The sequence below is a fragment of the Mycobacterium parmense genome, assembly GCF_010730575.1.
Classification (GTDB): domain Bacteria; phylum Actinomycetota; class Actinomycetes; order Mycobacteriales; family Mycobacteriaceae; genus Mycobacterium; species Mycobacterium parmense.
Genome location: NZ_AP022614.1, coordinates 1662145 through 1719815 on the forward strand (window position 1 = coordinate 1662145; position 57671 = coordinate 1719815).

General features: G+C 68.3%; 50 protein-coding genes (2 of these 50 only partly in view). 20 read left to right on the top strand and 30 right to left on the bottom strand.

Annotation, left to right across the window (positions count from 1 at the left end; translation table 11 throughout):
• The 5 genes from G6N48_RS07610 to G6N48_RS07630 all read left to right on the top strand — a co-directional run.
• Window positions 1–68, top strand: the final stretch of a protein-coding gene (locus G6N48_RS07610; RefSeq protein ID WP_085271528.1) for an acyl-CoA dehydrogenase family protein. The gene continues 1117 nt to the left of window position 1, outside the view; only the last 68 of its 1185 coding nucleotides appear in the window; the start codon falls outside the window, past its left edge; the stop codon is at window positions 66–68.
• An 11-nt stretch (window positions 69–79) separates the two neighbouring features.
• Window positions 80–988, top strand: a complete 909-nt coding sequence (gene bphC, locus G6N48_RS07615; RefSeq protein WP_085271529.1) for a biphenyl-2,3-diol 1,2-dioxygenase — start codon at window positions 80–82, stop codon at window positions 986–988.
• Window positions 985–2472 (top strand): FAD-dependent oxidoreductase, encoded by a 1488-nt coding sequence (locus G6N48_RS07620; RefSeq protein ID WP_085271530.1) that lies wholly within the window; start codon window positions 985–987, stop codon window positions 2470–2472. The genes bphC and G6N48_RS07620 overlap by 4 nt, the downstream gene beginning before the upstream one ends.
• Before the next feature lie 128 nt (window positions 2473–2600).
• The gene (locus G6N48_RS07625; protein ID WP_085271531.1) at window positions 2601–3413 is read left to right on the top strand and encodes an IclR family transcriptional regulator; all 813 of its coding nucleotides are present in this window, start codon (window positions 2601–2603) and stop codon (window positions 3411–3413) included.
• Between the two features lie 159 nt (window positions 3414–3572).
• A complete protein-coding gene (locus G6N48_RS07630; RefSeq protein WP_085271532.1) occupies window positions 3573–5351 on the top strand; it encodes an NAD-binding protein in 1779 nt (592 codons plus the stop codon).
• A 9-nt stretch (window positions 5352–5360) separates the two neighbouring features.
• Here G6N48_RS07630 and glnA read toward each other — a convergent pair whose 3' ends face one another.
• From glnA to G6N48_RS07645, 3 genes are all read right to left on the bottom strand, one after another.
• Entirely contained in the window at window positions 5361–6797 is a 1437-nt protein-coding gene (glnA, locus tag G6N48_RS07635; protein ID WP_085271533.1) for a type I glutamate--ammonia ligase, read from the bottom strand.
• 180 nt (window positions 6798–6977) lie between these two features.
• The gene (locus tag G6N48_RS07640) at window positions 6978–7211 is read right to left on the bottom strand and encodes a ferredoxin (RefSeq protein ID WP_085271641.1); all 234 of its coding nucleotides are present in this window, start codon (window positions 7209–7211) and stop codon (window positions 6978–6980) included.
• A gap of 44 nt (window positions 7212–7255) precedes the next feature.
• Window positions 7256–8407 (bottom strand): Rieske 2Fe-2S domain-containing protein, encoded by a 1152-nt coding sequence (locus G6N48_RS07645; protein WP_085271534.1) that lies wholly within the window; start codon window positions 8405–8407, stop codon window positions 7256–7258.
• Between the two features lie 101 nt (window positions 8408–8508).
• Here G6N48_RS07645 and G6N48_RS07650 point away from each other — a divergent pair, with 101 nt between their 5' ends.
• Entirely contained in the window at window positions 8509–10218 is a 1710-nt protein-coding gene (locus G6N48_RS07650; RefSeq protein WP_085271535.1) for a 3-ketosteroid-delta-1-dehydrogenase, read from the top strand.
• Here the strand turns inward: G6N48_RS07650 and G6N48_RS07655 are convergent.
• Window positions 10215–10823, bottom strand: coding sequence for a PadR family transcriptional regulator (locus G6N48_RS07655; protein WP_232066765.1), 609 nt, complete (start codon window positions 10821–10823; stop codon window positions 10215–10217). The two genes, G6N48_RS07650 and G6N48_RS07655, sit on opposite strands and share 4 nt — an antisense overlap.
• Before the next feature lie 192 nt (window positions 10824–11015).
• Here G6N48_RS07655 and G6N48_RS07660 point away from each other — a divergent pair, with 192 nt between their 5' ends.
• Window positions 11016–11456: a hypothetical protein gene (locus G6N48_RS07660; protein WP_085271537.1), complete on the top strand. Its 441-nt coding sequence runs from the start codon at window positions 11016–11018 to the stop codon at window positions 11454–11456.
• A 9-nt stretch (window positions 11457–11465) separates the two neighbouring features.
• On the opposite strand, the gene G6N48_RS07665 is transcribed toward G6N48_RS07660, so the two are convergent.
• From G6N48_RS07665 to G6N48_RS07680, 4 genes are read right to left on the bottom strand one after another with little or no spacing between them, the layout of a single operon-like run.
• On the bottom strand, window positions 11466–12296 hold the full coding sequence (locus tag G6N48_RS07665) for an oxidoreductase (RefSeq protein ID WP_085271538.1): 831 nt from the start codon (window positions 12294–12296) through the stop codon (window positions 11466–11468).
• 1 nt (window position 12297) lies between these two features.
• Window positions 12298–13542 (bottom strand): hypothetical protein, encoded by a 1245-nt coding sequence (locus tag G6N48_RS07670; protein ID WP_085271539.1) that lies wholly within the window; start codon window positions 13540–13542, stop codon window positions 12298–12300.
• Between the two features lie 17 nt (window positions 13543–13559).
• Window positions 13560–14732, bottom strand: coding sequence for a sulfotransferase family protein (locus G6N48_RS07675; protein ID WP_085271540.1), 1173 nt, complete (start codon window positions 14730–14732; stop codon window positions 13560–13562).
• A gap of 6 nt (window positions 14733–14738) precedes the next feature.
• Complete coding sequence (locus tag G6N48_RS07680; RefSeq protein ID WP_085271541.1) at window positions 14739–15182, bottom strand: nuclear transport factor 2 family protein; 444 nt, start codon at window positions 15180–15182, stop codon at window positions 14739–14741.
• Window positions 15183–15314: 132 nt separating this feature from the next.
• Here G6N48_RS07680 and G6N48_RS07685 point away from each other — a divergent pair, with 132 nt between their 5' ends.
• Together G6N48_RS07685 and G6N48_RS07690 are read left to right on the top strand one after the other, a co-directional pair.
• On the top strand, window positions 15315–16205 hold the full coding sequence (locus G6N48_RS07685) for an SDR family NAD(P)-dependent oxidoreductase (protein ID WP_085271542.1): 891 nt from the start codon (window positions 15315–15317) through the stop codon (window positions 16203–16205).
• 2 nt (window positions 16206–16207) lie between these two features.
• The gene (locus G6N48_RS07690; protein WP_085271543.1) at window positions 16208–17029 is read left to right on the top strand and encodes a mycofactocin-coupled SDR family oxidoreductase; all 822 of its coding nucleotides are present in this window, start codon (window positions 16208–16210) and stop codon (window positions 17027–17029) included.
• Window positions 17030–17061: 32 nt separating this feature from the next.
• On the opposite strand, the gene G6N48_RS07695 is transcribed toward G6N48_RS07690, so the two are convergent.
• Complete coding sequence (locus G6N48_RS07695) at window positions 17062–17880, bottom strand: hypothetical protein (protein ID WP_085271642.1); 819 nt, start codon at window positions 17878–17880, stop codon at window positions 17062–17064.
• Window positions 17881–18139: 259 nt separating this feature from the next.
• Between G6N48_RS07695 and G6N48_RS07700 the strand changes: the two genes are divergently transcribed.
• From G6N48_RS07700 to G6N48_RS07710, 3 genes are read left to right on the top strand one after another with little or no spacing between them, the layout of a single operon-like run.
• On the top strand, window positions 18140–19015 hold the full coding sequence (locus tag G6N48_RS07700; RefSeq protein WP_085271544.1) for a DUF1295 domain-containing protein: 876 nt from the start codon (window positions 18140–18142) through the stop codon (window positions 19013–19015).
• Window positions 19012–20136: an NAD(P)/FAD-dependent oxidoreductase gene (locus tag G6N48_RS07705; RefSeq protein ID WP_085271545.1), complete on the top strand. Its 1125-nt coding sequence runs from the start codon at window positions 19012–19014 to the stop codon at window positions 20134–20136. Before G6N48_RS07700 ends, G6N48_RS07705 begins: the two co-directional genes overlap by 4 nt.
• Window positions 20137–20143: 7 nt before the next feature.
• Window positions 20144–21124 carry an LLM class F420-dependent oxidoreductase gene (locus tag G6N48_RS07710; RefSeq protein ID WP_085271546.1) on the top strand — a complete coding sequence of 327 codons (981 nt, stop codon included), beginning with the start codon at window positions 20144–20146 and terminating at the stop codon, window positions 21122–21124.
• Between the two features lie 34 nt (window positions 21125–21158).
• Here G6N48_RS07710 and G6N48_RS07715 read toward each other — a convergent pair whose 3' ends face one another.
• Both G6N48_RS07715 and G6N48_RS07720 read right to left on the bottom strand, forming a co-directional pair.
• Window positions 21159–22631 (bottom strand): multicopper oxidase family protein, encoded by a 1473-nt coding sequence (locus tag G6N48_RS07715; protein WP_085271547.1) that lies wholly within the window; start codon window positions 22629–22631, stop codon window positions 21159–21161.
• Window positions 22632–22633: 2 nt separating this feature from the next.
• On the bottom strand, window positions 22634–23329 hold the full coding sequence (locus tag G6N48_RS07720) for an arsenate reductase/protein-tyrosine-phosphatase family protein (RefSeq protein WP_232066566.1): 696 nt from the start codon (window positions 23327–23329) through the stop codon (window positions 22634–22636).
• Window positions 23330–23432: 103 nt separating this feature from the next.
• Between G6N48_RS07720 and G6N48_RS07725 the strand changes: the two genes are divergently transcribed.
• From G6N48_RS07725 to G6N48_RS07745, 5 genes are all read left to right on the top strand, one after another.
• Window positions 23433–24731: an APC family permease gene (locus tag G6N48_RS07725; RefSeq protein WP_085271549.1), complete on the top strand. Its 1299-nt coding sequence runs from the start codon at window positions 23433–23435 to the stop codon at window positions 24729–24731.
• 4 nt (window positions 24732–24735) lie between these two features.
• Window positions 24736–25233 carry a flavin reductase family protein gene (locus G6N48_RS07730; protein ID WP_085271550.1) on the top strand — a complete coding sequence of 166 codons (498 nt, stop codon included), beginning with the start codon at window positions 24736–24738 and terminating at the stop codon, window positions 25231–25233.
• Between the two features lie 3 nt (window positions 25234–25236).
• Window positions 25237–25938, top strand: a complete 702-nt coding sequence (locus G6N48_RS07735) for a pyrimidine reductase family protein (protein ID WP_085271551.1) — start codon at window positions 25237–25239, stop codon at window positions 25936–25938.
• Window positions 25939–26087: 149 nt separating this feature from the next.
• Window positions 26088–26429, top strand: a complete 342-nt coding sequence (locus G6N48_RS07740; protein ID WP_085271552.1) for a hypothetical protein — start codon at window positions 26088–26090, stop codon at window positions 26427–26429.
• 130 nt (window positions 26430–26559) lie between these two features.
• A complete protein-coding gene (locus tag G6N48_RS07745; RefSeq protein ID WP_085271553.1) occupies window positions 26560–28308 on the top strand; it encodes a serine/threonine protein kinase PknE in 1749 nt (582 codons plus the stop codon).
• Window positions 28309–28313: 5 nt separating this feature from the next.
• On the opposite strand, the gene G6N48_RS07750 is transcribed toward G6N48_RS07745, so the two are convergent.
• The 7 genes from G6N48_RS07750 to G6N48_RS07775 all read right to left on the bottom strand — a co-directional run bounded on the left by G6N48_RS07750 (window position 28314) and on the right by G6N48_RS07775 (window position 37922).
• Window positions 28314–30491, bottom strand: a complete 2178-nt coding sequence (locus G6N48_RS07750) for a glutamine synthetase III family protein (protein WP_085271554.1) — start codon at window positions 30489–30491, stop codon at window positions 28314–28316.
• Between the two features lie 185 nt (window positions 30492–30676).
• A complete protein-coding gene (locus G6N48_RS07755) occupies window positions 30677–31126 on the bottom strand; it encodes a hypothetical protein (RefSeq protein WP_139825996.1) in 450 nt (149 codons plus the stop codon).
• A gap of 45 nt (window positions 31127–31171) precedes the next feature.
• Window positions 31172–32665, bottom strand: coding sequence for an MFS transporter (locus G6N48_RS07760; protein WP_085271556.1), 1494 nt, complete (start codon window positions 32663–32665; stop codon window positions 31172–31174).
• Between the two features lie 66 nt (window positions 32666–32731).
• Window positions 32732–34528 carry an N-acetylglutaminylglutamine synthetase gene (gene ngg, locus G6N48_RS07765; protein WP_085271557.1) on the bottom strand — a complete coding sequence of 599 codons (1797 nt, stop codon included), beginning with the start codon at window positions 34526–34528 and terminating at the stop codon, window positions 32732–32734.
• Window positions 34525–36330 carry an N-acetylglutaminylglutamine amidotransferase gene (locus G6N48_RS07770; protein WP_085271643.1) on the bottom strand — a complete coding sequence of 602 codons (1806 nt, stop codon included), beginning with the start codon at window positions 36328–36330 and terminating at the stop codon, window positions 34525–34527. Before G6N48_RS07770 ends, ngg begins: the two co-directional genes overlap by 4 nt.
• Before the next feature lie 87 nt (window positions 36331–36417).
• Window positions 36418–36540: an MFS transporter small subunit gene (locus G6N48_RS28615; RefSeq protein ID WP_264048758.1), complete on the bottom strand. Its 123-nt coding sequence runs from the start codon at window positions 36538–36540 to the stop codon at window positions 36418–36420.
• Complete coding sequence (locus G6N48_RS07775) at window positions 36540–37922, bottom strand: OFA family MFS transporter (RefSeq protein WP_085271644.1); 1383 nt, start codon at window positions 37920–37922, stop codon at window positions 36540–36542. The genes G6N48_RS28615 and G6N48_RS07775 overlap by 1 nt, the downstream gene beginning before the upstream one ends.
• Before the next feature lie 274 nt (window positions 37923–38196).
• Between G6N48_RS07775 and G6N48_RS07780 the strand changes: the two genes are divergently transcribed.
• A complete protein-coding gene (locus G6N48_RS07780; protein WP_085271558.1) occupies window positions 38197–38538 on the top strand; it encodes a DUF732 domain-containing protein in 342 nt (113 codons plus the stop codon).
• Window positions 38539–38587: 49 nt separating this feature from the next.
• Here G6N48_RS07780 and G6N48_RS07785 read toward each other — a convergent pair whose 3' ends face one another.
• Both G6N48_RS07785 and G6N48_RS07790 read right to left on the bottom strand, forming a co-directional pair.
• The gene (locus G6N48_RS07785) at window positions 38588–39049 is read right to left on the bottom strand and encodes a hypothetical protein (RefSeq protein ID WP_085271559.1); all 462 of its coding nucleotides are present in this window, start codon (window positions 39047–39049) and stop codon (window positions 38588–38590) included.
• Window positions 39050–39208: 159 nt separating this feature from the next.
• The gene (locus G6N48_RS07790; protein WP_085271560.1) at window positions 39209–40240 is read right to left on the bottom strand and encodes an epoxyqueuosine reductase; all 1032 of its coding nucleotides are present in this window, start codon (window positions 40238–40240) and stop codon (window positions 39209–39211) included.
• Window positions 40241–40394: 154 nt separating this feature from the next.
• Between G6N48_RS07790 and G6N48_RS27685 the strand changes: the two genes are divergently transcribed.
• Complete coding sequence (locus G6N48_RS27685; protein ID WP_169718465.1) at window positions 40395–40565, top strand: hypothetical protein; 171 nt, start codon at window positions 40395–40397, stop codon at window positions 40563–40565.
• A gap of 109 nt (window positions 40566–40674) precedes the next feature.
• On the opposite strand, the gene G6N48_RS28620 is transcribed toward G6N48_RS27685, so the two are convergent.
• From G6N48_RS28620 to G6N48_RS07835, 9 genes are all read right to left on the bottom strand, one after another.
• Entirely contained in the window at window positions 40675–41541 is an 867-nt protein-coding gene (locus G6N48_RS28620; RefSeq protein ID WP_139825997.1) for a PE family protein, read from the bottom strand.
• A gap of 199 nt (window positions 41542–41740) precedes the next feature.
• Entirely contained in the window at window positions 41741–42067 is a 327-nt protein-coding gene (locus G6N48_RS07800) for an STAS domain-containing protein (protein WP_085271562.1), read from the bottom strand.
• Window positions 42067–44604 (bottom strand): SpoIIE family protein phosphatase, encoded by a 2538-nt coding sequence (locus G6N48_RS07805; protein ID WP_085271563.1) that lies wholly within the window; start codon window positions 44602–44604, stop codon window positions 42067–42069. The genes G6N48_RS07800 and G6N48_RS07805 overlap by 1 nt, the downstream gene beginning before the upstream one ends.
• Window positions 44605–44686: 82 nt before the next feature.
• Window positions 44687–45223 carry a hypothetical protein gene (locus G6N48_RS07810; protein WP_085271564.1) on the bottom strand — a complete coding sequence of 179 codons (537 nt, stop codon included), beginning with the start codon at window positions 45221–45223 and terminating at the stop codon, window positions 44687–44689.
• A 63-nt stretch (window positions 45224–45286) separates the two neighbouring features.
• Window positions 45287–46036 carry a hypothetical protein gene (locus G6N48_RS07815; RefSeq protein WP_085271565.1) on the bottom strand — a complete coding sequence of 250 codons (750 nt, stop codon included), beginning with the start codon at window positions 46034–46036 and terminating at the stop codon, window positions 45287–45289.
• Window positions 46037–46186: 150 nt separating this feature from the next.
• The gene (locus G6N48_RS07820; RefSeq protein WP_232066567.1) at window positions 46187–46954 is read right to left on the bottom strand and encodes an ABC transporter permease; all 768 of its coding nucleotides are present in this window, start codon (window positions 46952–46954) and stop codon (window positions 46187–46189) included.
• Between the two features lie 89 nt (window positions 46955–47043).
• The gene (locus tag G6N48_RS07825) at window positions 47044–47937 is read right to left on the bottom strand and encodes an ABC transporter ATP-binding protein (RefSeq protein WP_085271567.1); all 894 of its coding nucleotides are present in this window, start codon (window positions 47935–47937) and stop codon (window positions 47044–47046) included.
• Window positions 47934–53513: a type I polyketide synthase gene (locus G6N48_RS07830; RefSeq protein ID WP_085271568.1), complete on the bottom strand. Its 5580-nt coding sequence runs from the start codon at window positions 53511–53513 to the stop codon at window positions 47934–47936. The genes G6N48_RS07825 and G6N48_RS07830 overlap by 4 nt, the downstream gene beginning before the upstream one ends.
• 94 nt (window positions 53514–53607) lie before the next feature.
• Window positions 53608–55395, bottom strand: coding sequence for an NAD(P)/FAD-dependent oxidoreductase (locus G6N48_RS07835; RefSeq protein WP_139825998.1), 1788 nt, complete (start codon window positions 55393–55395; stop codon window positions 53608–53610).
• 288 nt (window positions 55396–55683) lie between these two features.
• On the opposite strand from G6N48_RS07835, the gene G6N48_RS07840 reads away from it, so the two are divergent.
• Window positions 55684–57006: a cation:proton antiporter gene (locus G6N48_RS07840; RefSeq protein WP_085271569.1), complete on the top strand. Its 1323-nt coding sequence runs from the start codon at window positions 55684–55686 to the stop codon at window positions 57004–57006.
• A 37-nt stretch (window positions 57007–57043) separates the two neighbouring features.
• Here the strand turns inward: G6N48_RS07840 and G6N48_RS07845 are convergent, their stop codons facing one another.
• Window positions 57044–57671, bottom strand: partial view of a GAF and ANTAR domain-containing protein gene (locus G6N48_RS07845; RefSeq protein WP_085271570.1) — the 3' portion only. It continues 140 nt past the right edge of the window; only the last 628 of its 768 coding nucleotides appear in the window; its start codon lies off the right edge, out of view — the gene reads right to left on this strand; the stop codon is at window positions 57044–57046.

A 57671-nucleotide genomic window follows, 5' to 3' on the forward strand; every position in this document is an offset into this window, starting at 1 on the left:
ACCACGCGTCGGCGCTCAGTTCGCTCGGCATCGAGCCGGCCGAGGGTCCGCTGCGGGCGCTGATCTGAAAGGCTCGACCGTGACCGATCTGAAAAGCCTTGGCTACATCACTATTTCAACCAGCGACATCGACCGGTGGCGCCGGTTCGCCTTCGGCGTCCTCGGCTTCGCGGAGGGCAAGGGTCCGGACCCGTCGGCGCTGTACCTGCGAATGGACGAGCGTGCCGCGCGGTTGATCGTGGTGCCGGGCGAGACCGATCGGGTGCTCACCGTCGGCTGGGAGGTCCGCGACCACCCGGCACTACAGCGCGTCAAGGCGGCCCTCGACGGCGCCGGTACGGCCTTCAAGCAGCTGTCCGTCGACGAGGCCGAGGCGCGCCGCGTCGAAGAGGTGATCACCTTCGAGGACCCGGCCGGTACCGCGGTCGAGGTGTTCCACGGCGCGGTGCTCGACCACAGCCCGGTCGTCACGCCGTTCGGCGCGAGGTTCGTCACCGGCGACCAGGGCATGGGCCACGTCGTGGTGCCCGCCACGGACCCCAACGGATTGTTCGACTTCTACACCGAGGTCCTGGGTTTCCGCTCCCGCGGCGCGTTTCGGGTGCCGCTGCCCAAGGAGTTCGGCCCGGTGCGCGTTCGCTTCCTGGGGATCAACGAACGCCACCACAGCCTCGCGATCGTCCCGGCCGCTCACCAGCGCGACCCACGCCTGGTGCACATCATGGTCGAGGTCGACACCCTCGACGCGGTGGGCCGGGCCCTGGACCGCGTCAACGCCGAGGGCTTCCAGCTGTCGTCGACGCTCGGCCGACACACCAACGACAAGATGATCTCGTTCTACGTCCGCGCCCCCGGCGACTGGGACATCGAGTTCGGCACCGACGGAATGCGGGTCAACGAAACCTCCTACACCGCAGAGGAAATCACCGCCGACAGCTATTGGGGGCATCAGTGGGTCGGTGAGATGCCCGCGGCGATGCGGCTGTGATCTCCCAAGCGCCCGACCTCGACGTGGCGCCGGTGCCGGCCGCGTCGGTCACGTCCTGGGACGACGAGGCGGACGTCGTCATCGCCGGCTACGGGGTCGCGGGGGCGGCCGCCGCGGTCGAGGCGGCGCGCTGCGGCGCCGAGGTGCTGGTTCTCGAACGCACCGGGTCCTGGGGCGGCGCGGCCGCGATGGCGGGCGGCTTCATCTACCTGGGCGGTGGCACCGCGTTGCAAAAGGCCTGCGGCTTCGACGATTCCGTCGACAACATGGCGGCGTTCCTCAACGTGGCGATGGGCCCCGGCGCCGACGAGGAGCGGATCGCCGATTACTGCGCCGGCAGCGTCGCCCACTTCGACTGGCTGGTGGGGTGCGGGGTGCGGTTCAAAGCGGAGTTCTTCGCCGAGCCCGGCTGGGAGCCGATGGGCGACGAAGGGCTGATGTACAGCGGCGGCGAGAACTCCCACCCGTTCAACACGATCGCGGATCCCGCCCCGCGCGGGCACGTGCCGCAGATGCAGAACAAGAAGCAGGGCGAGGCGAGCGCCGGGTACATGCTGATGAAACCGCTCGTCGAGTGCGCGGCCGCGGCCGGGGCGCGGGCGCTCTACGATGTGCGGGCGCAAAGCCTGATCGTGGAGTCCGACGGCCGGGTCGCGGGCATCCGCGCCCGCCGGTACGGCACCCGGATGTCGATTCGGGCCCGCAGCGGCGTGGTGCTCGCGACGGGCAGCTTCGCCTACAACGACTCGATGGTGGCGCGTTTCGCCCCGCGGATCGCCGGGCGTCCGGCCGCGTCGATCGAGCAGCACGACGGCCAGGCGATCCGGATGGCCCAGGCGCTGGGCGCCGATCTGGCCCACATGGACGCCACCGAGGTCGCCATCTTCATCGACCCCCAGCAGCTGGTGCGCGGCATCCTGGTCAACGGCCGCGGCCAGCGCTACGTCGCCGAGGACACCTACCCCGGCCGAATCGGGCAGCTCACGCTGTACCACCAGGACAACACCGCCTACCTGATCATCGACGGCGACGCCCAGGACGAGGCGATGGCGTCCCGGTCACCCAAGTTCATGCTGCGCCCGGCCACCTGGGTGGCCGACACCGTCGCCGACCTGGAACGGGACACCGGCCTGGCGCCCGGTTCACTGCAGGCGACCGTGGCCGCCTACAACCAGGGCGCCGCCCACGGCGAGGATCCGCTGCTGCACAAGAAGAAGCAGTGGCTGCGGCCGATCGGCTCCCCGCTCGGCGCCATCGACCTGCGGGAAAGTACGGGCGGCTTCACGCTGGGTGGGCTGGCCACGACGCTGGACGCCGAGGTGCTGCACGTCAGCGGCGAACCGATTCCGGGGCTTTTCGCCGCGGGACGCTCGACGGCCGGGCTGGCCGCCTGGGGATACGCCAGCGGGGTCTCGCTGGGCGATGGCAGTTTCTACGGTCGCCGCGCCGGCCGGTCCGCTGCCCGTTGTGCGCAGCGCGCGTAAGCGACGCCGAAAACTCGCCGCTGCCTTACTCTCGCCGCTTTGCTGCTATACAGCGGCCGAACCCTGTGCTAAACAGATATTCCTAACAGTAATATGTCGGCCAGATATACGGGTTCTGGAGGATACCGATGGCATCGACGGCCGAACCCGCCACCCCCACGGCCGTCATCGATCGCATCTCGCTGGTCCTCGACGCTTTCGACGGCCCGGGACGGCTGACCCTGGCCCAGATCGTCCGACGCACCGGCCTGCCCCGGTCGTCGGCGCACCGGCTGCTCGAGCGCCTGGTCCAACTGCGCTGGCTGCGGCGCAGCGGCCGCGACTACGAGCTCGGTATCCGGCTCGTGGAGCTGGGGTCGCTCGCCGTGCACCAGGACCGCCTGGTCCGCGCGGCGGGTCCGCTGCTGGGCGAACTGCACCGCGCGACCGGCCTCGTGGTCCACCTCGCGGTGCTCGACGGCCCCGACGTCGTCTACCTCGACAAGATCGGCGGCGACCAGCGCGTCCCCACGCGGGTGGGCGGCCGGCAACCCGCGCACTGCACCGCCGTCGGCAAGGCGATCCTGGCCTACCGCGAGCACGACGGGGAGGTCGACCTGCGGGTGCGCAAGACCCGGTACTCGGTCTCGAGCTGCGCCCAGCTGGCGGTCGAGCTGGCCAGGGTGCGCGCGCACGGCGTCGCGTTCGAGCGCGAAGAGTCGCTGCTCGGGTTCGGCTGCGTGGGCGCGCCGATCGGAAGCCTGAGCGCAGACGGCGGGGTGGTGGCCGCGGTGTCGGTGTGCGGACCGATGAGTCGCATGACGTTCGACCAACGGCTGGCCGCGCCGGTGCGCATGACGGCGATGGGCATCTGGCGCAACGCCGAGGGCGACTGCGTCGCGCCGACGCTGCAGCCGTTGCGGCCCCTGCGGCCCTTGCGTCCCTCCGTGCGGTACGCCTGACCGCACCTGAGCCACGCGCCAGCCGGACAGCGCGCTCGTAGCGGATGCGTATTTCGTCCGAGTGACGTCCTCGGGTCGAACTTGTTGCGACAGAGCAAGACTCGAGGCCGCCTCTTCCGCTGGCACTTTCTGCCATTGTGGCCGATAGTCATATCCATCATGGGCGAGGTCTTTGAATTCCATCGCGAGATCATCGTCAGCGGCGACGATCCGCTGTCGAAGACCATCGCCGAGGAACTGCGGGGCGCCGGTGCGCGGATCATCAAGATCAACACGGCCGCCGACCTCCTCGGCGCCGGCGTCCACCGTGCCCGCGCGGTCGTCTGCGCGGGGCCCAACGACGCGGTGAACCTTGAAATTGCCTTGTTGGCAAGGGAATACAGTCCAACTGTGCGGGTGGTGGCGCGCCTGGCCAACGACGTGCTGCGCGAAGCGGTCACCGGCGTCAACGGTCCCGGCGCCATTCTGGACGTCGCCGAGCTCGCCACCCCGTCCCTCGTCGAGGCGGTGCTGTCGCGCAACGCCCACCAGTTCGAGACGGCCGGCATCGAATTCGTCGTCTGGGGAGCCGAGGCACCGCACCACGGAACGTTGCGCGAGATCTACGCCGACCTCGCGCCCGTGGCCGTGGTCCACGGCAAGAACTCCCCCGTCCCCGGCGAAGTGGTGCCCTGCCCCGGCCGCGACCAGCGGGTGTACGCAGGCGACTGGACCTCGGTGATCGGCGTCAAGGACGAGATGGAGGCGCGCGGGATCACGGTGCCTCCCCGCACCGCGACGCGCTCCCGTCACTCTCGGGTGCGGCGGGTGATCGCGGCCGTGCGCGCCATGCGCGACGACATCAACCCGATGCTGTATCCCTCGCTGGCGTTCGCTCTTTGTCTCACGCTGGGCGCGACGGCCGTCGTTCACTTCAACTACCGCAACCCGCGGATGTCCTGGATCGACGCGCTGTACTTCGCCTCCGAGACGATCACCACCGTCGGTTACGGCGATTTCAGCTTCGCCCAGCAATCCACCTCGCTGCGCCTCTTCGCCGTCGGGCTGATGTTCGGCGGCGCGACGGTCACCGCGATCCTCGTCGCGTTCCTGGCCGACCTGCTGCTGTCCCGCCGATTCGTCCAGACGGCCGGGCGCAGACGCGCGCGCCAGATGCGCGACCACATCGTCGTCGTCGGCCTGGGCTCGGTCGGCATTCGGGTGGTGAGCGAGTTGGTCTCCGCCGGATACGACGTCGTCGTCATCGAGCACGACGAGAACAGCCGCTTCCTGCCGGCCGTCACCGAACTGGACGTGCCGGTGATCTTCGGCGACTCGACGATGCGCCAGACGCTGGAATCGGCGCGCGTGGACCGCGCCCGCGGGGTGGCCGTGGTGACCCAGGACGACATGGAGAACATCGAGACCGGGATCGTGCTGCTCGAGATCCTTGGCTCCGACACGAAAAAGCCGATCGTCATGCGCGTGCAGGGCCGCGCGTTGAGCACCGCGGTGAGCCAGCGGTTCGGCTTCGAGAACGTGCGGTCGATCGTCGACCTCGCGGCCCCCTGGTTCATCGGCGCCGCGATGGGTTTGCAGGTGCTCGGAACGTTCTGGGTCGGGCAGCGGTCGTTCATGGTGGGCGGGATGCTCGTGGCGGCGGGCAGTGAACTCGACGGGTTGCGGATGATGGACATGTCCACCCAGACCCGCGTCATCGCGATCACCCGGCCGGAGGGACCGGTGCGCCTGCGCCCGCGGCGCGACGCCCGACTCCAGGCCGGCGACACCGTCTACCTGATCGGCCCTTACCGCGAGTTGATCGCGACGCTGCGCAAGGGTCAGCCCCCGCCGCCGACGGCGATCAACGGCGAGCGCGCGGAATCGCTGGCGGCGGCGCGATCGGCGAACCGGACGAAGCCCCGCTTGCCACGGTGGGCGCAGGAGACCGAGATCTGAGACGGGCAGCTAAACGTCGTAGTACAGGGCGAACTCGTAGGGCGTCACACGCAGGTTGAAGGGTGCGATCTCGTAATCGCGCTTGTAGTCGATCCACGCCGCGATCAGGTCAGGCGTGAAAACGCCGCCCTCCGTGAGGTATTCGTGGTCCTGCTCGAGGCGGTCGATCACCGCGGACAACTGGGTGGGGGCCTGCACGATCTCGGCGGCCTCCTCCGGCGGCAGCTCGTAGAGGTCCTTGTCGACCGGCGGCGGCGGCTCGATCTTGTTCTTGATGCCGTCGAGGCCGGCCATCAGCATCGCCGAGAACGCCAGGTACGGGTTGCCCGACGAATCGGGGCAGCGGAACTCCAGCCGCTTGGCCTTCGGGTTCGAGCCGGTGATCGGAATCCGCACGCACGCCGAGCGGTTGCGCTGGCTGTAGACCAGGTTGATCGGAGCCTCATAGCCGGGCACCAGGCGCTTGTAGGAGTTGACCGTCGGATTGGTGAACGCCAGCAACGAGGGCGCGTGGTAAAGCAGTCCGCCGATGTAGTGCCGCGCGGTGTCCGACAGGCCGGCGTAGCCGGTCGCGTCGTACATCAGCGGGACGCCTTCCTTCCACAGCGACTGGTGGCAGTGCATGCCGGAGCCGTTGTCACCGAACAGCGGCTTGGGCATGAACGTCACGGTCTTGCCGGACTGCCAGGCGGTCTGCTTGACGATGTACTTGTACATCTGCAGGTCGTCGGCCGCATGCAGCAGCGTGTTGAACTTGTAGTTGATCTCGGTCTGGCCGCCGCTGCCCACCTCGTGGTGCCCCTTCTCCAGACTGAAGCCGGCATTGGTCAGGTTGGTCAGGATCCGGTCGCGCAGGTCGACGTAGTGGTCGGTCGGTGCCACCGGGAAGTACCCGCCCTTCGGTCGGACCTTGTACCCCCGATTGGGTGTGCCGTCGGATTCCGTCTCCTCTCCGGTGTTCCACCACCCGGACGTCGCGTCCACCTTGTAGAACGAGCCGTTGATGCTCGAGTCGAACTTCACCGAGTCGAAGATGTAGAACTCGGCCTCCGGCCCGAAGTAGGCGGTGTCCGCTATCCCCGAACTGACCAGGTAGTTCTCTGCCTTGCGGGCGACGTTGCGCGGGTCGCGCGAATACAGCTCGAGCGTGACCGGGTCGTGCACGAAGAAGTTCACGTTCAAGGTCCGCGCCTCGCGGAACGGGTCGAGGGTCGCGGTCTCGGGGTCGGGAAGCAGCAGCATGTCGGACTCGTGGATCGACTGGAAGCCGCGAATCGACGAGCCGTCGAACGCCAGGCCGTCCTCGAACACGTTCTCGTCGAACACGTAGACCGGAATCGTGAAGTGCTGCATGGTGCCCGGCAGGTCACAGAAGCGGACGTCGACGTACTCGATGTCGTGGTCCTTGACGAGTCTGAAGATGTCGTCGGAGGTGTTGTCGGACACGGAAGGCTCCTCTGCTGCGTTGGCGACTGCCGGATCCGGCGTTGCTGCTCATTGCAGTATTCAAGCTGCGGGGCCAAGGCGCTCGTTGAGCGCGAACCCCGGGCGGGCATGGGTAACCCGAAATCGCCCGGGGCCGGGGGGTTCGCGAACCATCGCGCGGCCGCGCAGGTGCGGGCTCAATCAGTCGACGATCGACAGCTCGCCGCGCCGCGCGGCCTCGGAGATCGACGCACTGAGGGCCGAACAGCCCAGGAACACGCCCCGGCCGTGACCCGAGATCTTATGCGCCTCAGCACGTTCGGCGCACCGGGCCATTCCGTCGGCGTCCCACTGCACGCTGGTCTGGCTCCAGCTGCTTTTGCGGGCCAGCACCCGCGCGCCGCAGGCGCGACACGCTACGGGACGCATCGGCATGTCGTCGAGGCGGTTGTCGGCACGCGCGGACGGGCGGAGGGTCGTCACACCGAGCCCGCCGGGCTCGAGGCCCCCGCCCGGGCCGCGATGTTCGCCTCGACCTCCTTCATCCACGCCTCGTACGGGCGGGTCGTGTCGAGCTCGAACTCGAAGCGGTCGACCATGTCTGGCTGCACGTCGGCGACGTCGACGTAGAACTGCTGATACCAGCGGCGCAGCTGATAGACCGGTCCGTCCTCCTCGACCAGCAACGGATTGTCGATGCGCGCCTTGTGCCGCCAGATCTCGACATCCTGCTCGAATCCCAGCTTGACGTAGTCACCGAGCTTGATCGCGGTCTGCATGGCAGCCTCGCCGGACAGCTCGTCGGACTTCTGCACCATGATGCCGTATTGCAGCACAAAGGAATTCGAGTCGACGGGATAGTGGCAGTTGATCAGGACGGTCTTGGCGTCGCCGTGCGTGTAGTGGTAGGTCAGGTCGTCGATCATGAAAGACGGCCCGTAATAGGACGCCACCGACGTGTTGCCCAGCATCTGCGCGCCCTCGGTTCCGCCCATGTCGGGACGGCCCTCGCCGTTCATGTACTGCGTCGCAACGTGTCCCTCGAAGATGTTCTTGAAGTACGTCGGCAGCGCGCCGTGGATGTAGTAGAAGTGCGCCATGTCCACCACGTTGTCGATGATCTCGCGGCAGTTGCTTCCCACGACGGTGGTGTACCAGTGCCAGTCGGTCCACTCGTCGCTCGTGGCGCCTTCGATGCGGGGAATGGTGACCTCCGGCGGCGGTGGGTTGCGCTCGGGATCGTGCCAGACGAACAACATGCCGTCCTGTTGCAGCGCCGTCCAGGCGCGGGTCCGCGCCAGCCGGGGCGCGCGCTTGCTGTAGGGCACCTGCCTGCAACGTCCGTCGCCGCCCCAGCGCCAGTCGTGGAACGGGCATGCGATCTCGTTGCCCTTGACCTCCCCCTGGGAGAGGTCGCCGCCCATGTGGCGGCAGTAGCCGTCGAGCACGTTGATATCGCCGTCCGCGCCGCGGAAGATCACCAGCTTCTGACCGAATGCGTTGATCGCGTGCGGCCTGCCGTCCCCGAAATCTCTGACCAGGCCCAGGCAATGCCAGCCCCGGGCGAACCGGGTGGGCGCGGCCTGCGCTTCGATCAGCCGGATCTCGTCGGCTTCGGACTGCGGCGTCATAGCCACGATTTAACTCCTGCGCGCCGCCGAACGGGAGCGGCGTGTTCCACTCATCAGGACGGCGCTTCCCGCCGACGGCGCGCCGACATACCGTTCTCGGCGTGACGCAGCGCAGCGCGACGATCCCTGCCGGGCTGCCGGTGGCCGACACCGGCGTCGACCTTCTGGTGGTGGGCTCGGGCACCGGCATGGCCGCGGCTCTGGCCGGCCGCGAACTCGGACTGTCGGTGCTGATCGTGGAGAAGTCCTCGCACGTGGGCGGCTCGACCGCCCGGTCCGGCGGCGCGTTGTGGTTGCCCGCCTCGCCTGTGTTGCGCGACGCCGGGGCGAACGACTCCGCCCGGCGCGCCGCCACCTACCTCGAGTCGGTGGTCGCGGGGTCCGCGCCCCCACATCGGTCGACCGGATTCCTCAACCAGCTGACCGCCACCGTCGACATGCTGCGCCGCACGACTCCCCTGCGATTGTTCTGGGCCCGCGGCTATTGCGACTACCACCCCGAGGAGCCGGGCGGCAGTGCGGCGGGGCGCACCTGTGAATGCCGCCCGTTCGACACGTCGGTCCTCGGCGAGTACCGCACCCGGCTGCGGCCCGGCGTGATGGAGTCGAAAATCCCGATACCGACGACGGGCGCCGACTACCGCTGGATGAACCTGGTTGCCCGGGTGCCGCGCAAGGGCGTCGCGACGTTCGGCAAGCGGCTGGCGCAGGGCGTGGGCGGGCGGCTGCTGGGCCGCCGCTACGCGGCGGGCGGGCAGGGCCTGACGGCCGGGCTGTTCGCGGGGGTGCTGCGCGCTTCCATCCCGGTATGGACCGACACGACGCTGACGCGCCTCGCCTTCGACGGTGAGCGCGTGACCGGCGCGGTCGTGCACCACGGCGGCCGCCAGGTCAGGGTCACCGCGCGCCGCGGGGTGGTGCTGGCCACCGGCGGCTTCGACCACAGCATGGAGATGCGGTGGAGATTCCAATCCGCCTCGCTGGCTCCCCACGCGAGCCTGGGCGCGGAATCCAATACCGGCGAAGGGATTCGGGCGGGTCAGGAACTGGGCGCCGGCGTCGAGCTGATGGACCAGGCGTGGTGGTTTCCCGCCGTCGCGCCGCTGCCCGGCGAGGCGCCGGCGGTGATGCTGGCGGAACGCTCGCTGCCGGGCTCGCTGATAGTCGACCAGAACGGGCGCCGGTTCGCCAACGAATCATCCGACTACATGTCCTTCGGTCAGCGCCTACTCGAGCTCGAACGTTCGGGCAGCCCTGTCGACGCGATGTGGATCGTGTTCGACCAGCAGTATCGCAACAGCTATGTCTTTGGTGCCGTGCTGTTTCCGCGGATGCGGATCCCGCGGACGTGGTACCACGCCGGCATCGCGGCGCGCGCCGACAGCCTCGGCGAGCTTGCCGCCAAGATCGCCGTCCCCGTGCGGGATTTCATTACGACCATGACGCGCTTCAACGAAAACGCGGCCGCCGGAGCCGATCCCGAATTCGGTCGCGGCGCCAGCGCCTACGACCGCTATTACGGCGACCCCACCGTCACACCCAACCCGAACCTGCGCCCGCTGACCCGCGGCCCGTTCTACGCCGTGCGAATGGTGCTCAGCGACCTGGGAACGTGCGGGGGCCTGAGGGCCGACGCCCGGGCACGGGTGCTGCGCGAGGACGGCGGCGTGATCGCCGGGCTGTACGCGATCGGCAACGCCGCCGCGAACGCGTTCGGCACGACGTACCCGGGCGCGGGGGCCACGATCGCGCAGGGACTGGTTTACGGCTACGCCGCGGCCGTCGACGCCGCGGGCCGCGACCCGGCCTAATCCGCGCGCTTGGCCTCGACCTGCCTTTCCACCTCGCGCCAGTAGCCCGGCGTGGTGCGCGGATTGCCGTAACCGCCCTTCGGCGCCGTCTGCAGGACGGCGTCGGCCTCGTCGATCTCCTTGATCATCTCCTGCGCGAACTCACGCTCGGCGGCGTAGTACTTGGCCGCCCAGCGCAACGCGAGCACCGAGTACGCCCACGCCGGCTCGGCCTCGGCACCCTCGGCGTCCTCGACCGCCTTGCGGTGGCGCGATTCGGCGTATGCCACGTGCTCGTGCAGCAGCTCCTTGAGCCGGGCCGGATTGCTCAGATGACCGAACGTGACCCGAAGCAGCACGCTGTGTTTGAGCACCGGCGCGTCCACCGGCGCGTGGTTGGTCCACTCGGTGACCGCCTCCATCCCGGCCGCGGTGATCTTGTAGAGCCGGCGGCTGCGGGTGCCCTCGTCACGCTCGACGCGCGACGTGACCAGACCCAGCACCTCGAGCTTCTTCAGCTCGGTGTAGATCTGGCTGTAGGACGGGCTCCAGTAGTACAGGTCGACGCTCCAGTCGATCCACTTCTTGAGGTCGTAGCCGGAGACCTCCTCCTCGTAGGACATCATGCCCAGCAGCGCCCAGCTGGTGGCGGCAAGAGTCGCCTTTGTCAGCTTTTCGCTGGTCGAGTCCACGTCGCCAGGTTAACAAGGCGGGCCGGGGCCGCGCCCGCAACCGACCGCTGGCCGGGACGCTTGGCTTTTGCCGTGCCGCAACCGAAGATGTAGCCGTCTCACGTCCGCTCACGAAAAGGGACCACCATGAGCATCCACACCCCGGCACGGCGCGGGTTCGCGGCCACGGTCGTCGTCGTCGGGTGGTGGGCGGGAACGCCTTCGGCCGTCGCGGACAACCCGGTCTGCTCGGCGGACGCATGCTCCTTCCACTCCCCGTCGCACGAGATCAGCTGCGAGATCGACTACCGACGCGGGTCCGGCATGCCGGACACCACGTACTGCCAGGTCATCCAACAACCACCCGGGGGAGAGTCCGTGCGCATGGATACCAGCGGGGCCTACACGGTATGCACGGGCGAAAGCTGTTTGGGCAACCCGGGATTGGCCCAGGCCACCCTCTCCTACGGCCAGAGCGCCGGTCTCGGCCCGTTCTCGTGCCGCTCCGAGGTCGCCGGGGTCACCTGCACGGTCGATTCGGGACGGGGCTTCACCGTCTCTGATTCGGGGATCGCCCCCGCCGGCTGATTCCGCGGCTCACGAAGGCGGAAAGTTCACATCCTTGGTGACCGATTGCCATTCGTCGATCGACGCGGTCGTCGCGGCGATCTTGTCGCGCATGGCCTTGAGGACGTCGCGGCCCAGCAGCAGGCGCAGCGGCGGGTCGTCGAGCTTGGTGACCATCAGCACCGCCTCGGCCACCTTGCGCGGGTCGCCCGGCAGGTGGTCGGCGAACTGTTTGATGAGATCCTTGCGCGCTGCCACGTCGGAGTAGTCGGCGATCGGGTGGCCCGACTCCTTCATCGATCGCGTCGCCCAATCGGTGCGGAAGGCGCCGGGTTCGATGGCGGTGACCTTGATGCCCAGCGGCCGCACCTCGGTGGCCAGCGCCTCGGTCACCGCCTCGAGCGCGAACTTCGTCGACGAGTAGTAGGCGTTGGGAGGGTTGGCGACCAGGCCCGTCATCGACGACATGTTGACGATATGCCCGCAGCCGCGCGCCCGCATCGCCGGCAGCACCGCCTTGATCATGTCGACGGCGCCGAAGAAGTTGACGTCGAACAACTTTCGGACCTCCGCGTCCTCGCCCTCCTCCACCGCCGACAGGTAGCCGTGGCCGGCGTTGTTGACCAGCACGTCGACCCCGCCGAACGCGCGCTCGGCCGCGGTCACCGCCGCCGCGATCTGCCCGGCGTCGGTCACGTCGAGGGCGACGGCCAGCGCCCGATCCCCGAATTCGTCGACGAGGTCGGCCACCGTGTCGGCCCGGCGCGCGGTCACCACCACTTGGTGGCCGTCCTGCAGCGCGGCGCGGGCGATCTCCCGACCAAAACCGGTGGAGCACCCGGTGATCAGCCAGCGCGCCATCTCAGGCGGTCCCTTCCGGCAGGCGGCGCAGATACGCCCTTCTTCGCTCCGCGAGCTGGGCCGCCCGCTGCTCGGGACTCACCCGCGGCAGGTGCGGCACCTCGGCGTCGAGCCGGTCGAGCTTGACGACACGGCCGCGGGCGCCGAGATCTTCGCGGGGGCCGGCGTCGCCGAACTCCGCCATGCGCAGTGTCAGGATGCCTTCGCGCAGGCCATCGGAGTCGATCCAGTTGGCCACGCCGGGGTCGACCGGGGAGATCACGTAGGTCCAGCTGCCGTCCCCGTTCGGCACGGACTGCGCCTTGTTGAGGCTGCCGGTCCGGTCGACGATGTCCAGCGTGGTGCCCCAGATGTTGCTCAGCGGCACGGTGAAGTATTCGGCGCCGCCGTCGCCGAGGTCGACCACGAATGCCTCGTCCTCCGCGAGGTCGAAGCGGCCCATGACGTAGACCTGGTTGCGCATCGCGCCGACCTTGTCGGCCGACCACGCCAGGTTGAAGTGGTTGGGCGGCATCTTGTACACGCCGTGGCTGAGCTTGCCGGTGAAGTCGGCGAAGTACGCCATCATGGCCGCGGTCGCCTCGGCCTGCTCGTCGAGGGTGCGCGCCGGCACGGTCGGGGGGCCGCCAAGTCGTCGCACCTCGAGGTGGTTCGGATCGTCGCGGCCCCAGTCCAGCAGCACATCCCGGATGTAGAACTCGTGTGCCGCGGGCGAGGTTTGCACGTGATTGGGCCGCCCGCCGGCGGGGTCGGCGTCGACGGTGATGGTGAAGCCGCCGTCGGGATCCACCTGCATGGTCCGGCCGTTCAGCACCTGAACGGTGCCCATGTGGGCGTCCCACAGGGTGAAGTAGTTTTCGGTCATGCGGTGTTCGCCGACCCGGCCGTGGATCTCGTAGCGTTCGGCACCGGAGATCGGGATCACCCGGTACACGCTGTCGGGATTGTCGATGCCCCAGCGTGATCCGGGAATCCGGCGGCCGTCCACGGGATGGGCGAGCCGGGTGATGCAACTGACCTTCGGCCGTAGCTTGTCCTGGTTGGACGACCACACCGCCGCCGAGAACATCACCTCGGCGAAAGCGTCCTCGAACCGCTCCCGCATCGCGTCCGATGCCTTCGCGCGGCCCAGCCACATCTGCGCCACGCGGCGGTAGGCCGCCTTGACATCCGGGTGCTCGATCAGTTCGAGCGCGGCCAACTCCTGTTCGTGCTGGGACGATGTCGCGACGGCGTCGTCGGGCATGAACCGCTCCTCACTTTTCAGATGTATTGCCGGAAATGCTTGTTGTACAAGGCGAAACGCTCGTCGACCTGCTCAGGACGCAGGCCGTAGTGCTCGAGGCCGTAGGGCGGGCGGGCCGTCTCGCGGGGACGCTCGGCCAGCCAGCGTCGCATCGCGGTCTCGGCGTCGGCCGTCAGCGGCAGCCCGATCGCGTCATAGACGCGGGCCACCTGCCCGATCGGATCGGCCACCGCGTCGTCGAACCCGATGTCGGTGACCCGGTCGCCGTCGTCGTCCCAGCCTTCGCGCACCGCCATGGCCCGATCGTTGGTCCAGCCCATCCGCTGCAGCCACTGCTCCCCCACCCGGCTCCGGTCGACGTGGTCGGCGTGCATCGCGTGCAGGGTCGCGTTCAGGCTGGCGCCCGACGCGATCGTGGTCCGCGGGTCGCGGTGCATGTGCACGATGTGCAGGTCGCGAAACTGCGCCCGCAGCAGATCCAGATAGCCCAGATGCGCCGGCGACTTGAGCACCCAGCGCTCAGCGGTCATACCTCGGCGCTTCTTCTGCCACTGCACGAACCGCAGCATGCGGTCCAGGTAGGCGTAGGCGGGCGCGAAATCCTGCTCGTCGAGCCAAGAGCGGTAGCGGGGCAGGTGCGCGCCGGACTCGGGCACGTGCGAGAGGAAGGCGTCGGCCAGAAAGACGATCTCCTCCTCGGCCTCCCGCGCGTACATCGGGTGGATGGTGAACAGCTCCGGCGCCAGTTGCCGCGATTTCGCCTCTCGCGCCTCGCTGACGGCGATGCGGGGATCGACGCCGGTGAATCGGTGGTCGAGCCGCGGCGCAACCTCGACGACCTCCCACCCGTAGGCGCAGAAGAATCTCGGGTCCGCGGCCAGCAGCCGCTGCAGCAGCGTGGTCCCGCTGCGCATCATCCCGACCACGACGACGGGCGCGACGATCCGCTCGTCGAGGATCTCCGGGTGGCGACGCGTCCATTCCTGGGCGCGCAGCCGCATCCGCAGGCTGTGCACGATGCCCGACCGCAGGATGTGCTGCCCGATCGCGTTGAGTTCGGCGCCCGCGTACTCGTCGAGCAGCACACCGAGCGGGCGTTCGAACTCCCCCGGTCCCCAGTCGGTCAGCGACTCCTTGCGCTGCGCGTCGGCAAGCACCGCCGCGAGGTCGAACGGGGCCGGGTTGTCCACGCGTCTTCAGAACTTCAGGTGCCGGCTGACGTCACCGACCTGGTCGACGAACATCGTGCGGCTGTCGAACCACCAGACGCCGTCCAGCCGGTGGAACGTGTCCTTGTAGTGGCCGGTCACGATCACCTGCAACGGCAGTTCGGGGGTGGCCTGCGTGACGCAGTAATACGACGTGCTGCTCGCGGTGCCCTGCGCCTCGTCGATGTGCAACTGGACGTTGCTCGTGTTGTGCTTGGTCTTCGGCGTGCCGTCTTCGTAGATGCGCGTGGCCATCTCGTACATCTGGCGGACCCGCGCCGGCCCGGCGAACACCGTTTCCGGCGGGCCGTCCTCGACTCCGCAGATCCGGCCGTGGGCGAAGAGCCCGGCCACCGCGTCCAGTTTGCCGGCGTCCAGAAGTTCGGCGTAGGTGTAGATCAGGTTGGTGATCTCGACGGCGCTCTCACTCATGGCGAATCACCGTGATTCACTCCGTTCCTCTGGGACTCTTTGCCGAAGGCGGCGCTGGTGGATCGCAGACAATGATCGCAGAACCGACCGCGCATGCAATCACTTCTTACTAACGGCATTAGTCTGACCGCCGTGACACTACCGTGGACGCCGGACCGGCTCGGCGACTTGACCGGCAAACGAATCGTCGTGACGGGGGCAACGAACGGCGTCGGGCTGGGCACCGCCCGCGCCCTCGCCATCGCGGGCGCCCACGTGATCCTGGCCGTGCGCAACACCGAACTCGGCGCGCGGCGCGCCGCCGAAATCGGCGGCTCGACGTCGGTGGTCAGACTGGATCTGGCCGACCTGTCGTCGGTGCGCGCCTTCCCCGGCCTCATCGACGGGCACGTCGACATCCTGATCAACAACGCCGGTGCGCTCACCGACCGCCGCACCGACACGGTCGACGGCTTCGAGACGACGCTGGGCACCAACCTGCTGGGGCCGTTCGCCCTGACCAACCTGCTGCTGGGCCGGGTCCGATCGCAGATCATCAACGTGGGCTCCGACGCGCACCGAACGGCCACGCTGCGGCTCGACGACCTGCACCTGCGCCGCGGCAGGTGGACGAGGCTGGGCGCCTACGCGCAATCGAAGCTCGCGGTCATGCTGTGGGGGCTCGAACTGGACCGCAGGCTGCGCGCCGCCGGCTCGCCGGTGACCGCCCGGCTCACCCACCCGGGCTGGGTGGCCTCGAACCTGTCGCACCTGTCCGACTCGCCCCTGATGTCGCTGGCGCACCGAACGGTCAAAAGCGTGGCCGACCGGCTGGGCAACGACATCGACCAGGGCGCGGCGCCGACGCTCTACTGCATCAGCGAACCGATCCCGCCGGGCAGCTACGTCGGGGTCAGCGGCCGCTTCGGCCTCCGCGGCGGCCCGGTGCTGATCGGGCGCTCGGCGCTCGCCTGCGACTACGACACCGCCGCCCGGCTGGTGGCCTTCGCCGAAAACGAGACCGGCACAAAGTTGGAGGTGTAGCCATGGGGGAACTGGACGACTCCGTCGCCGTCATCACAGGCGCCGCGCGCGGCCAGGGCCGCAGCCACGCCGTCGCGCTCGCCGAGCGGGGCGCCGACATCATCGCAGTGGACTGCTGCGCCGACATCGACGCGATTCCCTATCCCCTGGCGACCAAGGACGACCTCGACGAGACGGCGCGTCTGGTCCGGGCCGCGGGGCGCAGGGTGGTGCCCGTCGTCGCCGACGTCCGAGACCTGGCGCGGCTGGAAAGCGCGGTCCAGACCGGGATCGACGAACTCGGCGACGTCGACATCGTCATCGCGAACGCCGGCGTGGTGGCGATCGGCGACCCGCAGACGCACGCGGTACCGGTGTTCGACGCGATCGTCGACACCAACCTCAAGGGGGTGTGGAACACGCTCGTCGCGGCGGTGCCCTCGGTCATCCGCAAGGGGCGGGGCGGCTCGGTGGTGCTGGTCAGTTCGTCGCAGGGGCTGACCGGCCGGGGCGGTGACGGCAGCGCCGCGATGTTCGCCTACGCCGCGTCCAAGCACGGGGTCGTCGGCCTGATGCGGTCGGCGGCGAACGCGTACGCGCCGCACCGGATCCGCGTCAACTCGGTGCATCCCAGCGGCGTCGCGACCCCGATGATCCTCAACGACTTCGTGGTGAACGGGATGCTGCAGAACCCGAATCCCGCCATCTCGCAGACCCTGCTGCCCGACGTGCCGCTGGTGCAGCCGCAGGATGTGACGGAGGCGGTGCTGTGGCTGGTCGGCCCGGGGTCGCGCTACGTCACGGGCGTGACGATCCCCGTCGACGCCGGCCACGTGGTCATGTAGCGGAATTCGCCCGGCGGTCGAACCGTTGCGGCTCACTTGATCTGCAGGCCGTGCCGGCGTACCCACCACACCGCCGCGACCGTACCGGCCACCCAGACCCCGGTCGCTGTGGCGAGGTGCACGAAGCTCTTCGTGTCGCGCCCGAAGATCGGCCAGATCAGGGCCGGTAACTGCTGCCACAGCACCCGATGCTCCACCCCGGCCACCGGGTCGGCGACGTAGTACAACGCGTACGGCAGCGTCAGCGCCAGCAGCCAGCCGGCGGTGCGCTGCCGATCGTGCCGCTGCCGCCAGCGCCGCAGCAGCGGCTCGACGCCCACGGGGTGCAGCACCGAGATGAGGTTGCCCACGCCCAGCCACGACACGATGGGCACGGCCACGGTCGGGATGGTCACCGCGAGCCGGCCCGGCGTCTGCAACCACAGCGTCAACACCATCGCCGTCGCCAGGGTGGGCACCCCGACGATCGTGAGCAGGGCCAGGTTCTTGATCAACAGGATTCGCCAGAACGGCACCCCGTTGGCCAGGGCCTGGCGCACGCGGTAGTGATCGAGGCCCAGCAGGTTGGTGGTGGTGACGTCGGCGAGGACCCAGGACGAGAAGTAGATGCCCACCAGCACCGCCCAGTCGTGGTGGCGACCGGTGGTCAGCGGTTGCACCACCAGCCATCCGACCGCGAACACCGCGTTGGTCACCACGCCCATCAACCACGTGCGCGGCGGGGTGAAGGCCCAGCGAATCTCGGCCCACACGGCGGGTAACACGCTTCGTTCGAAACTCTTCGCGGCGCGCCGCGCGGCGTCGGGGCGCGGCGCCGAAGCGCGGGCCGCGGCGAGCAGGGCGGCCCGCATGCGTGCGGCGGTCGGTGTCTGAACCTGCGACATGTCCCCCACCAGAGTGGCTTGTGCGTGCGACCATACCGAAGCCGGACGGCCCCGTCGTGCGTTCGCCGGCTCGTGCCGCAGCGGCAGCCCGGGCACCCTGGTAGAACGTGTTACAGTTTGCCGACCCTGCCCACGGTCCGGGGTGCCCCGGCGTCGCGTCGAGGAGGCTTCGCATGAGTTGCGTCGTCGCCCAGTGCGTTTGCCCCGGAGGGGCACACTCGTGCCGATGACGAAGTCGCGGTCGCTGGGTCTGGTCGCCTTCGCTTACCTGTTGGCCATCGCAGCGGCTGCCGCCTGGCTGGCCTGGGGCCCGGCCACGGGCAGGCTGTGGCTGGACACGCTGGCGGCCGACGTCGTGGCCACGCTGGTGGTGTTCGCCTTCAGCCGGTGGTATCGCAACTCGAGCTTCTACGACGCCTACTGGAGCGTCGTCCCGCCGCTGCTGACCTGGTACTGGTGGAGCCGGGCGGGAACGCCGCAGCTGCGCTGCTGGCTCGTCGCGGCACTGGTGCTGCTGTGGTCGGTGCGCCTGACAGCGAACTGGGTCTACGGCTTTCCCGGCCTGCACCACGAGGATTGGCGCTACCCGCTGTTCCGTGACCGGGCCGGACGCTGGGAGCTGGCCGTCGACTTGTTCGCGATCCACCTCATCCCCACCGTGCAGGTCTTCGCGGGCATGCTCCCGGTTTATGTCTGCGTGACGCGGCCCGGCGTCGGTGTCGGATGGCTCACCGCGGTCGCGTTCGTGGTCGGTCTGGCCGCCGTGGCCTTCGAGTCGGTGGCCGATGTGCAGCTGCACCGATTCGTCCGGGACCGGCGGCCCGGGGAGGTGATGGACCGCGGTCTGTGGCGATGGTCGCGGCATCCGAACTACTTCGGCGAGTTCGGATTCTGGTTCGCCCTGGCATTGTTCGGGGTGGCCGCCGCACCGGCTGACGCCTGGTGGCTGTTCGCCGGTGCGGCGGCCATGCTGGCGATGTTCGTGGGCGCGAGCATCCCGATGATGGAGAGGCGCAGCCTGGAACGTCGGCCCGACTATCAGCGCGTCATCGACGGTGTCTCGCGTTTCGTGCCGATGCCGCCGCGCCGGGCGGCGGCATGAGCCGCAACCGCGTCGTGGTCGCCGGGCTCGGCGACGCGGGCATCCTCGCCGCGATCCGCCTGTCCCGGTACGCCGACGTCGTGGGAATCTCAACGAAACCCGCGCTGGTGAGCGGCCAGGAACTCGGTGTACGGCTCGCCCGGCCCGACGACTGGGCCCGCGACTACTGGATCCCGTTCGACAGGTTCCGCCGCCTGGACGGGGTGCGCACCGTGCAGGCCGCGCTGACCGGGGTGGACTTGGGCGGCCGAACCGTCTTCGGCAGGCGCCAGGACGGCTCCACCGTCACCGAGCCCTACGACGCGCTGGTGATCTCCACCGGCGTCACCAACGGGTTCTGGCGCCGGCCGACGCTGCAGACGGCCGCCGAGATCGGTTCGGGTCTGCGAGCCGACCACGAGCGGCTGGCCGGCGCCCGCTCGGTGATCGTCGTGGGCGGTGGCGCGGCGGCGGTGAGCAGCGCCCTCAACCTGGCGACCAGGTGGCCGGGCAAGAGGATTGACCTCTACTTCCCCGGCCAGCGCGCACTCACCGGCTACCACCCGCGGGTGTGGAGGCGGATCGGAGAGCGGCTCACCGCGCTGGGCGTCGGCGTGCACCCGGGCCACCGGGCCGTGGTGCCCGACGACGCGGCGGTTGACGACCTCACCAGCGGGCCGGTCCGCTGGACCACCGGACAGCCGGTGGCGAGCGCCGACGCCGTCCTCTGGACGATCGGGCGGGTGCGGCCGAACACCGACTGGCTACCGGGCGAACTGCTCGACGAGCGCGGATTCGTGCGCGTGACACCGGAACTGCGGGTTCCCGGGCACGAGGGCGTGTTCGCGGTCGGCGACGTCGCGGCGACCGACCCGCTGCGCAGCTCGGCGCGCAATCGCGGCGATGCGCTGGTGGCGCACAACGTCCGCGCTTCGTTCGCCGGCCGGCCGCTGCGGACCTACCGGCCACCGACGCGCCGGTGGGGCTCTCTGGTGGGCATACAGCCCAACGGGCTGGAGGTGTTTGCACCGACCGGGCATTCGTTCCGGTTCCCGTCATGGTCGGTGCAACGCGTGGTCATGCCGTGGATCGTGCGGTGGGGCATGTATCGCGGGGTGCGGGAGAACAGGCCGCTTGGATAATGGGCGGATGCACTTCAGGATCTTCGCCGACCCGAGCAATGGCGCCAGCTACGACGACTTGAGCCAATCGGCCAGGCTGGCTGAGGAATTCGGTTACGGCGGCTACTTCCTGTCCGATCACTACCTTCCGTTCGCCGGTGATGGCGGCCCGGGGCCCACCGACGTGTGGACCACGTTGGCCGGGCTCGCGCGCGACACGTCCCGCATCCGGCTCGGGTCGTTGGTGACGTCGGTGACGTTCCGGCACCCCGGACCACTCGCGATCATCGTGGCGCAGGTGGACGCGATGAGCAGGGGGCGCATCGACTTCGGGCTCGGAGCCGGGTATTTCGAGCCGGAGCATGCCGCCTACGGGATCCCCTTCCCGCCCGTGGCGGAGCGGTTCGACCGGCTGGGCGAAGCGCTCGAGCTCATCACCGGCCTGTGGAAAACCCCCGCCGGGCAGCGGTATTCGTTCGACGGCAAGTGCTATCGGCTGGTGGACTCACCCGCGCTGCCCAAGCCCCACCAGCAGCCCGGGCCGCCGATCATTCTGGGCGGCACCGGTAAGAGGCGCACACCGGCGCTGGCCGCCCGGTTCGCCGACGAGTTCAACCTGCAGACCAGCCGCCGCAGGGCACCGTCGGATCACCGGAGGAGCGAACTGGGAAGCGAAGACGTCGCCGCGCAGATCCATCTGGTCCGGTCGGCCGCCGAGGCGATCGGCCGGGATCCGTCCGAGATCGCCTTCTCGATGAGCGCGCTGGTCGGCGCCGGGCGCACCGGCGAAGAGGTCGCGGCGGCGCTGGATCCCGGCAACTTTGGGTCGCAGGCCTTCGACGGGACCGTCCTGTCCGGCTCTGCAGCCCAGATCGTCGACCAACTGGGCCCGTACGCGCAGCTCGGCATCTCGCGGGTGTACGTGCGGGCGCCGTCGAGCATGGCCGGCTCGGCGAGGAACTTCGAGCTGATCGCCGCGGAAGTACTACCCCAGCTCGCTTCGCTGTGAATAATGCTGTTCGACAGCACTTTTCGCTCAGCCGTCAGCGGGCGTCGAGGAGCAGCATGAGACCGTAGTCCATGTGGATCTGCTGGTGGCAGTGCAGCAGCGACAGGCCGGGCTGATCGGCGACGAAGTCGACCTCCATGCTCTGGTAGCCGCCGAGCATGGCGACGTCCTTACGCACCCCGGCGGTCGGCGTCCCCGCGATTCGGGTGATCTCGAAGGTGTGCCGGTGCAGGTGCATCGGGTGCAGGTCGTCGCTGGCGTTGCGGAAGCGCAGCCGGTAACGCTTGTCGCGCTGTAGGTCCAGCAAGGGCCGGTTGGTGTCCATGGCAAACGGCGTGCCGTTGATCGTCCAGACGTTGAAACCGTCGGCGGCGGCGTTGCGCTTCTCGATCAGCAGGTCGATGACCCGGTCGGGCGGCGGGAGCGGCGCGGGATGGCGGGCGGCGAACACCCGGTAGTCCCACGTGAACGGCGGGGGCGGCACCCACTGCGGGTCCCCGCCGCGCCCGGCGTATTCCACGACCACGCCCATCCCGTGGCCCCGGTCGTCGTCGGACAGGTCGCCCAGCACCCAGACCCCCGGATTGGACATGGTGACCACCGCCGAGATCCGTTCGGCGGCACCGAGCCACAGCACCGGCACCGCTGCGGGGCTGGGGACCGGGTTGCCGTCCAGCGCGATGACCTCGAAAGTGTGCCCGGGCAAGGCGAGGCTGCGGGTTTCGGTGGCGCTGCCGTTGAGGACATGCAGCAGGACCCGCTGGCCGGCCCGGACGCGGATGGGGTCGCCGTGGCCGAGCTTGCGCCCGTTGACGGCGAACGCGCCGTAGCCGACCTCGTAGCCGTGCGGGTCACCGCGCGCGAGTGAGGCCGCCATCGACGACTCGCCCCTCTCCTTGAGATCGGGGTCCTGCGGGCCGGCCAGGAAGTTGCTGGCCATGTCGCCGCCGCGGCTGAAGGCCGGGTCGAACTCCTTGAGCGTCAGGAAGATCTCCTGGTCGTAGGCGCCGGGGTGCTGCGCGGGTTCGACGTAGACCGGGCCGACCAGTCCGCTGTACTGGCCCCGGGACAGGTCGGCGCGCGGCACCACGTGGGAGTGGTAGAAGCGAAGGCCCGCCGGTCCCGGGACGAAGGAGATCCGGCGCATGCCGTGTGCGGGGACGTAGGGCGTGCCCTCCTCCGCTGCGCCGTCGACGTCGACCCCGACGTGCTGGCCGTGCCAATGCAACTGTTCGGGCGAATCCGTGTCGTTGACGATGTCCACCCACGCCCGCTTCCCCTGCGTGAACCGCAGCAGCGGCCCGGGGAATTGGCCGTTGTACGTGAGCGTCGAGACGATGTCGTCAGGCGCCAATTCGACTGTGCCGTTGCCGATTCGCAGCGTGTAGTCGGGCCTGCCGTTGGGCGGTCCGGGGGGTGCGGGCCGCGAGCAGGCGGGCGCCACGGCGCCGGCACCCAGCAACGCCAAACCGGCCCACTTGACGAACGACCGACGATCCACCGTCACGGCTAAGGCCCGTTCGCCGTGTCGAGAACGGGCAGCAGGAAATCGATGCGGCTGTCCAATTCACCTGCGACGCTGGCAAACTGCGCATAGTCGGCACCGGCCGAGGGGTCGGGCACGCTCCAGTGCATCGTCGTGGCGACGCCGTGGGTGCACGCGTATTCGCGGACCTTGTCGCACAACGTGATCACCTGGTCGAAGCGCCGCCGCGCGACCGCACTCAGGGGCTGGGGCCGTTTGCCGCCGAGATCGATGCCGTACCCCTCTTTCATGATCCGTATCGCGTGCGGGTGCAGCCGAGGTTTGGGATGGCTGCCCGCGCTCGCGGCGTGCACGCGGCCGTGCCCCTTCGCGCGGAGCAGCGCTTCGGCGATCGGCGAGCGGGCACTGTTGCCCGAACACAGGAACAGCACGGAGCCGCCCGGCGCCTTGCGGCCGCCGGCAGGAGCGAGCGCCGGGTGCAGCGCGGCGGCGGCCTCGCCGAAGGCGCCCGCGCAGTTGACCAGGTGCAGCCGGTAATAGGTGTCGCGGCCGTCGAAAGTGCTGCGCCGCGCGTCGATCAGCCCGGCCGTGCGCAGCAGTCGCAGGTGATACGAGACCAGGTTCTGCGGTTCGTCGACGGCGACGGCAAGTTCGCGCACCCGGCGATCACCGGCGGCGAGCTCGATCAGCAGCGCCCACCGCAGGGGATGCGATGCCATGCGCATCAAAGGCGGGACCCCGACCCTCGCGGTTGCCGCCACACCCGGAACAGTACATCAACTGGATTTGATAGGTTCTCGGGAGCCCATCCGAGGAGTTGACATGCCCGAAACCGGCCGGCCCGGCGGCGGCGAGCTTCGGCGAAGCCTCGGGTTGTTCGACGCGGTGGTGATCGGGCTGGGATCGATGATCGGAGCCGGGATCTTCGCGGCGCTCGGCCCGGCGGCGCGCACCGCCGGCTCGGGGCTGCTGCTCGGCCTGGCCCTGGCCGCGGGGGTGGCCTATTGCAACGCCACCTCCTCGGCGCGGCTGGCGGCCCGCTACCCCACCTCCGGGGGGACCTACGTGTACGGCCGGATGCGCCTGGGCGACTTCTGGGGCTACCTGGCCGGGTGCGGCTTCGTCGTCGGCAAGACCGCGTCCTGCGCGGCGATGGCCCTGACCGTGGGCGCCTATGCGTTCCCATCGCAGGCGCACCCGGTGGCCGTCGCCACGGTTGCGGTGCTGACCGCCGTGAACTACGCCGGCATCAAGAAGTCGGCGTGGCTGACCCGCATCATCGTGGCCGCGGTGCTGCTCGTGCTGATCGCCGTCGTCGTCGCCGTCGTCGGCGCGCAGGGTCCAGGAGCTCTCGGCGCCCAGCACCCGCATCTCGGGGGCGGCAGCGCCGAGGGTGTGATCCGGGCCGCGGGACTGCTGTTCTTCGCCTTCGCCGGGTACGCGCGCATCGCCACCCTCGGGGAAGAGGTGCGCGACCCCGCGCGCACCATCCCGCGGGCGATCGCGCTCGCGCTCGGGATCACCCTCGCCGTCTATGCGCTGGTGGCCTTGGCTGCGCTGACGGCGCTGGGCCCAACGGGCCTCGGCGAGGCCACCGCCCCGCTGATCGAAACCGCGCGGGCGTCGGGCACGGGCTGGCTGGTGCCCGTGGTGAAGGTGGGCGCGACGATCGCGGCGCTCGGCTCGCTGCTGGCCCTGATCCTCGGCGTCTCCCGCATCACCCTGGCCATGGCGCGAGACCACCACCTCCCGTCCGTGCTGGCCGCCGTGCACCCGCGATTTCACGTGCCGCACCGCGCCGAGCTCGTCATCGGCGTGGTGGTGGCGTTGCTGGCGGCGACCATCGACCTGCGCAGCGCGATCGGGTTCTCGTCCTTTGCCGTGCTCGTCTACTACGCGGTCGCCAACGCCTCGGCCCTGACGCTGCGCACGCCGCAGGGCCGCCCCCGCCGGGCCGTCCCGGTCGTCGGGCTGCTCGGATGCGTGATGCTGGCGTGGGCCATGCCGCTCACGTCGGTGCTGGCCGGGATCACGGTGCTCGGTGCCGTCGCCGCCGCCTACGCGGTCCGGCGCGCGGTGGCACGGCGACCGATCCCGGTTCGCCCCGATCGGGAAGACTGAGCAGATGGCCGAGCGGGAAGCCGAGGCGTTCGAGAAGCTCGTCGCGCTGCTGAATTATCCGATGTACGTCGTGACCACCCAGGCCGGCGGCGCCATGGCCGGCTGCCTGGTGGGCTTCGCCAGCCAGACCAGCATTCATCCGCCCCGGTTCCTGGTGGGGCTGTCCAAGCGGAACCACACCTTCCGGGTGGCCGCGCACGCCACCCACCTGGTGGTGCACGTGTTCGACCACCGTCACCTCGACGTCGTCGAGCTCTTCGGCACCCAGACCGGCGACACCGTCGACAAGTTCGGCCGGTGTTCCTGGCACCGCGGGCCCGAACAGATGCCCGTCCTCGACGACGCCGCCGCCTGGTTCGTCGGCCGGATTCTCGAGCGCTTCACCCTCGGCGACCACACTGGGCATCTGCTGGCGCCGGTCGGCGGCGAGCCACCCAGGGAGCTCACGAGCTGGGTCTCCTTCGGCGACGTCCACCACCTGCGACCGGGCCACGAGGCCTAGCCGATGCCGTCGCCCCTGGTCGGCCCCGTCGGTGGCATCGCGGAGCTTGCGTCGTTCTACGCCGACCCGCCGGACGGGGTGCGCGCCAACATGATCTTCAGCGCCGACGGCGCCGCCGCGTTCGGCGGGCGGGCCGGCCCGCTGTCGTGTCCCGTCGACCAGCAGCTCCTCAGGATCCTGCGGGGATACGCCGACGTGGTGCTGGTCGGCGCCGGCACCGCGCGCGCCGAGAACTACGGCCCGGTGCGCCTCACCGAGGCCGAAATGGACCGGCGACTTCGCGAGGGGCGGCCCGCACGACCCCCGATCGCGGTGGTCAGCCGAACCGGAGACCTGCCGGCCACCCTGTTCGGCGACCCCGACCAGGCCCCGGTCCTGCTGACCTGCACCCGGACCGGCATGGTCGACGCGGGCCCATGGCAGGTGATTGCGGCCGGCACCGACTCGGTGGACATGGCGCACGCGGTCGCGATGCTCCGGGAACGCGGCATGCGCCGCATCCTGTGCGAGGGCGGTCCGACCCTGCTCGACGAGCTGATCGAGGCGGACGCCGTCGACGAGATCTGCGTGACGGTCGCCCCCCGGCTCGCCGCGGGGCAGCCGGTGGGCCACCGACCGCAGTCGGCCTTGCCCGCTCCGGTCGCCATGCGGCTCGATCACGCCCTGGTGTCCGACGACTATCTGTTCCTGAGGTACCGCCGCTGAGCCCCTGAGCGCTCGAAATGCAGCCGTTGCCAGCGCTTCCTATGATGAGAAGGTCCGGGTTGAAGCTCACATCGGATCGCGTGTGCGACTCACCTTCAGTCCAGTGTCGTCCAGTTCCTCGAGGACATGCAGAGGGGGTCACCGGCCGGGTGAGTACTTCCAACGACGACCACCACTACCGCAACCTGGCGGTGGACAAATTGCGGCCCAGCGAGCTTCGCTGGGCGTTGAACAATGATGCGGTGCACGGCATCGCCTACGCTTTCCGCAACCCCGTTGCCGTCGCAGAAGCCAGCGACGACCCGGCGGACGACAGGGAGACCTACCTCGTCCGGGTGAAGCGCGACCACCTGGTCAGAGCGCTGGAGAAGATCAACGACTGGATCGGCGAGAACCCCGGCCCGGCCGGGATGCACGCATACGGCTTTCTGCGGGCGCTCTCCAGGGAGGGCCTCAGCGAACGCACGGCCGGCGACGACGGACACGTCTGATCCGGTCGCTGCGTTAGCTGCTTTCCCGATTCGCCGTGCCCGACGGCGGCGCCACACATTAGCCTTGAGCCTGGTACGCCGGGCGGTTCGCTCTCGCCCGGCGCGCGGCCGGCGGGTGAGGAGTCTGGCGATGGGTGATGCGACCGCGGATTCCCGTGCGGGTTCGCAGTTCGGCCCGTATCGGCTGCGGCGGCTGGTGGGCCGTGGGGGCATGGGCGACGTGTACGAGGCCGAGGACACGGTGCGCGAGCGGATTGTCGCCCTCAAACTGATGTCGCCCACCCTGTCCAGCGATCCCGTGTTCCGGTCGCGGATGCAGCGCGAGGCGCGCACGGCGGGGCGGCTGCACGAACCGCACGTCGTTCCGATCCACGATTTCGGCGAGATCGACGGCCAGCTCTACGTCGACATGCGCCTCATCGACGGCACGGATCTGGCCGCCATCGTCAAGCGGTACGGGCCGCTGTCGCCGCCCCGCGCGGTGGCGATCGTCCGCCAGATCGGCTCGGCGCTCGACGCCGCGCACGCCGCCGGCGTCCTGCACCGCGACGTCAAGCCGGAGAACATCCTGGTGAGCGCCGACGACTTCGCCTACCTCGTCGACTTCGGGATCGCGAGTGCCAGCTCCGACGAGAAGCTGACGCAGTTCGGCACCACCCTGGGCACTGTCAAGTACATGGCCCCCGAACGGTTCAGCGACTCCGACGTCACCCACCGCGCCGATATCTACGCGCTGAGCTGCGTCTTGTACGAATGCCTGACCGGGTCCCCGCCGTACACGGGGGATCAGGTCAGCGTGATGGGCGCGCATCTGAACCAGGAGATCCCGCGGCCCAGCGCCGCGCGCCCGGGCGTCCCGCCCGCATTCGACCGGGTGGTCGCCTGCGGCATGGCCAAAAACCCCGCGGACCGCTTCGCCACCTGCGGTGAACTGTCCGAGGCCGCCTACGCCGCGCTCGCCGAACCCGACCGCGACCGGGCCACCGACATCTTGCAACGCAACCAGGTGGCCACGCTGCCGGCCGCATTCGCCGGCCAGCCACCCGGCGGGATGGCCCGGCCACCGGTGCCCCCGGCCGTCGCGTCTTGGTCGCCGGCGTTCCCGGCCCCCCCGGTACCCGGCTGGGCGGCGGGCGGCGCCGGCGGGCAGCCGCCGCCACCGTGGGCTCCGCCGCCGCGGGGCGGCCGCAAGCCGTGGGTGTGGGTCAGCGTCGCCGCGGTCGCGGTGGTGGCCGCCGCGGGGGTCGTCCTCGGCGTCGTCCGGCCGTGGGAGGCGCCGCCCGGACCGGCACCGACGCCGCCTCCGCCGGCGGACGCGGTCGCGCTGCGGGTCCTCGACGACGGCGTCTTCGTGGGCAGCTCGGCGGCGCCGATGACCATCGACATCTTCAACGAGCCGATCTGCCCGCCGTGCGGCAGCTTCATCAGGTCCAACGCCGGCGACATCGACACCGCCGTCAACAACAAGAAGCTGGCAGTGCGCTACCACCTGCTCGACTTCCTCGACGACAAGTCGCACAGCAAGACCTACTCGACGCGGGCGGTGGCGGCCACGTACTGCGTTGCAGCACCGAATGATCCGAAGCTGTACACGGACTTCTACGCCGGCCTGTTCGCCAGCAGCTTCCAGCCTTCGGAGGATGCGCCGGAAGACCGGACCGACGGCGAACTGGCCCAGCTCGCGAAATCCGTCGGCGCAGACGCTGCCGTGATCGCCTGCATCAAGTCCGGCGAAGACGTCGGCACTGCAAAGTTGAAGGCCGAGGCGGGCAGCGCCGCGCTGTCCGGCCTCAACGCCAACTCAACGCCGTTCGTGTGGGACGGCACCACGTCGGTGAACTACCAGGACCCGGCCTGGCTGACCAAGCTGCTCGGCTAGCCGAATCAGAGGATGTAGAGCATCTCCTGGTAGGTCGGCAGCGGCCAAAGATCGTCGGCCACAAGGCTTTCCAACGTGTCAGCGGCGGCACGCACGGCCGCCATCGCCGGCAGCAGCGCCTCCTGCGCGTGCTTGGCCTCGTCGAGCGCCGTCTCCGCCGAGTGGTCGGCCAGCGCCGACTTCAGCGACGACAGCCCCGTCTGCAGGTCGGCGATCGGGGCCGAAACCGCTTCCAGCGCAGCTGTGCTGGCCTCGACGCCGGCCTGCTTGAGCGCCGCGACGTTCTGCGCGAGTTCGGTCTGGTAGCGGATCGCGGCCGGCAGGATGACGGTCGTCCCGATCTCCAGCGCCAGCTTCGCCTCGACCCCGATGGTCAGGGCATACTGCTCCAACCGGACCTCGTAGCGGCTGTGCAGTTCGCGCTCGTTGAACACGCCGTACTTCTCGAACAGCTCCACCGCTTCCGGTTTGATCAGCTCCGGGATGGCGTCCAGCGACGTCTTGAGGTTCGGCAGTCCCCGCTCGGCGGCTTCGAGCTGCCACTTCTCGGAGTAGCCGTCGCCGTTGTAGACCACCGCACCGTGTTCGGTGATCACGTCGGTGAGCAGCTGCTGCACGGCCTGGTCGAAGTCCCCGCCCTCCTCGACGGCCTTCTCCAGAATGGTCGCCATGTAGTCGAACGAGTCCGCCATGATCGTGTTGAGCACGATCATCGGCACCGCGACCGTCTGGCCCGAGCCGGGCGCCCGGAACTCGAAGCGGTTGCCGGTGAACGCGAATGGGCTGGTCCGGTTGCGGTCGCCGGGGTCGGTGGGCAGCGGGGGCAGCGTGTCCACACCGATGATCATGGTGCCCTTGCCCTTCGAAGACGTGGCCGCACCCTTGGCGATCTGCTCGAACACGTCGGCGAGTTGCTCGCCGAGGAAGATCGAGATGATGGCCGGCGGCGCCTCGTTGGCGCCGAGCCGGTGGTCGTTGGTGGCCGAGGCGACCGAAACGCGAAGCAGCCCGGCGAATTTGTGCACCGCGCGGATGACCGCCGCGCAGAACACCAGGAACTGGGCGTTCTCGTGCGGAGTGTCACCGGGCACCAGCAACGACCCCAGGTCGCTGTTGCCCATCGAGAAGTTGACATGCTTGCCCGATCCGTTGACGCCGGCGAACGGCTTCTCGTGGAACAGGCACTCCATGCCGTGCTTCTTGGCGACCGTCTTGAAGATCGTCATCAGCAGCTGCTGGTGGTCGGAGGCGATGTTGGCGCGCTCGAACATCGGCGCGATCTCGAACTGGCCGGGAGCCACCTCGTTGTGCCGGGTCTTGGCGGGAATGCCCAGCTTGAACAGCTCACGCTCGGTGTCCATCATGAAGGCCAGGACGCGCTCGGGCACGGCGCCGAAGTAATGGTCGTCGAACTCCTGGCCCTTGGGCGGCTTGGCGCCGAACAGGGTGCGGCCGGCGTTGACCAGGTCCGGGCGCGCCAGGAAGAAGTGCCGGTCGATCAGGAAGTACTCCTGCTCGGGCCCACAGAACGAGACGACGTGGTTGAGGTCCTTGTGACCGAACAACTTCAGAATGCGCTCGGCCTGTGCGCCCATGGCCTGCTGGCTGCGCAGCAGCGGCGTCTTGTAGTCCAGCGCCTCACCGGTCATCGACACGAACACCGTGGGGATGCACAGCGTCTTGCCGTTCGGATTGTCCAGGATGTAGGCCGGGCTGGTGACGTCCCAGCCCGTGTAGCCGCGCGCCTCGAAGGTGCTGCGCAGTCCTCCCGACGGGAAGCTGGAGGCATCGGGCTCACCCTGGATCAGGGTCTTGCCGGCGAACTCGGCCAGCGTCGCACCGTCGGAGACGGGCTCGAGGAAGCTGTCGTGCTTCTCGGCGGTCAGGCCGGTCATCGGGTAGAACACGTGGGCGTAGTGGGTGGCGCCCTTTTCCAGCGCCCAGTCCTTCATGGCGACCGCGACGGTGTCGGCCACGGCGGGGTCGAGCTTGGCGCCCTTCTCGAGCGTGGCGACCACCGACTTGAACACGGCCTTTGGCAAACGGGCCTGCATCTCGGATTTGGTGAAAACGTTCGAGCCGAAGACCTCGCCGGGTTGCTCGCCGGGCACGAAGCTGTTGGCGGGGGGGACGTATGCCTCGACGTTGTTGATCGCCTCGAGGCGGACTGCGTTTCCGCTCAATTGAGTTCCTATCGCTGCTGCAGGGGGCCCACGAATTTGCTCCACGGAAGGTGGACCGACTCACACTAGGAACGTTCGATGGCAAACTTGTTACGCGCGCGTCACCGGCGCACTTGCGATGGTTGCGAACACAATACGGGCTGCCTCATCCGTCAGCCGACCTCGCGGTGCGGCCGGCGAGGCGCCTACCTTCGGGTATGCCGGTCAAACGGCTCCCGGCGCGTCTTGGCGAACTCCCGGCGCCCCGGAAACAACCACCACACCCGGCTCAACGACGGGACTTGGAGCCTCATGATGCGCAGGGTGCCGACGATCAGCACCGCCGCGAGCGGCAACTCCCCCAGCGCGGCGGTGAGAACCGAAACGACGAAATCGGCACGCCGGGCGGTGAGCACGTCGAACCAGGCATCGCAGATCAGCAGCACCCCGGTGGTGAAGGCGAACAGCGTCAGCAACCGATGCTGCATGAATCCGAGCACCGCGGTGGCGATCATGAACCCGAGGAGCAGCACGTCGAAGCCGACCCAGGTCAACTCCCAATGCTGGGCGGGGTAGCTCTGCGGCAGCGTCAGCGCCAAAAAGATGGTCCACGGGATCAGGGCGATCCCGGCGCACAGCGCCAGCCACTCGCGCATCCGGCGGATCTTCACCGCCCGCCGCGACCGCATCACGGCGCCGATCTACCGCGCCGCCCCGCGGCTGTCCGGTGAGGGCTCATCTTCCTGCGCGTCGGCCACCGTCAGCGGCAGCGCCAGATCCTCCAGCGACCGCTGTTCGGCGGCGACGCCGAGGCGCAGTTCGACCAGGCCCGCGGCGGCCATCACCGCCGCCCCGATCAGGAATGACCACATGACCTGACCGCGATCTCCCGAGTTGATCAACTGACCGAACAGCAGCGGACCGGCGATGCCGCCGATCGCCGTGCCCACGGCGTAGAAGAAGGCGATCGCCAGCGCCCGGGTCTCCATCGGAAAGATCTCGCTGACGGTCAGGTACGCCGCGCTCGCTCCCGCCGACGCCACGAAGAACGTCACCGCGAGCACGACGATGAAAGCCCACACACCGCCGGTCCCGCGCTCGAACAGCACCGCCAGGGCGGCGGCCACCGCCGCCGAACCCAGGTAGGACAGCGTGATCATCGGCTTGCGGCCGACGGTGTCGAACAATCGCCCGAGCAGCAAGGGGCCCAGGAAGTTGCTGAGCGCCCACAGGATGAAGAACAGCGGCACCTTGCCGGAAGGAACTCCGTAGAAGTTGCTCAGCAGGGTGCCCAGGTTGAACGTCACTCCGTTGTAGAGGAAGGCCTGCCCGATGAACAGCGCCAGCCCGAGGACCGCCCTCCCCGGATAGAGCGTGAAAGCGACTCTGGCGATCTCGGTGAACGAGATCGATTCGCGCTGGCGGATTCTCAGCGGCCGGCCCTCCGGCTCGGGCAGCGGTTCGCCGGTGTGGGCCTCCACGTCCGTTTCGATCTCGCCGACGATGCGCTCGGCCTCCTCGTCGCGGCCGTGGATGAACAACCATCGCGGGCTCTCCGGGACGTTGCGGCGCACCAACAGGACGAAGATGCCGAGGATTGCGCCGATGCCGAAGGCCAGCCGCCAGCCGATGTTCGCCGGGAAGTTCGACGTGTCGAGGACGACCAGCGCACCCGCGGCCCCGGCGGCCGAACCCAGCCAATAGGTCCCGTTGATCAGCAGGTCCACCCGGCCGCGCACCCGGGCGGGGATCAGCTCGTCGATTGCCGAATTGATGGCCGCGTATTCGCCGCCTATGCCGGCGCCGGTGAAGAACCGGGTGACGAAGAAATACCAGGGCGCGAAGGCGAACGCGGTTGCGACCGTGGACACCAGGTACAGCGCGAGGGTCAGGATGAACAGGTTGCGGCGTCCGAAGCGGTCGGTCAGGTGACCGAAGAACAGTGCGCCCAGGCAGGCGCCGGTGATGTAGATGGCCGCGGCCACGCCGATCTGCGCGGGGTCCAGCGCGATGCCGCTGCCCTTCTCGGTCAGGCGGGCCGAGACGTTGCCGACCATGGTGACCTCGAGCCCGTCGAGCACCCACACGCCGCCGAGCCCGATGACCACCCGCCAGTGAAACCGCGACCAGGGCAACCGGTCCAGTCGCGCCGGCACCCGCGTGGTGATGGTCCCGGTCTGCACGCCGTCGCTCATGCTTGACTCCGTTCTGTGCGCAGGGGCCGGCCCCGGCACCGTCTTCGTGATCGCCCGGGTCCGCTGTCAGTCACGGGCGTGGCGCGACTCCTCGGGAGTCCAGGCCGGTGGCTGCCCCGGGTGTCCCGGGAACAGGAAGTCGAGGAACGCCGCGGCCGTCGGCTGCGGTTCGTGGTTGGCCAGGCCCGGTCGCTCGTTGGCTTCGATGAACGCGTAGTCGGTGCCGGTGATGTCCGGCACGAGCAGGTCGATTCCCGTCACCGGGATGCCGATCGCGTCGGCGGCGGCCACCGCGACCCGGCACAGTTCCGGATTCACCTGGGCGGTGACGTCGTGGATCGTGCCGCCCTGGTGCAGGTTCGCCGTGTGGCGCACGCGCAGCCGGACGCCCTGCGGCAGCACGTCGTCCAGCCGCCAGCCGTACTCGGCGACGGTGGCCTCGGTGACGTCGTCGATCGGGATCCGGGACTCGCCACCGGTGGCCGCCGAACGCCGACGGCTCTCGGCCGCGATCAGGTCGCGCACCGTGTGCTCCCCGGTGCCGATGACCTCGGGCGGCAGCCGCAGCGCGGCGGCGACCACCCGGCCGTCGATCACCACCAACCGCAGGTCGTCGCCCGTCACCCGCTCCTCGATCAACACCTCGAAGAATTGCTCGCGCGCCCGCGCCACGGCGGCGGTGAGCTCGTCGGGGCCCCGGTCGGCGAGAACGCCGACGGTGATGCCCTTGCCCTGCTCCCCCCGCGTCGGTTTGACGACGACCTCGCCGACCTCCTGCAGGAAGGCGTAGTCCTCGTCGTCGAACGTGGCCAGGCGGGCGCGCGGCACGGTGATGCCGGCGTCGGCGACCAGGCGGCGCGTAAGGCGCTTGTCGTCGCAGCGGCACATGGCGACCGCCGAGGTGAACTCGGACAGTGACTCGCGGGTGATCACACTGCGGCCGCCGTGGGTCAGGCGTATCTCGCCGGTTTCGGCGTCCAGCACCTCGACCCAGATGCCGCGGCGCAGCGCTTCGTCGGCGATGATCCGCGCGTAGGGGTTGAGGTCGTCGATCGTCTCCGGCGGCGCGGTGAACAGCGGCTCGTTGATCGCGTTCTTGCGTTTGATGGCGAGCACCGGGACACGGCGGAAGCCGAGCTTCTCGTAGAGGCGGATGGCGGCGGCGTTGTCGTGCGCGACGGACAGGTCCATGTAGGAGCGGCCCGCCCGGCGGAAATGCTCGGCCAGGGCCCGGGTGAGCGCCTCGCCGATCCCCGGGATCCCGGCGGCCGGGTCGACGGCCAGGGTCCACAGGCTCGATCCCCGCTCCGGGTCGGAGAAGAGCAGCTCGTGGTCGACGCCGGTCACGGTGCCCACGACGGCCCCGTCGCCGTCGCGGACCGCGATCAGATACGTCACGGCCTGCACCTGCTCGTGGTTGTGCCAGATGATCTCCACGGGGGCGGGGACCATTCCGCAGCGGACGTAGACGCGGTTCATCGCGTCGGCGTCGTCCGGGTTCTCCAGCGTGCGTACCGCCACGCCGGGCGGCCGGGGTGATGGCTCGTCGCTGTCCGAGTCGCCGGTGAAACGCAGGCGGTAGGTGTGGCTGGGGTCGATGAAGAGCTCGGTGGGCGCCCCCGCGATCACCACATGGGACTCGCGGGCGTAGATGCAGATGTCGCGCCGGCCGGGGGTTTCGCGCCGCAGGGCTTCGGCGAGCGTATCGGCATCCTCAAAGGTCTGGCCGAAAATCAGCCGCCCCCATCCCATTTCGAGTTCGACGTCCTTGACCATCGCATCCATCAGGTGCTGCGGCGAAGCGTCGTGCAGGCCTAGTGTGATCGCCTCCGTGTGCTCGTCCGAGGGATCGGTCACGGTCATGCCGCCGGACCCGTCACACCATGTCGCTGTAGCCAGAGTTCCAGCAGGGCGATTTGCCAGAGCTCGTTGCCGCGCAGGGGGGTCAGCTTGCCGTTCGGGTCGGCCAGCAGCGCGTCGACCGCGTCGGCGCGAAACAGCCCGCGCTCCTTGGCGACCGGCGAGTAGAGCGCGTCGCGCACCATCTCCAGGTAGGGGCCTTCGAGATGGGTCAGGGCGGGAACCGGGAAATACCCCTTCGGCCGATCGATGACCTCCGACGGAATCACCCGTCGCGCAGCCTGTTTGAGCACGCCCTTGCCCTCGTGGGCGGTCTTGAGTTCCGGTGGGCAGGTCGCGGCCAGCTCGACCAGCTCGTGGTCCAGGAAGGGGACCCGGCCTTCCAGTCCCCACGCCATGGTCATGTTGTCCACGCGCTTCACCGGGTCGTCGACCAGCATCACGGTGGTATCGAGACGCAGCGCCCGGTCGACACCCGTTTCGGCTCCGGCGCGCGCGAAGTGTTCGGTGACGAAGCGCCCGCTGGGGTCGCCGTCGGCGAAGTACGCCCGTCCCAACAGATCCCGCACGCCCGCGGCGTCGCGGTCGAAGAACGCGCCGCGGTATTCGGCGACCGCGCCCTCCAGCGAGGCGGCGGCCGGCGAACCCATCGGGGGATACCAGTGGTAGCCGGCGAACACCTCGTCGGCGCCCTGGCCCGACTGTACGACCTTCACGTGGCGCGAAACTTCCTGGCTGAGCAGGTAGAAGGCGACGCAGTCGTGGCTGACCATCGGCTCACTCATGGCGCCGATCGCGCCGTCGAGCGCGGGCAGCATCCGGTCGGTCCCGATCCGGATCTGATGGTGATCGGTCCCGAAACGCTTTGCGATGATGTCCGACCAGCGGAACTCGTCGCCCTCGACGCCGCCTGCCGCTTCGAATCCGATGGAGAACGTCATCAGCCCGTGCTGGCCGGCCTCGGCGAGCAGACCGACGATCAGGCTCGAGTCGACGCCGCCGGACAGCAGGCAGCCGACCGGGACGTCGGCGACCAGGCGGCGCTTGACCGCGACCCGAAGCGCGTCGAGCACCGCGTCTTCCCAGTCGGTCTCCGACCAGCCCGCCCGGTCGTCGTGCCGGGTGAAGTCGGGGGTCCAGTAGGTCCGGGAGGTCCGCCGACCATCTGGCTCGATGGCGACCAGCGAACCGGGCGCGACCTTACGCACGCCCCGCAGAATGGTCAGCGGTGGCGGCACCACGGAGTGAAACGTCATGTAGTGGTGCAGCGCTGTCGCGTCGATCCGGGTGTCCACCCCGCCCCCGGCGAGCAACGCCGGCAGTGTCGACGCGAACCTGATCCGGTCGCCGTCCTCCGTCAGGTAGAGGGGCTTGATGCCCAGGCGGTCCCGGCCGAGCAGCACCCGTCCGCTGTCGCGTTCGACGATGGCGAAGGCGAACATGCCGTGGAGGTGGCGCACGAAGTCGTCGCCCCAGCGGTGATAGGCCTTGAGCAGCACCTCGGTGTCGCTGTGGGAGAAGAATCTGTAGCCGTGGCCCTCGAGCTCGCGACGCAGGTCCTGGTAGTTGTAGATGCAGCCGTTCCAGGCGATGGCCAGTCCGAGCTCGGCGTCCACCATCGGCTGGGCGCCGGCCTCCGTCAGGTCGATGATCCTGAGGCGACGATGACCGAGGGCTGTCCGCCCCTGTGACCAGGCACCTGCCGCGTCCGGGCCCCGAGGGGCCAGCACGGCGGCCATGGCCGTGACTGCCGCTACGTCGGGGATCCGGCCGTCGAGTCGTACCTCACCGGTGACTCCACACACCTCTTGAACCATACCGGGACTGCCCGGCTCGCCGTACGGCCACCGAAGAGGAAGCAGGGAAATCCAGCTGATGGAGGCCGGCGGACCTCAGCGGGTGAACAGGGCGGGGATCTTCTCGACGAGTTCGCAGACGCCGTACACGAAGGGTAGGCCAACCCACAGCCAACTCACGGTGGCCAGCGCCCTGACGCGCGCCCGGGACGGTTTCATCAGCGCTCCTTCGCGGGCGCCGCGCCCGCCGTTCGCCGCGCATCCGTGGGCGCGGCAATCGGATCGGGCGGGGCCGGGGTGCGGATCAGCTCGTTGCACACCGCGCCGATCAGCAACAGGACCACCATGATGGCGAACGACCATCGGTACCGGTCGGGCCCGACGGCCCCGGCGGCGACCCGGTCGTCGGCAATCGCGTTGACGATGACCGGCCCGAGCACCCCCGCGACCGACCACGCCGTCAGCAACCTGCCGTGAATCGCGCCGACCTGCTGGTAACCGAACAGATCGCGCAGATATGCGGGCGCGGTCGCGAACCCGGCCCCGTAAAACGACAGCAAGACGATGCACACCACCAAGAACAGCGGTTTGCTGGCGTTCTGCGCCACGATCAGCACCAGGTAGAGCAGCGCACCGACGCCCAGATATAGCCGGTAGATGTTCTTGCGCCCCGCCGAATCCGAGACCGAGGACCACAGAATGCGTCCCGCGGAGTTGGCCAGCGACAGCAGCGCGACGAATCCCGCCGCCGCGGCGGTCAGGGCCGCCTTCGAGCCCGCGTGCGGGAAGTAGTCCCGATAGATCGGTGCCGCCCGTTCGAGGATGCCGATCCCGGCGGTGACGTTGAAGCACAGCACCACCCACAGGAGCCAGAACTGGGGTGTGCGGATCGCTTCGCTTGCGGTGCGGTCCGGACCCGCGGCGCGCTGCGTGCGCTTCGGCGTCACGGTCCTGACAACGGGTGGTTCCCACTCCGGTGGCGGCACCCGCACCAGCACGACGCCCAGACTCATGAACGCCGCGTAGACCACACCCATCGTGAAGAACGTCGCAGCCAATCCGTGGCGGTCGGTGCCGAACCACTTCATCAGCTGTGCCGACCACGGCGAGGCGATGAGCGCGCCACCGCCGAAACCCATGATGGCGAAGCCCGTAGCCATCCCGGGCCGGTCGGGGAACCACTTCATCAGTGTGGAAACCGGTGAAATGTAACCGATTCCGAGACCGATGCCGCCGATCAGCCCGTACCCGACGATGATCAGCCACATCTGCCCGTATTGCGCCGCGACGGCCGCGACCAGCAATCCGCCGCTGAAACAGGACGTCGCCACCAGCATCGCCCAGCGTGGCCCCCGCCTCTCGACGGTGGTTCCCAACACGGCCGCCGACATGCCGAGCATGACGATGCCCAAGGTGAACGGCAGGGCAGTCAAAAGGCCTGAAGCGCCCATCGTTTCGTGCAGCGGCAGCTTGAATACGCTCCAGGAGTAGACGCTGCCGATCGCCAGGTGTATCGACAGGGCGGCCGGTGGTACGAGCCACCTGTTCCATCCGAGTCCCGCGACGACTCGGCGGCGCGACAGAACTCCGGCAGATTGCATGGTCCTCTTTTCGTGAATGGCCACCTATCAAGGCGTTCGGTCGTGTCACGGTGATGAGTCGACGTCGAACGGGGCCGGAATCGACGCTAGCAGCAGGGCCGCGCCCGCGCGCCCCACAATCGGCCCTGACATCGCATGTTGTCGTCACGCCTCGTGGGTTCGCCTATCGCTCAACCCCGTTGACTGCCGACAGGAAAGATCGGCAGGTTTCGGTTAGGGTTGCGCCACCACCATCCTCGGCCGATAGCCGATTCGCCCCACGTGGAGGGAGTCCATGACCCCCAGGCACGCACACCGTGGGAAACGGTCGGCGCTCGGCGCGCTTGCGCTGTCCGCAGGCGCGCTGTTCGCCGCGTCGCCGGCAACCGCGGACCCGACCGACGACGGGTTTGTCGCGGCACTGCGCAAAAACGGGATTGTCATCAACGACCCGGCGACCGCGGTCGCCCTCGCCCACGGCGTGTGCGCAGGTTTCGATAAGGGCGAAACGCCACGCTTCGTGGCCATGTCGTTGATCAAAGACACAAATCTCTCACCGGAGAAGTCCGGGTTTTTCATGGTCGTCGCGGTGGCCGATTACTGCCCGAATCACCAGGGCGCCCTCGCAAGCTCGTGAGCGGTCCGATTCTCGGCCGCTAGAGTCTCGGCCGCTAGAGTCTCGGCCGCTAGAGTCTGTCGAAGATGCTGTTGACGATGTCGTCCCCGATGCCGATGCCCGCACCGGTGACGATCGCCTGACCGAAGCGCCCGCTGAGAAACCGCTGCAGCCCGCCGCCGGACGCCGCGGGCGGCTGGTAGGGCTGCGGGAACGGTGCCGCCGCCTGGTACTGGGGTGCTTGCGCATACGGGGCGGCCGGCGGGTAGTACTGCGGCGCCGGCGGCTCGGCGGCCGCGACATGGGTGTCGACCAGGGCGTGGATCGCCTGGAGCAGTTCGGTGGTGGTGCTCTGCTCCTCGCGGATCGCCAGCGCGATCTCCTTGAGATCGAGCGCCCATTCGCGTGCGTGCGCATCGCCCGCGGCGGCCGCGGCGGACATCTTGTTCGCCAACGTCTGGATTAAGGTTCCGGTTTGTTGCGCCTGTTGCTGCAGCGCGCTGAACTGGCGGTCGACGGTATCGGTGTCCACTGCCGCACTCCCTTCGCTCGGTCCTGACTCGACATCTACCACCGCGGCGGCCGCTATGGCTGTGACCCGGCTGAGGGATTCCGATGATTAGTACGCAGAACGCTTTGCGTGCACGCGCCGTCAACGCGCGATACCGGGCGTTCACCTGCTCGCGGTGTGCTAGCGCCCGCGGATCCCGCTGTCGACGACCTTCACCCGTTTGTGCGGGTAGCGGCGTTCGGCGTGCGCCTTTGCCGGTGAGTCCGGCAGCACGTAGAGCGTCTCCTTCTTGTCCTGCAACGGTTTGAGCACCAAGTCCATGAAGCCCTTGCGGTCGTCGAGGTAGGGCTCGATGACCTCCTCGCCGGCCGGGCACACCGCCAGGCAGTAAGCGGCCTTGTAGTTGGGTTTGAACGCCAGGCTCTGCCACATCGAGGCATTCTCCGAATCGCTGACCCTGGAACGGAATTCGTTCGCATCCGCACTGTCGGCGACGGTCTGAACCCAATCGGTGAACCCGCCCATGAATTCGCGATAGTTGTGCACCGAGCAGGACACGAAGTCGAACTCGCCGTTCTTGCCGATCGCACCGACCGGGCACGCCGCGACGCACAGCTTGCATTCCAGGCAGGGGCTGTAGTCCAGCGGTTCACCGTAGCTAGTGATCGGCGCGTCCACCAGGATCGTCCCGAGCAGGATGAAATTGCCGAACTTCGGGTGGATCACGTTGCGGTGGATGCCCATCACGCCCAGGCCGGCGGCCACGGCGACGGGCTTGTGCGCCACCACCCAGATCCGTCCCGGGAAGTTGTCCATCTCCATCGGGAAGGTCGCCGACGGGTTCAGCGCCCGGTACCCCGCATCCTGCAGGCGGCGCACGATGCGGTGCGCCGCCTCGTTGAGCACCTCGCCGCTGCGGTGGAATTCCTGGTTTGCGACGCTGCGCGCGGTCGACCGCACGTTGTCGCGGTTCATTTTCACCACGAGCGAGATGTAGCTCCTGGTGCCCGGGAGCGCAGCCTCGACGTGTTCGAGTTCCGACGCCAGGGCGGGGTTGTCGACAGCGGCGAATGCGACGTCGTCGACGCCGGCCGCCAGGCACATCTCACGCAGCCGGCCGGCGTCGAGGGGCCCGGGCGTGGTCCTCGGGCGCGATCGCATCTTGCGGACGGTGGGGTGTTCGGCCAGTCGGCCCGCGTGGCGCTCGGTCATGCTGAGTATAGTACAGCATACTTAGACCCTGCGGGTGCGGCCACCGGTTCTCGGCCGGTTTCCGCGAGTTTGAACGGGCCTCCAAAGGGTTTGAACGGCGCCGATTCGGGAGACCCTCACCGGAAGCACCGATGACGCGCAGAGGAGATGTCTGGTGGATCAGCAGATCAACACGGACGCACCGATGGAGGCGCCCAAGGACGCCCGCAAGGCGACCGAGGAGCAACAAGAGCTCCAAGAGCAACTGGATCATCAGAACGAAGACCCCGACGGCCCGGCCCTGCATCAATCCCGGCACGACGTGGCCGACGAGAGTCGGCGATAGGCCATTTCGCAATCACGCCGCCCCCCGGGGCACAGGGACGCGCGCCCGGGCGTCCAAACGGGTTGTGAGGCAGCGCGTTACGACGAGTTGGAGGCGCGCGGCCGGCCCGTCATCCGCCGAACAGACCGAGCAACTCACCCGTCAGGACGGACGGCACCGTCACATTCCCGCCGCCCAGACTCGACGGCAGCGTCAGCACACCGCCGGTGAGGATCGAGGGGATGCCGACGTCTCCCCCACCCAGGCTCGACGGCAGCGTCAGAACGCCGCCGGTCAGGATCGACGGGACGCTCACCTGCCCTCCGCCCAGGATCGCGGGCAGGCGCACGATGCCGCCGGTGACGAGCCGGCTCAGGACACTGGTGAGCGGCGGGACGGTCAGCACACCGCCGCCCAGACTCGAAGGCAAGCTGAGCAATCCACCGGTGAGCACTGACGGTAATCCCAAGACCCCACCGCCAAGGGTGGCCGGCAGGTCAAGCACACCCCCGGTCAGGATCGACGGCACCGCTAGTTGGCCGCCGCCCAGAACCGACGGAAGGGTCACCACGCCGCCGTTGAGGATCGGGCCGAGGATCGAGCTCAGGCTCACGTCGGCCGCGGCGGCCCGAGCGCTCACGGCCGCCCCGCCGAGGGAATTCCCGAGCGATCCCTCGGTCGGCACATTCAGGGCGCTCAGCGCGACCTTTCCGGCGTTGTAGACCTCGGTGCTCAGGTAGGCACCGGCGCCCGCGTTCATCAAGCCGACGAACTGCTCGTGGAACGCTTCCGCCTGGGCGCTGAGCGCTTGGTAGTCCCTACCGAAGTCGTTGAACATCGTTGCGACCAAAGCCGATACCTCGTCCCGGGCCGCGGCGGCCACCGCGGTGGTGGGCGCCGCAGCCGAGGCGGCGGACCCCGCAAGCGATGTGCGGATACCCCCCAGATTTTGGGCAGCAGCCACCAACTGTTCCGGAGCCGCGATCACATAAGACACGTCCGCCTCCCGTCGACCCACACCACACGACGGTCGCCCGATGACCTAAGCGACATGAGTTTAATAGAATAACGCCGAAACGCCCACGAAAACAGGGCTTTTCAGCTGCCCCGCCGCGCCTCGGCGGCTCCCGCAGACTCCGGCCCGCCGGCCGTCCTCCTCGGATGAACCGATTAGCTTGTGCCACAAAGCTTTCGCGTCAGCCCTCCGGCGCCGGGGCGGCGGGCTCGACGGTGACCAGTTCGCTCAGGCCGCTGATGTGCAACAGTGACATCAGCAGCGGCTGGGCGACCAGACTGATGTGGTCGGCACGGGCGAACAAGACGTTGATGGCCGCGCTGTCCAGGTAGTCAACCGCGCTGAGGTCGACCGTGACCTTTCCGCCGCGGCCACTGCCTTCGGAGGAGACGGTGCTGATCGCATTGTTGAACGCGTCGACGTTGCTCAAGTCGATCTCCCCCGTGGCGATCAGCACGAGTTTCCCGTCGTCGCGACGCGCGGTGTCAAGGGACAGCGATGTGGGCATCAGACGATCCTTACTGCTAGGTGAACCGTCGTTCCGGCGGCGTCGGGACTGATGGACACGTCTTCCATCAGCTTTTGCATGAGCGCGATCCCGCGGCCGCGGCTGACGTCGGGGTCCGGTTGCGGAGGCTTCCAGGAGCCGGTGTCGGTAACGGTCACCCGCAGCTGGTCGACCAGTGCGGTCGCGCCCAGGGTGATGGTGCCCTCCGGGCTGTGACGGTGACCGTGCTCGATCGCGTTGGCGACGGCTTCACCCGCCGCGACCAGGACGCTCATCGCCTGATCCGGATCCACCTGCACCCGGGTCAACCAACTGCGCAACGCGGCGCGGGTGGGTGCGAGCTGGCTGACGTTGGCCGGAAACTCCATTTCGAGCGGCGCTGGATGGCGGTACAAAAGCAGGACAACGTCGTCCTGATAGCCACCGCTGGGCGCGAGGCCGGACATGATGTGGTTCGCCAGATCCTCGAGGTCCAAAGCGCGGGCGGTCGCAACCAGGTCCGCCGCCCGCGAGATGCCCTGCTCCAACGCGTTGCGTCGGCGCTCGACCAGGCCGTCGGTGTAGAGCAGCAGGGTGGCGCGCGCCGGGACGGTTACGCGCGCCTCCGGCCGGGCCCAGTCGGGGCGAACCCCCAACGCGATGGTGTGGCCGCCGTCGAGCATCTGGGTGGTGCCGTCGGCGTGGACCAGGATGGGCGGCGGGTGCCCGGCACTGGAATACACCAGCTCCCCGGTGTCGGGATCGAGCACCGCGCAGACGGCGGTGGTGCATTGGGCGCCGGGCAGCCGCGCGGCGAATCGGTCCATGCCCGCCAGGGCCGCCCCGGGGCTGGGATTCTCGAACAGCAGCGCGCGGCAGGCGCTGCGCACCTGCCCCATCACGGTCGCCGCGGCCAGCCCGTGGCCGACGCAGTCGCCGACGATCAGCGCGATCCGCCCGTCTTCGAGGTCGACGATGTCATACCAGTCGCCGCCGACCTGCAGCGGACGGCTGGCGGCCTGGTAGCGCACGGTGAATCCGTCCGGCAGCTGGGCAGGGCCGAGGATCGCGTGTTGGAGCGCCAGGGCGGTCTCGCGCTGCTGGTCGACCTGGTGCACCCGCTGCAAGCCCTGACCGAGGCGGCCGGCCAACACGGTGAGCAGGGTCTGGTCCTCCAGGGTGAACGGCCTCTGATCGGTCAGGTCCAGCCAGACGACGAGCACGCCCTCGGGGTGTTGCAGCGCGATGCCCGCCGTCCCGGGCGTCGCGGTGTTGGGGGTGAGCAGGTCGCCGTCGCGCAGCGAGCTGAGCTGCTGGCGGGTGTGGGCCGGCAGATCACCCCACTGCGCGGGTTCGCCGACGGCCACGACCTCCGGCGCGGGACTGGTGATCCGAGCGGACGGACCGCGGCTCGGGAAGGTGACGGCAAGGACGCGGCGCGCCCGCCACAGCCGGCGCAATTCCTCGGCCGCAGCGCGCACCGCGTCGTCGACGGTGTCGGACTGCGCGAGTTGCTGGTTGAGGGCCTGCTCGCGACTTGCCGCCAGCGCCAACGCAATCGAGGCGTGCCGGGCGAAATCGCTTACCAGCTCCAGGTATTCGTTGTCGAACGCCGGCTGCTGCGGGTGGCGCGCGACGGCGATGACACCCAGCACCCTGTCGTCGGCGATCAGCGGCATGACGATCGCCGAGCGTTCGCCGACGTCGGTGAAGCCCTCGATCGGGTACTGGAATGAGTCGGTGATCAGCGGCAGGCCGCGGCGCGCCACACCGCCCGTGGTGGAGGCGTCCATCGGGACCTGCTGACCGATCACCTCCGAGGCGTAGCGGCCCGCCGTGGCGGCCACCACCAGGGTGTCGACGTCATCGGAGTGCAGCTCGGGCTCCCGCGGGACCAGCAGGATCGCCTGCTCGGCATCGGCCAGCTCCAGTGCCAGGTTGACGATGAGCTGCAGCGGCCCGGTCTGGGGGTCCCCGGAGAGCAACGCGGTGGTGATCTCACGGCTGGCCTTGGTCCACTTCGCCGATTCGCGTTCCCGCTCGAACAGGCGCGCGTTGTCGATGGCGGCCGCCGCCGCCGTGGCCAGCGCCCGCACGGCATCTTCGTGGGCGTCGGAGAACGTCCGGCCGGGCCGGTCGTCGGCGAGGTAGAGGCTCCCGAAGTCGGCCGCGCGCACGGTGATCGGCATCCCGAGCACCGCCCGTATCCGCGGCTCGTGCGCCTGCAGCCCGTCACCCTGCGGGTGGGCGCTCGCCTCGTCGATGCGGAGGCCTTCGCAGACCGGCAGCCGGCCGAGCCGCCGCGCGGTGTCGTCGTCGATGCCCGCGTGCACGAACGACACCATGCTGCCGTCGGAGGCGCGGATGCCCAGCGCCCCGTACGGGGCGTCGGTCAGCTCCATCGCCGCGTTGACGATCCGGTGCAGCGTCACGTCGAGGTCCAAGTTGGAACTGATCTCGACGATGACCCGCACCAGATGTTGCATCTGGTCGCGGGCCGCCACGAGCTCGTCGAGCCGCTCGTGACCCGCGGTGGATTCACCCCCGGCGTTGGGCATATCTACAAACCTAATCTATACAAACCTGATCGTAGGACTCTCGCCGTTCCCCGCCGGCGGGATCGGTGCGCCTGTCGGGAGGTCAAAGCCAGCCGGTGCGGGCGGCGGCGACCGGCTCGGGCGGGCTCGGCGCCAGCTGCCCGTCCCGGACCCCGTCGAGCATGCGTTTCACCGCGGCGACGATGTCGGGGGCCGCGGCGGCGAGCCCGGTCAAATCGGCCTCGAAGACCTCATCGGTGTCTATCCCTGCCCGGGCCAGCACGGCGGTCGGGTCGGCCAGCTGCCCGGCCAGCCAGGACACCGGGTCGGCCGACAGCTCCGGGACGAAGTGCCGGCGCCCCGGTTCCCAGCCGTTGAAGCGGGGATGGTGGTGGGCGCGATCCAGCGTGCCGGGCGGGCTCTCGGTGGAGCCGAACAGGTCGACCCGCCACACAGGCCGGGAGAAGGCGATCGGGACGCCGGCGTAGATCGACCCCTGCGGGTCGCCCTTCTCGATCAGGCGGAGCTCCAGCCTGACTCCCCGCTCGGGGGTTTCCTGACCTTCGAGCGGGGACGGATCCACGAAGTACATGTCACCCACCACCACACCGAGGGCTTCGAATCCGAACGCTGCGAGCATCGCCTGCCTCTCCTTCGTCTGCCCTGCGAGTCTGTCCTACGAGGGTAGACCGCACAGGCCGGTTCAAACGATCTGTGCACCGGGCGGTTCGTGCAGCCACGCGGTGGACACGGCGGACCAGTCCGCAACGCTCGCATATCGCCCGGCGCGGCTGTGCGCGAGGCCGGACCCGTCGGTGCAGGACAGGGGTGTCGTCGAGATAGCCGGATGGGCGAGCAGTAACCCCGCGGGCGAAAGATGCACCGCATCCCAGGAGTGGCTCATCGTGGGCCAATCCGGGTACCTGCGACCGCCGTCGGTGACGGGGTTGGACTCGATGAACTGCTGCCAGTCGGCGGCCGAATCGATGCGCACGAGGCGGACCTGCGTCTCGTCGAAGTGGACCGCTCGCCGTGGCTGGTCGCGACGCAGGTTCTCCCCGCTCACCGTCCATGAGTCGTCACCGGCGGTCAGCGGAGTCGACGTCCAGAAAGCACCGTCGGGTAAGGCGCTCAACGGATTTCGATTCGCCGGGTTCGGCCGGTGCAGCGTGGTGAGGGCGCCCTGATGCATCTGCGGGGAGCCGAACGTCGACAGGCTCGACAGGGCTGCCAGCGCCGCGGCGGCGAGATCGCGCAGTTGCTCTCGATTCACATCGAGATTGAGCACGGCCGGGCATTCGTCCGCGTACAGGTAGCTGCCGACCGCTCTGGTCGCGGCCGAGATGAGCTCCATCGGCCCCATGGCGGCGATGGACGCCGGGACTCGAGGGCGCAGCTCTCGGAGGAACAGGCGACCGGGAAAGGTGCCGAGCAGCGATTCGTCATTGCTCATCGGCGCACGCCGGGTCGTCACACCGGAACGCGATACGTGCCGTGCGCCACCCACCGCCTGCTGAATGCGACCGCGTCGACGTTCACGGTGGCATTGTAATGAGGCCATGCGACCCCGCCGTGATCCGCGATCGTCAGTGAACGGCGCGCGTCAGCTCTTGTCCGTCCACCGGAAGACAGCGAGGCAAGCGGCCAGGCCACCGATCGTCCACGCCGTCAGCACGAGAAATATATGCCAATGCTCCCAATTGCCCGCGGGCTCGAACGCGGCCAGATCCGGGGGCAGAAGCACCGACCGGAAGCCCTGGGCCATCCATTTGACCGGAAAGAGCGAACCCAGAGTCAACATCCAGCCGGGCAACACGGCGAGCGGCACGTATGTGCCCGACACGAACTGAAGTCCGACCGCTGGTCCGTTTGTGACGACCGCGGCGGCGACGGCGTTGCTCGCGAGGTTGCTGATGAAAATACCCAGCAACGAGCAGCTGACGATCCCCAGAAGAAACACCCACGTCAGCGTGAACCAGCCGAATATCGTTGCGGGTAACCGAAGTCCGAAGAAAAGCAGGCCCACCGACAGAAGGAGGACCGCCTCGGCGAGGCTGGCAATCGCGACGAGGGAGATCTTTCCGACGAAATACGACAGAGCGGTCGTCGGCGTTCCGCGAAGGCGCCGCAAGGCGCCGGTATCGCGGTCGGCAGCGATGCTGATCCCCAGGTTGATGAACGACGTCGAAAGAATCCCGTAGGCGAGCATGCTCGCGGCGATCACGGCTCCGGTGCTGATCCCGAGATGCGGCAGCCGGGTCGAGAAGATCGAACCCAGCAGGACGCAGATCACCGCCGGCAGTGAGAACGTCAACACCACCTGCTCCGGCCGGCGATAGAACATCTTCAATTCCGGAACGACGCGCGACAAGCCGATACGCAGCGGGGACGGGAGCTGTGACCGCGGCTCGGCCCGTCCATGTCGCGTTGGCGAGCCGCTGTCTGTGGGGAGAAGGTTCATCAACTCAACCCGATCAGGTGCAGGTAGGCGTCTTCCAGCGTTGGTCGAGAGACCGTCAGCTCCGCCAGTTCCGTCCCGTCCTGGGACCGCCGTCTGATCAGTTCGGTCGGGTGATCTGTCTGTTCGACGTAGATGTCATCTCCCTGCCTCCATCGGACCGTCGCGGTCGAGCTCACGTAGTCGATCAACCGTTGCGGGGAGTCGACGGCCACCACCCTGCCGCCCGCGATCACTGCGACCCGGTCTGCCAGCGCTGCGGCTTCATCGAGATAGTGGGTGGTCAACACGATGGTGGTGCCGTCGGCGGCCAGTAAGCGGATGAGGTCCCAGAAGCGTCGTCTGGCTTCCGGATCGAAGCCGGTCGTCGGCTCGTCGAGAAATAGCAGGCTCGGCACGTTGATGATGCCAATGGCGACGTCGAGCCGCCGGCGCTGCCCACCGGATAGGGTCCGTACTCTCGAATTGCCAAGGGAAGCAAGCCCAACCAGTTCGAGCACCTCCTGCGGTGCGCGCGCCTGTGCGTGGCAGTCGGCGAACATGCGCACGGTCTCGGACACGGTGAGCATCCCGGCGTCGCTGGCTTCCTGCAGCACTATGCCGATTTTGGCGCGCCAGCTTCTGCCCGCGACTCCCGGGTCTTCGCCCAGCACCCGCGCGTATCCGGCGTCGCGCTTGCGGTGGCCCTCGAGGATCTCGATGGTCGTCGACTTCCCCGCGCCGTTGGGCCCCAGAATCGCGAATATCTCCCCGTAGCTCACGTCGAGGTCCAGATCGCGCACCGCGGGTACCCGTCCGTAAGACTTCGAAAGTCCCCGGACCATCACCGCGGACGAGCGGTCAGTGTGCGTCACCGCCGGCGCCGACCCGTTCTGCCTTCGCAGGGTGCGGCTCATGCGCGCATCTCCCGGGTGTCCTGCTCGATCGGTTGCCCCTCGAGCTCGGCCAGCAATTCGCGCAGCTCGGCCTCGGACGACTGTTCGAGCAATCGGTCGACCGCGTCGTCGGCTTCGGCAGAGCCGGGTCGGTCGCCGGAATCCTCGGGCGGCTGGGCGGCGGTCAGGCACAGCTCGTTGAGTATCCGCACGGCCAGCGAGTTGACGCTGACGCCCCTGAGCAGTTCCAGCAGCGGAATGTCCATCCCGAAAGCCCCGCTGATCCGCAATCGGAAATCCATTGCCATCATCGAGTCCAAGCCGATGTCGTCGAGGGCGTCGTCGGGGGCGATGTCGTCCACGGCGAGCTCGAAGACCGCGGCAACGATGTTCCGAACCTGGCGCGCCACCACGTCGAGCCTGTCGGCTTCCGGACATCGCGAAAGGAACTCGACCATCGACGACTCCGAATCCACAGTCTCCGAGTCGATCTCGGCCGTTCTGAGCTCGGAGAACATCGGCGGCAACTCTCTGCCGAACCCGACGCGGAGCACACGCCCCCAGTCTGCCCCGATAGCAATGACATTCGGCGCCTTCTGGTTGATGAGCCGATCAAGTATCCGGGTGCCCGCCGCGGGTGTGATGAGCTCGATACCTCGCTGCGCGTAGATCTCCTCCAATTTGAGTTCTTCGACCATGCCGGCCGACCACGGTCCCCACCCGATCGTCAGCGCCGGCAGACCCTGCGCCTGCCGGTAATGCGCGAAAGCGTCGAGAAACGCATTGGCGGCGGCATAGTTGCCTTGCCCCGGTGCCGTGACGACCGACCCCGCGGACCCGAACATCACGAAGAATTCCAGCTCGTGGTCCCGAAACGCCTCGTGTAGCACCCGAGCACCGTCAACCTTCGGAGCCATCACGGCGGCGAAATCGGCCTCGGTCATGTTGACCAGAAGCCGGTCGTCGACCGTTCCTGCGGCGTGGATGATGCCGCGTACGGGTCGGCCCCCTTCCCCGAGGTGGCCGCTCAACCACTTCTCCACCTGGTCGGCGCGAGTGATGTCGACACTGGCGGTGCTCACCCGGGCGCCGAGGCGCTCGACCTTGCCGATCATGTCCACGGTGGGGCGATGCCGGTGGTCTGCGGGTAGCGACGACCACTGCGCCCTCGGCGGGATCTGGCTTCGGACCAGCAGGGCGATGTGCCGCGCTCCGCGTTCGGCCAGGTACAACGCCACGACACGACCCAGGGCGCCGGCTCCGCCGGTCACGACGTACGTCGCGTCGGGCGAGAGTTTGGTGGGGAACGCCTGCGTCAGAATCGAACTCGAGCGCACCCGCGGCACGAATGTCGTGTGGTCCCGGATCGCGATCTGGTCCTCGGGGTCGTCGGTGAGGATGTGTTCGCAGATACGCGCCGCACTCCCGACGCCGCCGTCGGCGTCGTCGATGTCGATGAGTCCGCCCCATTGGCCGGCGAACTCCTGGTGTCCGATGACTCGGCCCAGCCCCCAGATGGCGGCTTGGTGGACGTTGAGCGCCTCGGTGCCCGGAGCCGGTTGTGCGTTGGCGGTGATCAGGTAGAGCCGAGGTTGGAAGACGCCGTGTTCGGTCACCGCTTTGACCAGATTCAGGATCGTGAACACGCCCACGTCGTCGTTCGTGTCGGCCGTGTCCGCGACCGCGCCCCGGCGGGGCTCGGCGCAGATGTCCAGCGGCCAGCAGTCGATGATGCCGGTGAGGCTGCCGTCGGTTGCGAGATGCGTGTCCAACAGCTGGCGTAGCTGCTCGGGTTGGCGCGGGTTCAGCGCGTACCCGCCGTCGACTTTCGCCAACGCGGGGACCGGCCGGCGCAACACCTTCCGGACCTGCTGGCCGCTTCGGCGCAGTTGCTCCGCGAGGGACGTGCCCACGCCGCCGGCGTCGACCAAGATGAGCCACGACAAGCGCTCCGGCGGGCTTGCGGTCGCGGGCCGCTCGTCCGGGACGCCGCGCTGGGCAACCCAATGAATCTCGTAGAGGCCCTTGTCGATACGTTCGGGCGACAGGTGAGAAGAGTTGCTCAACGCTTGCAACGTGAAGCCGGTGAACACGGCCAGCGTCTGTCCGTCGTCACCGGTGATCACGATGTCGCTTTCGACCTCGTCGCTGGTTGTCGACACCACACGCACGTGGGCGGTCATATCATGTTGGGGCGCAGCATAAATGGCGCTTCTTCGGATGCGGACGGGTAGGTGGGGGCTGTCGTCGGCCTCGCGCCCGAGAGCAGCCGTGCCGATCAGCGTTTGAAAGGCCCCATCGATGAGTACCGGGTGGAACCGGTACTCATCGAGCTCTTCGCCGAGCGCCGTGGGTGGTGCGAGGTGTGCTGTCGCCCAGCCTTCGCCGGACGTGATCCGCGTGATGGTTTGGAATGCGTCGCCGTAGTCGAACCCGGCGGCACGCGCGCGGGCATAAAACTCGTCGCCGTCCGTCGCGGTTTGCGGCGGCGTGCCGGTGGGGCCGAGGGCGGGTACCGACGATCGCGCGAGGGTGTTCAGTTCTGCGGTCGCGGTAATCGTCCACTTGACGTCGCCGCCGGCCGTGGCGGTAAGAGCGGCGAATTCCACTGTGCCCGCGTCCCGGTTGAGGGTGGTCCGTAGCACTGGGTCGCAGGTGTCGTCGAGGATGAGTGCGCGGCGAAAGGTCAGCTGGTCAACGCTGTAGTCGACAGTCCCGTACGTGACCTTCGCTGCCGCCAAGGCCATTTCGATGTACACCGCCCCGGGCAGCACAGTGCTCCCCTGCACCCGGTGATCCGCGAGAAGCGGTGTGGTCGCGGTGTTCAGCTCGACCTCCCAGGCCGGATGAATCCCGCTCACCGGCTGTCCCAGCAGCGGATGCACCGGGTTGTAGTGCAAATCCTCCGCTGCCTCCTGGGTTTCGTTCCAGAAGCGCTTGGACTGCCACGGGTACAGGGGAAGCTTGAGACGGCGACCTTCCCCTGGCGGGTACAGCGCCTCCCATGCGATCGGGTGGCCGTGGCAATGCAACGTGCCAACGCAGTGCATGAGGGTGCGACCGTCGTCGTCGTTGCGTCGCTGGGCGGCCACGACGACACAGTCGGTGTGCTGAGTCGCCGCTATGTCGAGAAGCGACGAGGCGAGAACCGGGTGGGGGCCCAGTTCGACGAAGTGGGTGTATCCGTCGTCGAGCATCCGCCGGACCGCAGGTTCGAACAGCACCGTGGCCCGGGTGTTTTGCCACCAATAGGCGGCGCCGTCGGCGTATCGGGCCAACCGTTCGCCCGTGACCGTCGAATACAGGGGAATGGTCGCCGCGCCGGGAGACAGCTGCTCGAGCACGCTGTTCAGGTCGTCTTTGACCGCGTCCATGAAGTGGCTGTGATACGGCACTTTCCCGGTGAGATACCGATGAAAGATCCCCTCAACCTCCAGCTGCCGAGCGACGTCCTCGAGAACCTCGCTGTCGCCGGCGAGGGTGATCGACGACGGTCCGTTGATCGCGGCGACCGACAGTCGCCGGTCCTCGTCGTCGCGTGTCCTGGCGTCGACGATCTGCGTGAACGACTCGGCGCTCAAGCCGACCGCGAGCATGTGGCCCAGCCCGCTGGTGCGCTGCTGCAGCCGGCTTCTTTGGTAGATCAGGTGGACCGCCTGCTCGAAGGTGAGGACCCCTGCGAGATAGTGCGCGGCCACCTCGCCTGCGCTGTGGCCGACGACTGCGTCGGGGTACACCCCGAACTGCTTCAGCTGCTCGGCGAGCGCCACCTGAATGGCGAAGTTGGCGGGTTGTGCGACGTCGGTTTCGCCCATGCGGGATCGGGTTTCATCGGTGAGGAGCTCCTCGATCAGCGACCAGCCCACGTACTTGGAAAGTTCGCGGTCGCTGCGCCGGATGCTCTCGGTGAACGCTGGATACACATCGAGCAGTCCCCGGCACATCTTCCACCACTGCGGCCCCATGCCGGTGCAGACGAAGGCCAGCGCGGGCGCGGGCGCCGCGGTGCGCTTCGCGACGACGCGCCCCGAGTCGGCGATCGCCCGAAGTTGTTCGTGCGCATCGGCAACGCCGTCGACCACCAGCGTGGTGCGGCAGTTCAACTGGGAGCGGCGCTGGCTCAGCGTGTAACCGAGGTCAAGCAGCCGCAGGCCCGGGTTGGCGTCCAGGTGCTCAGCCAACCGGCGGGCCGTCGCGACGAGGGCTTCCTCGGTGCGCGCCGAGATCGGCAAGACGGCAGTGGGCAGCTTCCGCCAATCCTGCGGACCCGTGACACCCGTGGTGGCGGGGGGTTCCGCGAGCACCACGTGGGCGTTGGTGCCGCCGAAGCCGAAAGAATTGACCCCCGCGACGCGGCGCTTACCGACGGGGAACGGGCGCCCGGAACGGGGAATGTCGATACCCCACTCACTCAGCGGAATCCGGGGGCTGGGCTTGGTCAGATGCAGGGTCGCCGGAATGTAGCCGCTCTTGAGCACCAAGGCCGTCTTGATGAGGCCGGCCACCCCGGCACCCGCTTCCAGGTGGCCGATGTTTGTCTTCACCGATCCGATCAGCAGCGGGTTCGCGGCCGGCCGTTGCAGGGCCAGTGCATTGGCCAGAGCCCGGACCTCCACCGGGTCGCCCACCGGTGTGCCGGTGCCGTGTGCCTCCACATACCCGACCTCCTCGGCGGGAACGCCTGCGTGGCGCAGGGCCGCTCTGATCGCCGCCTCTTGAGCTTCGGCACTCGGCACGGTAATGGCGTCGGTGTGGCCGTCCTGCGACACCGCGCTGCCCAGGATCTGCGCATAGATCTCGTCACCGTTGCGCAAAGCCGCTTCGAGCGGCTTGATGACGACCATCGCGCCTCCCTCTCCCCGCGCGTACCCGTCGGCCGACTCGTCGAAAGCCTTGCACCGCCCGTCCGGACTGAGAAATCCGCTTTTAGATTCGGCGATCGCGGTGTTGGGGCCGATCATGACGTTGACCCCTCCGGCGAGTGCGACGTCGCATTCGCCGTTCCAAATGCTCAGCGCCGCAAGGTGCACCGCGACGAGCGAGCTCGAACACGCCGTGTCGATCGTCATGCTCGGTCCGCGGAAGTCGAAGGCGAACGAGATGCGGTTCGCCAGCATCGTCATCATCATTCCGGTGGCGGAGTGTGTCTTGAAGCGGTAGCGGCTCGTGCGGCCCTGGTTTTGTAGAAGCTGGTAATCCAGGGTGAAACCACCGACGAACACCCCGACCTCGGTGCCGGCCAGGCTCTCTGCGGGTATCCCCCCGTCTTCCAGCGCCTCCCAGGTTGTCCGAAGCAGGAGTCGCTGCTGGGGATCGAGCAGGTTCGCCTCCCGCGGCGAGATGCCGAAGAACTGGGGGTCGAATTGATCGATCTCGCAGAGGAACCCACCGCGGCGAGTGACCATCTTGCCGACCTTCGCCGGATTGGGGTCGTGGTATCTCTGGGCGCTCCATCGCGATTCGGGGACGGTGCGCGTCGCGTCGGTTTCACCGCACAGAAGGCGCCAGTAATCCTCCGGTGTGTCCGCGCCACCGGGAAACCGACACCCGATACCGACGATCGCGAGCGGCGTGCGGGAGCCTGGTTCGGCGAGCATGGCTATCCTTTCGCGCTAAGGCCTGGAGCTCGAGCTGGATCGCCGCCGGTCAAGCAGAGTATGTAACACGGCCTTTCATCAATCCTTCGACGGCTCAGCTGAATTCGAGGGCCGTTGCGGTTTCGACGATCCAGTTCGCGCTGAGCGGGTCGTGATGCTGCCCGTGGCGGTAGGTGGATCTGAGGTCCCTCAACAAGGAGTCTCGCTGCCAGGCCTGCACCTGTCGCATGACGTCGTCCTCGCAGAACGCATCGCATTTGTCGGTGACAACGGTCTCGATCAGTTGACCCGCCAGCCGGCGCAGCAGTCGAATATTCGCATCGAACCGTGCCGTGAAGTCAGGGGCTTTGCCCATCATCGCGGTGTGCAGCGTCACCATGAAATTCAGCGGTGAGTAGAGGTCAACGAATTGCACCGCGGGGCAACCGCGTTCTACGGCCGCCCATTCCCGGAAGAAAAGCTGCATGCGGTTACTGAGTTCGATGAGGCCCTCGAGTGCAGGAACGACGCCCGGATCGTCGGCGACGGTGAGGAATCGGCCGTTGCTGTACAGAAGGCCGAGAAATCCCCAATAAAAGGCGATGTCCCAGACCACCTTCGCCGACATGATGGCAGGCGAGCCCATGAGCGGATACTGTCCGCAGTACACGTTCAGCCACATCTCGGCGAGGGAACGAAACAGCGAGTCGTTTATCCCGGCGCGCGCGACCACGTCTTCGCCGTCGAGTTCGCGGACGATCATGTCGGTGATCAGCTCGTTGCCGATCGCGATAAGGTCCAGTCCGGAGGAATACAAAGGGTCGAGGAAGACGCCAGAATCACCGGTGAGACACCAACGTGACTGTCCGTCATACACTTTGGTAACCGTGTGGCTGTAATTGCGCATCACCCTGAAGTCTTTGATCAGGTGTGCGTGCCGGTCCAGGACCGCAGCACATTGCGGCTCGTGCTCGGACAACCACGACCGGGCTTTGGCGAGAGTATTGAACCCGTCGAACGGGTGGAAGGCCGGGTCGGCAACGATGCCGACGCTGGTCGAACCGGACGCGAGGCGGATGAGCCAGACCCAGTATCCCTCGCCCATAAGATGATTCGTGGACATCGCCCGGTCGCCTTCGACAAGGCGGCTCCGCCAGGCCGGATCATCGCTCCACCGGCCGATGTCGATCTCGGTGGCAACCCGCAACCACGCAGCGTTGCAGCGGTGCTCGTTGGCGAGCCTGAGTCCCAGCTGCCGGGGCAGCGTTCGATTGCGTCCGGACGCATCGACGACCCACCGAGCCGTCGTGTGGGTAGTCGTATTACCGCGTTGAATGCGAAGGGAGTGGGGTCGACCCAGTTGACCGAGTTCCACGGATCGCACTCGGCCAGAGGTGATCTCGACGCCTTCCGAAACGCAAAGACGGTGCAGCTCGTTCTCCAGCCTGCCGCGATCGATCTGGTAGGTGACCTGGGGTATGAACGAGGAGCTGCCGAGTTCCATCCGCTGGGCAATGTCGGTGTTGCCGTCGTGAGAGAAAAACATCCGCAAACCCATCTTGCGGATCTGCGACGTGTGCAAATGATCGCCGAGGCCGAGGCGGTCCCGAAGGTAGTGGGCGGAGATCTCCACCGTCGACTCACCGACGGTATGGGTGATCTCCGGGACGGGGTGCGGATGCGGGTCGATGACGAGGATTCGCGTCCGGGGTCGCGTGCGGCGCAGTCCCAGCGCCAGGGTCAACGCCGCGGCTCCCCCGCCTACGACGGCGACGTCGTGGGTCGCACCGCTGCCGTCACCGCCGGAGAGCCTTGTCCTGATCTTCTGGGCGAGAGCCGCGCGCGCCTCCGGGTTCAGTTGCGACAGCTGCGCCTGCACGTCCACCAGCAACCCCTCCCGCATACGCGGATACACCTAGTTACTTAATAGTTAAGTACGTTACCCTAAACGCGGTTCCTGGCAAGCGGGGAAGCGTGGAGCCAGGGCGGAGGATGTCATGCCAGAGCGGCCGGTTGCCGACGTCGCGCCGGCGACGGGCCGGGTTGGCCGTCGAGCGCCCGTGACCATCGGGGATCAGTTGGATTGTCCGAATCGGGCTCCGGTGAGATCGCTCCGCGACGAATCGGCGTCGGCGGCCAAATTCCGGACGACCTGCCCGACGTCCGAACTTTGAGATCCCGGAGCTGACGCGTGCCCACAGCTGTCGCTGCCCATCTGTTCCTTGCACTGGCGGTGATTCTCGGGGCGTGCCGCCTGGTGGGTCTGGTGTCACAACGCCTCGGGCAACCGCAGGTGGTCGGCGAGATGGTGGCCGGCGTTCTCCTGGGGCCATCACTGTTGGGCAGGATAGCGCCCGCCTTACAGCATCACGTGTTTCCCACGGGGCCGACGACGATCGTCCTGTACACCACGGCGCAGATCGGCCTGGTGCTGTACATGTTCCTCATCGGCCTCAACTTCGACGCCGGCCTCCTGAAGCATCGAGTCGGTACCGCGGCTGCGGTTTCGGCGGCCGGCATCCTCGTTCCGCTCGCCCTGGGCGCCCTGGTGGCCGTGCCCCTTTTGACAACCGGACGATATTTCGACAAGAGCGTCACACTCGTCATGGCGATGATGTTTCTCGGCGCGTCCATCGCGACGACCGCTTTCCCCATGCTCGCCCGAATCATCTACGAACGGGGGCTGTCGGGAACGCCTCTTGGCACGCTGGCGCTGGCATGCGGCGCCACCGACGATGCGTTCTCGTGGTGCATCCTGGCAACCGTGCTCGCCATCCACCGCGGCAGCGCCGCCGTGGCCGCGACGGCAATACTGGGCGGAATCGCATATGCGCTACTGGTCCTGACCGTGGGACGCAAAGCGCTGCGTGTTCTCGGTACGGTATCCGAACGCCGGAAAACGGTGACGCCAGCGGTGCTGAGCGCGGTCCTCATTCTGCTGATGGCATGCGCCTGGCTCACCGACAGCATCGGTATCTACGCGATCTTCGGCGCATTCGTCCTGGGCGTCGCCATGCCGTCCGGATTCTTCGCACAACGTCTCACCGCGAGCCTCGAACCGATCGTGACGACGTTTCTGCTGCCGCTGTTCTTCGTGTACTCCGGGCTCAACACCCGCATCGGCCTCGTCAACAGCCCCGCTCTGTGGGCGGCGACCCTGGGGCTTCTCGCGGTTTCGATCGCCGGGAAAGGGATCGCGTGCACGCTGGCCGCGCGGCTGAGAAGGGTGCCTCTGCGCGAATCCATGGCGCTGGGTTCACTGATGAACGCCCGCGGACTGATCGAACTGATTCTGCTCAACATCGGCCTCGAGGCCGGCATCATCACTCCAACCCTCTTCAGCATCCTCGTGATCGTTGCCGTCGTGACGACGCTCATGGCCACACCGGTGTTCGAGCTCGTATACGGACGACATCTGAAGGTGCCGCAGTCAGACCGGGCTCAGGCGAGCCCCCCTGACCCGCGGGCCCGTTCGACGCGCGCCGCGCCCGACGTGGCAACTCAACCGGGTTAGGTTGTCCCTCGGTATGTTTCGTGTCGGGACCGGCCGATCACGGGATGTGCACACCGCCGGTCGTAACGAGGTCCCCGGCGAGGTCGACCACCTTGCGGTTGGTGTGCTTGGACGCTCTGACCAGCAGGTCGTGGGCTTCGTCGGCCGTGATGCGGTGTCGTTCCATGAGGATGCCCTTGGCCTGGCCGATCAGATCGCGGTTGATCATCGCTCGGCGCAGCCGCCCGGTGCGCTGAGCGTCACCGATCGCCAACGCGGCGTGGGTGGCGAACAACTCGGCGAACCGGCGCGCGGTGTCCTCGAAGGCGGCCGGGAGGCCGGCGTACAGACTCAATGAACCCAGCGTGCGATCGTCGATCCACAACGGCAGGCACAGCATCGAATGCACGCCCAGTTCGATCGCGCGCTGGCCGAACTTCGGCCATCTGCCGTCCGTGCGCATGTCGGTGATTTCGACGCTGCGCTGATCGCGCGAAGCGTCGATGCACGGCCCGGCGCCGGTGCGCTGCTGCAGGCGATCCAACACCGCCGGAGCTTCGCCGTGCACCGCCTGCGGAATTACCTTGCCCTTCTCCAGCAAGATGACGCCGGCCGCCTCGACCGGGTCGATGGTGGCGGTGGCCTTCACGACGATGGCTTTCAGTGTGGCGTCGCGGTCGGCTTCG

Excerpts from the sequence above, each read along its gene's own strand:
- G6N48_RS07625 (WP_085271531.1), top strand. The coding sequence starts at position 2,601 with ATGGCATCGACGGCCGAACCCGCCACCCCCACGGCCGTCATCGATCGC.
- G6N48_RS07630 (WP_085271532.1), top strand. The coding sequence starts at position 3,573 with ATGGGCGAGGTCTTTGAATTCCATCGCGAGATCATCGTCAGCGGCGAC.
- G6N48_RS07640 (WP_085271641.1), bottom strand. The coding sequence starts at position 7,211 with ATGCCGATGCGTCCCGTAGCGTGTCGCGCCTGCGGCGCGCGGGTGCTG.
- G6N48_RS07645 (WP_085271534.1), bottom strand. The coding sequence starts at position 8,407 with ATGACGCCGCAGTCCGAAGCCGACGAGATCCGGCTGATCGAAGCGCAG.
- G6N48_RS07655 (WP_232066765.1), bottom strand. The coding sequence starts at position 10,823 with ATGATGTCCTACGAGGAGGAGGTCTCCGGCTACGACCTCAAGAAGTGG.
- G6N48_RS07660 (WP_085271537.1), top strand. The coding sequence starts at position 11,016 with ATGAGCATCCACACCCCGGCACGGCGCGGGTTCGCGGCCACGGTCGTC.
- G6N48_RS07665 (WP_085271538.1), bottom strand. The coding sequence starts at position 12,296 with ATGGCGCGCTGGCTGATCACCGGGTGCTCCACCGGTTTTGGTCGGGAG.
- G6N48_RS07670 (WP_085271539.1), bottom strand. The coding sequence starts at position 13,542 with ATGCCCGACGACGCCGTCGCGACATCGTCCCAGCACGAACAGGAGTTG.
- G6N48_RS07680 (WP_085271541.1), bottom strand. The coding sequence starts at position 15,182 with ATGAGTGAGAGCGCCGTCGAGATCACCAACCTGATCTACACCTACGCC.
- G6N48_RS07690 (WP_085271543.1), top strand. The coding sequence starts at position 16,208 with ATGGGGGAACTGGACGACTCCGTCGCCGTCATCACAGGCGCCGCGCGC.
- G6N48_RS07695 (WP_085271642.1), bottom strand. The coding sequence starts at position 17,880 with ATGCGGGCCGCCCTGCTCGCCGCGGCCCGCGCTTCGGCGCCGCGCCCC.
- G6N48_RS07700 (WP_085271544.1), top strand. The coding sequence starts at position 18,140 with ATGACGAAGTCGCGGTCGCTGGGTCTGGTCGCCTTCGCTTACCTGTTG.
- G6N48_RS07705 (WP_085271545.1), top strand. The coding sequence starts at position 19,012 with ATGAGCCGCAACCGCGTCGTGGTCGCCGGGCTCGGCGACGCGGGCATC.
- G6N48_RS07710 (WP_085271546.1), top strand. The coding sequence starts at position 20,144 with ATGCACTTCAGGATCTTCGCCGACCCGAGCAATGGCGCCAGCTACGAC.
- G6N48_RS07720 (WP_232066566.1), bottom strand. The coding sequence starts at position 23,329 with ATGGCATCGCATCCCCTGCGGTGGGCGCTGCTGATCGAGCTCGCCGCC.
- G6N48_RS07725 (WP_085271549.1), top strand. The coding sequence starts at position 23,433 with ATGCCCGAAACCGGCCGGCCCGGCGGCGGCGAGCTTCGGCGAAGCCTC.
- G6N48_RS07730 (WP_085271550.1), top strand. The coding sequence starts at position 24,736 with ATGGCCGAGCGGGAAGCCGAGGCGTTCGAGAAGCTCGTCGCGCTGCTG.
- G6N48_RS07735 (WP_085271551.1), top strand. The coding sequence starts at position 25,237 with ATGCCGTCGCCCCTGGTCGGCCCCGTCGGTGGCATCGCGGAGCTTGCG.
- G6N48_RS07745 (WP_085271553.1), top strand. The coding sequence starts at position 26,560 with ATGGGTGATGCGACCGCGGATTCCCGTGCGGGTTCGCAGTTCGGCCCG.
- G6N48_RS07755 (WP_139825996.1), bottom strand. The coding sequence starts at position 31,126 with ATGCGCGAGTGGCTGGCGCTGTGCGCCGGGATCGCCCTGATCCCGTGG.
- G6N48_RS07760 (WP_085271556.1), bottom strand. The coding sequence starts at position 32,665 with ATGAGCGACGGCGTGCAGACCGGGACCATCACCACGCGGGTGCCGGCG.
- ngg (WP_085271557.1), bottom strand. The coding sequence starts at position 34,528 with ATGACCGTGACCGATCCCTCGGACGAGCACACGGAGGCGATCACACTA.
- G6N48_RS28615 (WP_264048758.1), bottom strand. The coding sequence starts at position 36,540 with ATGAAACCGTCCCGGGCGCGCGTCAGGGCGCTGGCCACCGTGAGTTGG.
- G6N48_RS07775 (WP_085271644.1), bottom strand. The coding sequence starts at position 37,922 with ATGCAATCTGCCGGAGTTCTGTCGCGCCGCCGAGTCGTCGCGGGACTC.
- G6N48_RS07780 (WP_085271558.1), top strand. The coding sequence starts at position 38,197 with ATGACCCCCAGGCACGCACACCGTGGGAAACGGTCGGCGCTCGGCGCG.
- G6N48_RS07790 (WP_085271560.1), bottom strand. The coding sequence starts at position 40,240 with ATGACCGAGCGCCACGCGGGCCGACTGGCCGAACACCCCACCGTCCGC.
- G6N48_RS07800 (WP_085271562.1), bottom strand. The coding sequence starts at position 42,067 with ATGCCCACATCGCTGTCCCTTGACACCGCGCGTCGCGACGACGGGAAA.
- G6N48_RS07805 (WP_085271563.1), bottom strand. The coding sequence starts at position 44,604 with ATGCCCAACGCCGGGGGTGAATCCACCGCGGGTCACGAGCGGCTCGAC.
- G6N48_RS07810 (WP_085271564.1), bottom strand. The coding sequence starts at position 45,223 with ATGCTCGCAGCGTTCGGATTCGAAGCCCTCGGTGTGGTGGTGGGTGAC.
- G6N48_RS07815 (WP_085271565.1), bottom strand. The coding sequence starts at position 46,036 with ATGAGCAATGACGAATCGCTGCTCGGCACCTTTCCCGGTCGCCTGTTC.
- G6N48_RS07825 (WP_085271567.1), bottom strand. The coding sequence starts at position 47,937 with ATGAGCCGCACCCTGCGAAGGCAGAACGGGTCGGCGCCGGCGGTGACG.
- G6N48_RS07830 (WP_085271568.1), bottom strand. The coding sequence starts at position 53,513 with ATGCTCGCCGAACCAGGCTCCCGCACGCCGCTCGCGATCGTCGGTATC.
- G6N48_RS07835 (WP_139825998.1), bottom strand. The coding sequence starts at position 55,395 with ATGCGGGAGGGGTTGCTGGTGGACGTGCAGGCGCAGCTGTCGCAACTG.